General features: G+C 71.7%; 53 protein-coding genes (2 of these 53 cut by a window edge). 37 read left to right on the top strand and 16 right to left on the bottom strand.

Translation table 11 applies throughout. From position 1 onward, the window contains the following. Positions 1-229, top strand: the final stretch of a protein-coding gene (rplQ, locus tag ACZ4VW_RS03820) for a 50S ribosomal protein L17 (protein ID WP_467958039.1). Its footprint begins 266 nt before the window's first position; 229 of the gene's 495 nt are visible here — the last part of the coding sequence; its start codon lies beyond the left edge, outside the window; its stop codon occupies positions 227-229. 90 nt (positions 230-319) lie between these two features. Then, on the top strand, positions 320-1,177 hold the full coding sequence (gene truA / locus ACZ4VW_RS03815; RefSeq protein WP_467958037.1) for a tRNA pseudouridine(38-40) synthase TruA: 858 nt from the start codon (positions 320-322) through the stop codon (positions 1,175-1,177). Here the strand turns inward: truA and ACZ4VW_RS03810 are convergent. After that, complete coding sequence (locus tag ACZ4VW_RS03810) at positions 1,148-2,047, bottom strand: hypothetical protein (RefSeq protein WP_467958033.1); 900 nt, start codon at positions 2,045-2,047, stop codon at positions 1,148-1,150. The genes truA and ACZ4VW_RS03810 overlap by 30 nt on opposite strands. A gap of 56 nt (positions 2,048-2,103) precedes the next feature. Here ACZ4VW_RS03810 and ACZ4VW_RS03805 point away from each other — a divergent pair, with 56 nt between their 5' ends. The 4 genes from ACZ4VW_RS03805 (at position 2,104) to glmM (ending at position 6,473) form a co-directional block, all read left to right on the top strand. Then, entirely contained in the window at positions 2,104-3,726 is a 1,623-nt protein-coding gene (locus tag ACZ4VW_RS03805; protein ID WP_467958031.1) for an ABC-F family ATP-binding cassette domain-containing protein, read from the top strand. A gap of 220 nt (positions 3,727-3,946) precedes the next feature. Further along, positions 3,947-4,390: a 50S ribosomal protein L13 gene (gene rplM / locus ACZ4VW_RS03800; RefSeq protein WP_030214060.1), complete on the top strand. Its 444-nt coding sequence runs from the start codon at positions 3,947-3,949 to the stop codon at positions 4,388-4,390. 43 nt (positions 4,391-4,433) lie between these two features. Further along, entirely contained in the window at positions 4,434-4,952 is a 519-nt protein-coding gene (gene rpsI / locus ACZ4VW_RS03795) for a 30S ribosomal protein S9 (protein ID WP_315891611.1), read from the top strand. A gap of 162 nt (positions 4,953-5,114) precedes the next feature. Next, the gene (gene glmM / locus ACZ4VW_RS03790) at positions 5,115-6,473 is read left to right on the top strand and encodes a phosphoglucosamine mutase (protein ID WP_467958028.1); all 1,359 of its coding nucleotides are present in this window, start codon (positions 5,115-5,117) and stop codon (positions 6,471-6,473) included. A gap of 97 nt (positions 6,474-6,570) precedes the next feature. On the opposite strand, the gene ACZ4VW_RS03785 is transcribed toward glmM, so the two are convergent. Together ACZ4VW_RS03785 and coaA are read right to left on the bottom strand one after the other, a co-directional pair. Continuing rightward, positions 6,571-7,518: a DUF389 domain-containing protein gene (locus ACZ4VW_RS03785; RefSeq protein ID WP_467958026.1), complete on the bottom strand. Its 948-nt coding sequence runs from the start codon at positions 7,516-7,518 to the stop codon at positions 6,571-6,573. Between the two features lie 121 nt (positions 7,519-7,639). Continuing rightward, on the bottom strand, positions 7,640-8,644 hold the full coding sequence (gene coaA / locus ACZ4VW_RS03780; RefSeq protein WP_467958024.1) for a type I pantothenate kinase: 1,005 nt from the start codon (positions 8,642-8,644) through the stop codon (positions 7,640-7,642). Between the two features lie 173 nt (positions 8,645-8,817). Between coaA and ACZ4VW_RS03775 the strand changes: the two genes are divergently transcribed. From ACZ4VW_RS03775 to ACZ4VW_RS03735, 9 genes are all read left to right on the top strand, one after another. Continuing rightward, positions 8,818-9,576 (top strand): hypothetical protein, encoded by a 759-nt coding sequence (locus ACZ4VW_RS03775; protein WP_467958022.1) that lies wholly within the window; start codon positions 8,818-8,820, stop codon positions 9,574-9,576. Between the two features lie 39 nt (positions 9,577-9,615). After that, positions 9,616-11,463, top strand: coding sequence for a glutamine--fructose-6-phosphate transaminase (isomerizing) (glmS, locus tag ACZ4VW_RS03770; protein WP_467958020.1), 1,848 nt, complete (start codon positions 9,616-9,618; stop codon positions 11,461-11,463). Positions 11,464-11,470: 7 nt separating this feature from the next. Beyond that, complete coding sequence (locus tag ACZ4VW_RS03765) at positions 11,471-11,839, top strand: holo-ACP synthase (protein WP_467958018.1); 369 nt, start codon at positions 11,471-11,473, stop codon at positions 11,837-11,839. Between the two features lie 95 nt (positions 11,840-11,934). Then, a complete protein-coding gene (locus ACZ4VW_RS03760) occupies positions 11,935-13,362 on the top strand; it encodes an NAD(P)H-hydrate dehydratase (protein ID WP_467958016.1) in 1,428 nt (475 codons plus the stop codon). 239 nt (positions 13,363-13,601) lie between these two features. Further along, positions 13,602-14,465 (top strand): L,D-transpeptidase family protein, encoded by an 864-nt coding sequence (locus ACZ4VW_RS03755; RefSeq protein ID WP_467958175.1) that lies wholly within the window; start codon positions 13,602-13,604, stop codon positions 14,463-14,465. A gap of 20 nt (positions 14,466-14,485) precedes the next feature. Beyond that, positions 14,486-15,634 (top strand): alanine racemase, encoded by a 1,149-nt coding sequence (gene alr, locus ACZ4VW_RS03750; RefSeq protein ID WP_467958014.1) that lies wholly within the window; start codon positions 14,486-14,488, stop codon positions 15,632-15,634. 23 nt (positions 15,635-15,657) lie between these two features. Continuing rightward, positions 15,658-16,830 (top strand): alpha/beta fold hydrolase, encoded by a 1,173-nt coding sequence (locus tag ACZ4VW_RS03745; RefSeq protein ID WP_467958012.1) that lies wholly within the window; start codon positions 15,658-15,660, stop codon positions 16,828-16,830. 10 nt (positions 16,831-16,840) lie between these two features. Continuing rightward, entirely contained in the window at positions 16,841-17,332 is a 492-nt protein-coding gene (gene tsaE / locus ACZ4VW_RS03740) for a tRNA (adenosine(37)-N6)-threonylcarbamoyltransferase complex ATPase subunit type 1 TsaE (RefSeq protein ID WP_467958010.1), read from the top strand. A 110-nt stretch (positions 17,333-17,442) separates the two neighbouring features. Next, positions 17,443-17,652, top strand: a complete 210-nt coding sequence (locus tag ACZ4VW_RS03735; protein ID WP_467958008.1) for a hypothetical protein — start codon at positions 17,443-17,445, stop codon at positions 17,650-17,652. Between the two features lie 113 nt (positions 17,653-17,765). Here ACZ4VW_RS03735 and ACZ4VW_RS03730 read toward each other — a convergent pair whose 3' ends face one another. Continuing rightward, positions 17,766-18,329: a hypothetical protein gene (locus ACZ4VW_RS03730; protein WP_467958006.1), complete on the bottom strand. Its 564-nt coding sequence runs from the start codon at positions 18,327-18,329 to the stop codon at positions 17,766-17,768. 103 nt (positions 18,330-18,432) lie between these two features. On the opposite strand from ACZ4VW_RS03730, the gene tsaB reads away from it, so the two are divergent. The 8 genes from tsaB to ACZ4VW_RS03690 all read left to right on the top strand — a co-directional run bounded on the left by tsaB (position 18,433) and on the right by ACZ4VW_RS03690 (position 24,418). Then, complete coding sequence (gene tsaB, locus ACZ4VW_RS03725) at positions 18,433-19,086, top strand: tRNA (adenosine(37)-N6)-threonylcarbamoyltransferase complex dimerization subunit type 1 TsaB (RefSeq protein WP_467958004.1); 654 nt, start codon at positions 18,433-18,435, stop codon at positions 19,084-19,086. Positions 19,087-19,106: 20 nt separating this feature from the next. Further along, positions 19,107-19,574 (top strand): ribosomal protein S18-alanine N-acetyltransferase, encoded by a 468-nt coding sequence (gene rimI / locus ACZ4VW_RS03720; RefSeq protein WP_467958173.1) that lies wholly within the window; start codon positions 19,107-19,109, stop codon positions 19,572-19,574. Beyond that, positions 19,564-20,667 (top strand): tRNA (adenosine(37)-N6)-threonylcarbamoyltransferase complex transferase subunit TsaD, encoded by a 1,104-nt coding sequence (gene tsaD, locus ACZ4VW_RS03715; protein WP_467958002.1) that lies wholly within the window; start codon positions 19,564-19,566, stop codon positions 20,665-20,667. The genes rimI and tsaD overlap by 11 nt, the downstream gene beginning before the upstream one ends. Next, positions 20,664-20,918 (top strand): hypothetical protein, encoded by a 255-nt coding sequence (locus ACZ4VW_RS03710; RefSeq protein WP_467958000.1) that lies wholly within the window; start codon positions 20,664-20,666, stop codon positions 20,916-20,918. The genes tsaD and ACZ4VW_RS03710 overlap by 4 nt, the downstream gene beginning before the upstream one ends. Positions 20,919-20,954: 36 nt before the next feature. Then, the gene (locus ACZ4VW_RS03705) at positions 20,955-21,824 is read left to right on the top strand and encodes a polysaccharide deacetylase family protein (protein WP_467957998.1); all 870 of its coding nucleotides are present in this window, start codon (positions 20,955-20,957) and stop codon (positions 21,822-21,824) included. A gap of 128 nt (positions 21,825-21,952) precedes the next feature. After that, the gene (locus ACZ4VW_RS03700) at positions 21,953-22,309 is read left to right on the top strand and encodes a YciI family protein (RefSeq protein WP_467957996.1); all 357 of its coding nucleotides are present in this window, start codon (positions 21,953-21,955) and stop codon (positions 22,307-22,309) included. A gap of 34 nt (positions 22,310-22,343) precedes the next feature. Next, positions 22,344-23,651, top strand: coding sequence for an RNA polymerase sigma factor (locus tag ACZ4VW_RS03695; protein ID WP_467957994.1), 1,308 nt, complete (start codon positions 22,344-22,346; stop codon positions 23,649-23,651). Positions 23,652-23,671: 20 nt separating this feature from the next. Further along, positions 23,672-24,418 (top strand): hypothetical protein, encoded by a 747-nt coding sequence (locus ACZ4VW_RS03690; RefSeq protein ID WP_467957992.1) that lies wholly within the window; start codon positions 23,672-23,674, stop codon positions 24,416-24,418. Here the strand turns inward: ACZ4VW_RS03690 and ACZ4VW_RS03685 are convergent. Beyond that, positions 24,360-25,547, bottom strand: a complete 1,188-nt coding sequence (locus ACZ4VW_RS03685; protein ID WP_467957990.1) for a THUMP-like domain-containing protein — start codon at positions 25,545-25,547, stop codon at positions 24,360-24,362. The two genes, ACZ4VW_RS03690 and ACZ4VW_RS03685, sit on opposite strands and share 59 nt — an antisense overlap. Before the next feature lie 99 nt (positions 25,548-25,646). Here ACZ4VW_RS03685 and ACZ4VW_RS03680 point away from each other — a divergent pair, with 99 nt between their 5' ends. The 4 genes from ACZ4VW_RS03680 (at position 25,647) to groL (ending at position 29,187) form a co-directional block, all read left to right on the top strand. Beyond that, complete coding sequence (locus ACZ4VW_RS03680) at positions 25,647-26,618, top strand: polysaccharide deacetylase family protein (protein ID WP_467957989.1); 972 nt, start codon at positions 25,647-25,649, stop codon at positions 26,616-26,618. Beyond that, entirely contained in the window at positions 26,615-26,965 is a 351-nt protein-coding gene (locus ACZ4VW_RS03675) for a hypothetical protein (RefSeq protein ID WP_467957987.1), read from the top strand. The genes ACZ4VW_RS03680 and ACZ4VW_RS03675 overlap by 4 nt, the downstream gene beginning before the upstream one ends. Before the next feature lie 157 nt (positions 26,966-27,122). Then, positions 27,123-27,431: a co-chaperone GroES gene (gene groES, locus ACZ4VW_RS03670; RefSeq protein ID WP_005313390.1), complete on the top strand. Its 309-nt coding sequence runs from the start codon at positions 27,123-27,125 to the stop codon at positions 27,429-27,431. Positions 27,432-27,558: 127 nt separating this feature from the next. Further along, complete coding sequence (gene groL / locus ACZ4VW_RS03665) at positions 27,559-29,187, top strand: chaperonin GroEL (RefSeq protein ID WP_467957984.1); 1,629 nt, start codon at positions 27,559-27,561, stop codon at positions 29,185-29,187. A gap of 125 nt (positions 29,188-29,312) precedes the next feature. On the opposite strand, the gene ACZ4VW_RS03660 is transcribed toward groL, so the two are convergent. From ACZ4VW_RS03660 to ACZ4VW_RS03635, 6 genes are all read right to left on the bottom strand, one after another. Further along, complete coding sequence (locus ACZ4VW_RS03660; protein WP_467957982.1) at positions 29,313-30,011, bottom strand: ester cyclase; 699 nt, start codon at positions 30,009-30,011, stop codon at positions 29,313-29,315. A 148-nt stretch (positions 30,012-30,159) separates the two neighbouring features. Then, on the bottom strand, positions 30,160-31,188 hold the full coding sequence (locus ACZ4VW_RS03655; protein ID WP_467957981.1) for a hydroxyacid dehydrogenase: 1,029 nt from the start codon (positions 31,186-31,188) through the stop codon (positions 30,160-30,162). Between the two features lie 17 nt (positions 31,189-31,205). After that, on the bottom strand, positions 31,206-32,057 hold the full coding sequence (locus ACZ4VW_RS03650; protein WP_467957980.1) for a carbohydrate ABC transporter permease: 852 nt from the start codon (positions 32,055-32,057) through the stop codon (positions 31,206-31,208). Continuing rightward, the gene (locus tag ACZ4VW_RS03645; RefSeq protein ID WP_467957978.1) at positions 32,054-32,944 is read right to left on the bottom strand and encodes a carbohydrate ABC transporter permease; all 891 of its coding nucleotides are present in this window, start codon (positions 32,942-32,944) and stop codon (positions 32,054-32,056) included. The genes ACZ4VW_RS03650 and ACZ4VW_RS03645 overlap by 4 nt, the downstream gene beginning before the upstream one ends. 4 nt (positions 32,945-32,948) lie before the next feature. Then, positions 32,949-34,277: an ABC transporter substrate-binding protein gene (locus ACZ4VW_RS03640; protein ID WP_467957976.1), complete on the bottom strand. Its 1,329-nt coding sequence runs from the start codon at positions 34,275-34,277 to the stop codon at positions 32,949-32,951. A gap of 142 nt (positions 34,278-34,419) precedes the next feature. Next, entirely contained in the window at positions 34,420-35,565 is a 1,146-nt protein-coding gene (locus ACZ4VW_RS03635; RefSeq protein ID WP_467957974.1) for a substrate-binding domain-containing protein, read from the bottom strand. A 176-nt stretch (positions 35,566-35,741) separates the two neighbouring features. Between ACZ4VW_RS03635 and ACZ4VW_RS03630 the strand changes: the two genes are divergently transcribed. Next, complete coding sequence (locus tag ACZ4VW_RS03630) at positions 35,742-37,568, top strand: DUF2264 domain-containing protein (protein WP_467957972.1); 1,827 nt, start codon at positions 35,742-35,744, stop codon at positions 37,566-37,568. A 60-nt stretch (positions 37,569-37,628) separates the two neighbouring features. Here the strand turns inward: ACZ4VW_RS03630 and ACZ4VW_RS03625 are convergent, their stop codons facing one another. Together ACZ4VW_RS03625 and ACZ4VW_RS03620 are read right to left on the bottom strand one after the other, a co-directional pair. Then, positions 37,629-38,402 (bottom strand): SDR family NAD(P)-dependent oxidoreductase, encoded by a 774-nt coding sequence (locus ACZ4VW_RS03625; protein WP_467957970.1) that lies wholly within the window; start codon positions 38,400-38,402, stop codon positions 37,629-37,631. A gap of 424 nt (positions 38,403-38,826) precedes the next feature. After that, positions 38,827-39,519, bottom strand: coding sequence for an MOSC domain-containing protein (locus tag ACZ4VW_RS03620; protein ID WP_467957967.1), 693 nt, complete (start codon positions 39,517-39,519; stop codon positions 38,827-38,829). An 80-nt stretch (positions 39,520-39,599) separates the two neighbouring features. Between ACZ4VW_RS03620 and ACZ4VW_RS03615 the strand changes: the two genes are divergently transcribed. After that, positions 39,600-40,493 carry a LysR family transcriptional regulator gene (locus ACZ4VW_RS03615; RefSeq protein ID WP_467957965.1) on the top strand — a complete coding sequence of 298 codons (894 nt, stop codon included), beginning with the start codon at positions 39,600-39,602 and terminating at the stop codon, positions 40,491-40,493. A gap of 166 nt (positions 40,494-40,659) precedes the next feature. Here ACZ4VW_RS03615 and ACZ4VW_RS03610 read toward each other — a convergent pair whose 3' ends face one another. Then, positions 40,660-40,995 (bottom strand): WhiB family transcriptional regulator, encoded by a 336-nt coding sequence (locus ACZ4VW_RS03610; protein WP_137993885.1) that lies wholly within the window; start codon positions 40,993-40,995, stop codon positions 40,660-40,662. Positions 40,996-41,456: 461 nt separating this feature from the next. On the opposite strand from ACZ4VW_RS03610, the gene ACZ4VW_RS03605 reads away from it, so the two are divergent. The 4 genes from ACZ4VW_RS03605 to ACZ4VW_RS03590 all read left to right on the top strand — a co-directional run bounded on the left by ACZ4VW_RS03605 (position 41,457) and on the right by ACZ4VW_RS03590 (position 45,789). Further along, positions 41,457-42,068 carry a response regulator transcription factor gene (locus ACZ4VW_RS03605; RefSeq protein ID WP_003948568.1) on the top strand — a complete coding sequence of 204 codons (612 nt, stop codon included), beginning with the start codon at positions 41,457-41,459 and terminating at the stop codon, positions 42,066-42,068. Positions 42,069-42,339: 271 nt separating this feature from the next. After that, positions 42,340-42,915 (top strand): sigma-70 family RNA polymerase sigma factor, encoded by a 576-nt coding sequence (locus ACZ4VW_RS03600; RefSeq protein ID WP_467957963.1) that lies wholly within the window; start codon positions 42,340-42,342, stop codon positions 42,913-42,915. Between the two features lie 140 nt (positions 42,916-43,055). Continuing rightward, positions 43,056-44,558, top strand: coding sequence for an IMP dehydrogenase (gene guaB / locus ACZ4VW_RS03595; protein ID WP_467957961.1), 1,503 nt, complete (start codon positions 43,056-43,058; stop codon positions 44,556-44,558). A 106-nt stretch (positions 44,559-44,664) separates the two neighbouring features. Then, the gene (locus ACZ4VW_RS03590) at positions 44,665-45,789 is read left to right on the top strand and encodes a GuaB3 family IMP dehydrogenase-related protein (RefSeq protein WP_355105231.1); all 1,125 of its coding nucleotides are present in this window, start codon (positions 44,665-44,667) and stop codon (positions 45,787-45,789) included. Positions 45,790-45,879: 90 nt separating this feature from the next. Here the strand turns inward: ACZ4VW_RS03590 and ACZ4VW_RS03585 are convergent, their stop codons facing one another. Then, positions 45,880-46,371 carry a hypothetical protein gene (locus tag ACZ4VW_RS03585; RefSeq protein ID WP_467957958.1) on the bottom strand — a complete coding sequence of 164 codons (492 nt, stop codon included), beginning with the start codon at positions 46,369-46,371 and terminating at the stop codon, positions 45,880-45,882. A gap of 92 nt (positions 46,372-46,463) precedes the next feature. After that, positions 46,464-47,705, bottom strand: coding sequence for a nucleotide sugar dehydrogenase (locus ACZ4VW_RS03580; protein ID WP_467957956.1), 1,242 nt, complete (start codon positions 47,703-47,705; stop codon positions 46,464-46,466). A 224-nt stretch (positions 47,706-47,929) separates the two neighbouring features. On the opposite strand from ACZ4VW_RS03580, the gene ACZ4VW_RS03575 reads away from it, so the two are divergent. The 4 genes from ACZ4VW_RS03575 to ACZ4VW_RS03560 all read left to right on the top strand — a co-directional run. Next, entirely contained in the window at positions 47,930-49,636 is a 1,707-nt protein-coding gene (locus tag ACZ4VW_RS03575; RefSeq protein ID WP_467957954.1) for a glycerol-3-phosphate dehydrogenase/oxidase, read from the top strand. A gap of 387 nt (positions 49,637-50,023) precedes the next feature. After that, positions 50,024-52,354 (top strand): serine/threonine-protein kinase, encoded by a 2,331-nt coding sequence (locus ACZ4VW_RS03570; RefSeq protein ID WP_467957952.1) that lies wholly within the window; start codon positions 50,024-50,026, stop codon positions 52,352-52,354. Between the two features lie 155 nt (positions 52,355-52,509). Continuing rightward, positions 52,510-55,521, top strand: a complete 3,012-nt coding sequence (locus tag ACZ4VW_RS03565) for a protein kinase (protein WP_467957951.1) — start codon at positions 52,510-52,512, stop codon at positions 55,519-55,521. 168 nt (positions 55,522-55,689) lie between these two features. Continuing rightward, on the top strand, positions 55,690-56,790 hold the 5' portion of the coding sequence (locus ACZ4VW_RS03560; RefSeq protein WP_467957949.1) for a serine/threonine-protein kinase. 645 nt of this gene lie beyond the right edge of the window; 1,101 of the gene's 1,746 nt are visible here — the first part of the coding sequence; it begins with the start codon at positions 55,690-55,692; its stop codon lies off the right edge, out of view.

The following is a 56,790-nucleotide window of genomic DNA, read 5'->3' as shown; positions in this document are numbered from 1 at the left end:
GCGCCCGGGTGGCTACACCCGTATCACCAAGATCGGCAACCGTCGTGGCGACAACGCCCCGATGGCCGTGATCGAGCTGGTCGAGGGCGAGATCGCCAAGAAGGCGACCGTCGCCGAGGCCGAGGCCGCCACCAAGCGTGCGGTCAAGGAGGCTGACGAGGCCAAGGTCGAGGAGACCAAGGCCGAGGACGCCGCCGAGGCTCCGGCCGAGGAGGCGAAGGACGCGTAAGCGTTCTTCCGTTTTTCTCGTGGGCGGGCCCGCACCCCTTGGGGTGCGGGCCCGTCTCCGTACGCAGAGGGTTTTGAGAGGAAGCAGCGCGTGAGCGACGACGTGCAGGCCGGGTTCGTACGCATCCGGCTCGACCTGTCCTACGACGGCAAGGACTTCTCCGGCTGGGCCAAGCAGGCTCGCGGGCAGCGGACCGTCCAGGGCGACATCGAGGACGCCCTGAAGACGGTGACCCGGTCCAAGGAGACGTACGAGCTGACCGTCGCCGGGCGCACCGACGCCGGTGTGCACGCCCGCGGGCAGGTCGCCCACGTCGACCTCCCCGTCGAGCTGTGGGCCGAGCACCAGGACAAGCTGCTCCGGCGGCTCGCCGGACGCCTCTCCCACGACGTACGGGTGTGGAGGCTCACCGAGGCCCCCAGCGGCTTCAACGCCCGTTTCTCCGCCGTCTGGCGCCGCTACGCCTACCGCGTCACCGACAACCCCGGCGGCGTCGACCCGCTGCTGCGCGGCCACGTCCTCTGGCACGACTGGCCCCTCGACATGGACGCCATGAACGCCGCCGCCGAGCGCCTCGTCGGCGAGCACGACTTCGCCGCGTACTGCAAGAAGCGCGAGGGCGCCACCACCATCCGTACGCTCCAGGAACTGCGCTGGGAGCGGCGGCCGGGCGGCATCCTCGAAGCGACCGTGAAGGCCGACGCCTTCTGCCACAACATGGTCCGCTCGCTGGTCGGCGCGCTGCTGTTCGTGGGCGACGGACACCGGCCGGTCGAGTGGCCGGGAAAGGTCCTCGCGGCGGGCGTGCGGGACTCGGCCGTCCACGTCGTACGCCCGCACGGGCTCACCCTCGAAGAGGTCGGCTACCCGGCCGACGAGCTCCTGGCCGCCCGGAACCGGGAGGCCAGGAACAAGCGGTCACTCCCCGGGAGCGCCGGCTGCTGCTGACGCCTGGGCGCGGCCGCGGGCGTAGATCTGGTTGAAGGAGAACGTGCCCAGGTCGTCGCTGGCCTGGAAGACGGCCTTGTCGGCCGTGGTGACCTTCTTGCCGTTGGTGAAGCCGGCCTGGGTGAAGTACGCGTACCGGCCGATCGAATTGGCGCGGCGCAGGCAGACCGTCGCGCGGCAGAACTCGTTCACGCCGGAGCCGGCCAGCGGGGCGATACCGCCACTGGCCTGGTTCTTCGCCTTCAGCGCCTCCGCCTCGGTGGAGAACACGGCCACGCCGACGGTGATCGCGACCCCGTCGCTCACATAGGTGGCGCGGATCACGCGGTCGCAGCCGTTCTTCTTCAGGACCGAGCCCAGGGCGCCCTGCGCGACGCTCGCGCAGTCGGTCGTCGACGAGGTCGCGCCCTTGGTGTAGGGGCGGCCGTCCATGGTGAGCTTCTTGCCCGGGAAGAGGCCCTCGGCGCTGAGCGGCGCCTTGTCCTTCTTCTCGTCGGAGATGAAGTCCTTGGGGTTGGGCGGGGGTGGCGGCGCCACGGAGGAGAACGTCGGCTCGGGGGTGGGGGAGCCGCTGGGCGCGGCGGAACCCGTGGGTGTGACGGTGCCGTTCTTGCCCGTGGTGGTGGTGTCGCCGCTGTTCACCACCGCGGTGGCGACGATCGCGCCGACCACGAGGGTGGCGAGCGCGCCGCCGCCGATCAGCATCCTGCGCTTACGCCGCCGGTCGGCCGCTGACTGGTCGGCGAGGGCCCCCCAGTCCGGTGCCTGGGCGGCCTGCGCCCCCGGGAACGGGTTGGGCTGGTGTCCGTACGGCTGCTGCTGACCGTGCTGCTGCGGCTCCTGCGGCCACTGCGGTCCCCCAAAGCTCATGCCGCGCATCCTAAACCGGTTGGGGGACAGGGACGGCGGCGGCGACAATGCACCTCATGGGACATGTCGAAGCCGCGCATCTGGAGTACTACCTGCCCGACGGGAGGGTCCTGCTCGCGGACGCCTCCTTCCGGGTGGGGGAGGGCGCGGTGGTGGCCCTGGTGGGCGCCAACGGCGCCGGGAAGACCACGCTTCTCCGGATGATCTCCGGGGAGCTCCAGCCGCACGGCGGCGCGGTGACGGTGAGCGGCGGCCTCGGGGTGATGCCGCAGTTCGTGGGGTCGGTGCGCGACGAGCGCACGGTCCGTGACCTGCTGGTCTCGGTCGCCCAGCCCCGGATCCGCGAGGCCGCGAAGGCGGTCGACGCGGCCGAGCACCTGATCATGACGGTCGACGACGAGGCCGCGCAGATGGCGTACGCGCAGGCGCTGAGCGACTGGGCCGAGGTGCAGGGGTACGAGGCGGAGACCGTCTGGGACATGTGCACGATGGCGGCGCTGGGCGTGCCGTACGAGAAGGCGCAGTTCCGGGAGGTGCGCACGCTCAGCGGCGGCGAGCAGAAGCGGCTGGTGCTGGAGTCCCTGCTGCGGGGCACCGACGAGGTGCTGCTGCTCGACGAGCCGGACAACTATCTCGACGTCCCCGGCAAGCGCTGGCTGGAGGAGCGGCTGCGGGAGACCCGTAAGACCGTGCTCTTCATCTCCCACGACCGGGAGCTGCTCGCCCGGGCCGCCCAGAAGATCATCGCGGTCGAACCGGGGCCCGCCGGCTCGGACGTCTGGGTGCACGGCGGTGGCTTCGAGACCTTCCACGAGGCGCGGCGGGAGCGGTTCGCCCGCTTCGAGGAGCTGAAGCGGCGCTGGGAGGAGAAGCACGCCCAGCTGAAGAAGCTGGTCCTCACCCTGCGGCAGGCGGCGTCGGTCAGCCACGACATGGCCTCGCGGTACGCGGCGGCGCAGACCCGGCTGAGGAAGTTCGAGGAGGCCGGCCCGCCGCCGGAGCCGCCGCGGGAGCAGGACATCCGGATGCGGCTGCGCGGCGGCCGGACCGGTGTCCGGGCGGTGACCTGCGAGAACCTCGAGCTGACCGGCCTGATGAAGCCGTTCTCGCTGGAGATCTTCTACGGGGAGCGGGTCGCCGTCCTCGGCTCGAACGGGTCGGGCAAGTCGCACTTCCTGCGGCTGCTCGCCGGGGACCCGTCGGTGGCGCACACGGGGGAGTGGAAGCTGGGCGCGCGGGTGGTCCCGGGCCACTTCGCCCAGACCCACGCCCATCCGGAGCTGCTGGGGCGCACTCTGGTGGACATCCTCTGGTCGGAGCACGCCAAGGACCGGGGCGGGGCGATGTCGGTCCTGCGGCGGTACGAGCTGGAGGGGCAGGGTGACCAGCCCTTCGAGAAGCTCTCCGGCGGCCAGCAGGCCCGGTTCCAGATCCTGCTCCTGGAGCTGTCCGGCACCACGGCGCTGCTTCTCGACGAGCCGACGGACAACCTGGACCTGGAGTCGGCGGAGGCCCTGCAGGACGGCCTGGAGTCGTACGAGGGGACGGTGCTGGCCGTCACGCACGACCGGTGGTTCGCGAAGACCTTCGACCGGTACCTGGTCTTCGGCTCGGACGGCGTCGTGCGGGAGACGAGCGAGCCGGTGTGGGACGAGCGGCGGGTGGACCGGGCGCGGTAGGGGCGGCGCGTTTTGACCCGTCCGGGGTGGCGCGGGTACTGTTGCGGTTTGTTATGCGTAGTGGCTTCGTCGTTCTCACGCGAAGGGCCCTTACGCAGGTTCCCTGGAGCAGTTACCAGTGGCTCGCATACGGGCGGTGATCCCGGCAGTGCAGGCCCCAGCTGCATGATCGCTTCAGGTGTGTCTGGACTCCATCCACTGAAGAAGCGAAGGCTACGAAGTGCGTACGTACAGCCCCAAGCCCGGCGATGTAACTCGCCAGTGGCACATCATCGACGCGCAGGACATCGTCCTGGGCCGTCTGGCGACCACGGCTGCGAACCTCCTGCGAGGCAAGCACAAGCCGGTCTACGCCCCCCACATGGACATGGGCGACTTCGTCATCATCATCAACGCTGACAAGGTCCACCTGTCCGGCAACAAGAAGACCCAGAAGCTGGCGTACCGCCACTCCGGCTTCCCGGGTGGTCTGCGCTCCGTCCGTTACGACGAGCTGCTGGAGAAGAACCCCGAGAAGGCCGTCGAGAAGGCCATCAAGGGCATGATCCCCAAGAACACCCTGGGCCGTCAGATGCTCTCGAAGCTGAAGGTCTACGCGGGCGAGAACCACCCGCACGCTGCCCAGCAGCCGGTCCCGTTCGAGATCACCCAGGTCGCGCAGTAGTTCCGGCCACACCCCTAAGAACGAAAGAAATCTGAGGAGCATCGTGGCCGAGACCACTGTTGAGAACCCCATCGAGGGCGAGGAGACCTACGCCGAGGTCACCACCTTCGAGTCCGAGGTCCCCGTCGAGGGTGAGTACACCTCGGAGTCCCTGGCGTCCCGCTTCGGTGACCCGCAGCCGGCCGCCGGCCTGGGTCGTCGCAAGAACGCCATCGCCCGCGTCCGGATCGTCCCGGGCACCGGCAAGTGGAAGATCAACGGGCGCACGCTCGAGGACTACTTCCCGAACAAGGTGCACCAGCAGGAAGTCAACGAGCCCTTCAAGGTGCTCGAGCTGGACAACCGCTACGACGTCATCGCCCGCATCGCGGGTGGCGGCGTCTCGGGTCAGGCTGGCGCCCTGCGCCTCGGTGTGGCCCGTGCGCTGAACGAGGCGGACGTCGAGAACAACCGCCCGGCGCTGAAGAAGGCCGGCTTCCTCTCCCGCGACGACCGTGCGGTCGAGCGCAAGAAGGCCGGTCTCAAGAAGGCCCGTAAGGCCCCGCAGTACAGCAAGCGTTAATCGCCTGCTCGGTCTGTTTTGCACGTACGCCCCGGCGGCACTGCCCGTGCTGCCGGGGCGTACGTCTTTTCCCCACCCTGGGCCTTTCTGGGCAGCTCTGACGTCACAACGGGCATCGGCGCTCAGGGGTTCGCATTTTCGGAGCAGTTTCGGAGGACAGCTGTGGGACGACTCTTCGGCACGGACGGTGTTCGCGGTGTGGCCAACGCGGATCTGACGGCGGAGCTGGCGCTCGGCCTGTCGGTCGCGGCGGCGCACGTGCTCGCCGAGGCGGGGACCTTCGAGGGCCATCGGCCGACCGCGGTGGTCGGACGTGACCCGCGTGCGTCGGGAGAGTTCCTGGAGGCCGCCGTCGTGGCGGGCCTCGCGAGCGCCGGCGTGGACGTCCTGCGGGTCGGCGTGCTGCCCACCCCGGCCGTGGCGTACCTCACCGGAGCGCTCGGCGCCGACCTCGGTGTGATGCTCTCCGCGAGCCACAACGCGATGCCCGACAACGGCATCAAGTTCTTCGCCCGCGGCGGCCACAAGCTCGCCGACGAGCTGGAGGACCGGATCGAGTCCGTCTACGAGGAGCACCGTACCGGCGCCCCGTGGGAGCGGCCGACCGGCGCCGGCGTCGGCCGGGTCCGTGACTACGACGAGGGCTTCGACAAGTACGTCGCCCACCTCATCGCCGTCCTCCCGAACCGGCTCGACGGGCTGAAGGTCGTCCTCGACGAGGCGCACGGCGCCGCCTCGCGCGTGTCGCCCGAGGCGTTCTCGCGGGCCGGTGCCGAGGTCGTCACGATCGGTGCGGACCCGGACGGCCTCAACATCAACGACGGGTGCGGCTCCACCCACCTCGAGCTGCTCAAGGCCGCCGTCGTCGAGCACGGCGCGGACCTCGGCATCGCCCACGACGGGGACGCGGACCGCTGCCTCGCCGTCGACGCCGCCGGCAACGAGATCGACGGCGACCAGATCCTCGCCGTGCTCGCCCTCGCCATGCGTGAGGCCGGGACGCTGCGCGGCGACACCGTTGTCGCGACCGTGATGTCCAACCTCGGCTTCAAGATCGCCATGGAGCGCGAGGGGCTCCAGCTGGTGCAGACGGCGGTCGGCGACCGGTACGTCCTGGAGTCGATGAAGGAGCACGGCTTCGCCCTCGGCGGCGAGCAGTCCGGGCACGTGATCGTGCTCGACCACGCCACCACCGGCGACGGCACGCTGACCGGCCTGATGCTGGCGGCGCGGGTCGCGGCGACCGGCAGGTCCATCGCGGACCTCGCCTCCGTGATGGAGCGGCTGCCGCAGGTGCTCGTCAACGTGCGGGACGTCGACAAGACCCGCGTGGCCACCTCGGGAGAGCTGGCCACCGCGGTCACCGAGGCCGAGCGCGAGCTGGGCACCACCGGACGCGTGCTGCTGCGCTCCTCGGGGACGGAGCCGCTGGTACGCGTGATGGTGGAGGCCGCCGACATCGAGCAGGCGCGGGCGGTGGCGGGCCGGCTGGCCGACGTGGTGAAGTCGGCGCTGGGCTAGCCTCACCGGGCTGATCATGAGGAGGCCCCGCCACCCGGGAGACCGGGGGGCGGGGCCTTCGTGCTGCTGAACCTCTTCGTCTGTGCTTGCCGGTGCGTCAGCGCTTACCGGGCCGGGTCCAGCGGTCGCGCTGGGTCCGCCACAGCCACTTCTGCGCGTACAGCGTCAGTACACCCGCCAGCATGATGCCGAAGAGGTTCAGCAGCAGCTGCTCCGCCGACCCCCACATCTGGCCGAACTCCCCGTAGCTGAGGGCCACGGCGGCGTTCGCGGCGGCCGGGACCGTGGTGACGGAGATCGCGACGCCGACCAGGGCCCCGGACTTCGACGAGGTCAGCGAGAGCGTCCCGGCCGCGCCCGCGAGCAGGGCGACGACGAAGGAGAACGGGTCCGGCTGCCAGATGAAGCTCGTGTTGGGCCGGGGGTTGTCGAGCTGATCCGCGCTGAACAGGCCCAGCGCGTCCATCCCCAGGCTGAAGAGGGTCGTCGCCGCGATCGCCGCCGCGAAGCCGGCCAGCAGCGCGATCAGTGAGCGCGCGGCCAGCCGTGGAGCGCGTCGCACCACCCCCGTACAGACGCCGGCGAGCGGGCCGAACTCGGGGCCGACCGCCATCGCGCCCACGATCAGGACCGCGTTGTCCAGCACGACACCGCAGGCCGCGATCATCGTCGCCAGGACCATGAAGGCGCAGTAGGTGACCGAGAGGGTCGACTCCTCGTGGGTCGCCTCGGTCAGCTGCTCCCAGAGCACCGCGTCGGCGGCCTCTCCCGGAGCCTCCTCCTCGGCCTGGTCCGCGCGCTTCGAGAGCGAGAGGGCGATGTCCTCGACCGCGATCGAGCCGTCCTGATCGATGTTCAGGTCGCAGAGCGCACTCAGTAGTTCGTCCCCGGCCTCGCGAGCCACGTCACAGAGCACGAGGTCGCCGGAGGGGTCGCGGGCGGCACCCGGCAGGACGACCAGATGGGTGGTGCCGACGGTCTTCTCGATGAGCTGGACCGCCGCCTCCGTGCGCTCGGGAGGGACGATCATCCGCAGATGCAGCATCCCCAGAGCTTACGGAGGCTCGGAGCGCACAGGCACTCGGAGTTCACGCAGGCTCAGAGCTCACGGGGACTCAGAGCTCACGGGGACTCAGAGCTCACGGAGGCTCAGCCCTCACGGAGGCTCAGAGCTTACGGAGACTCAGGCGCTGCACCTTGTGGTCCGGCCCCTTGCGGACGACGAGGGTCGCCCGGCCACGCGTGGGGGCCACGTTCTCCAGCAGGTTCACCTTGTTGATCGTCCGCCACATCGTGCGGGCGTAGTCCAGTGCCTCCTCCTCGGAGACCTGGGTGTAGCGCTGGAAGTACGAGAACGGGTTCTGGAACGCCGTCTCGCGCAGCTTGCGGAAGCGGTTGAGGTACCAGCGCTCGATGTCCTCGGGCCGCGCGTCCACGTACACGGAGAAGTCGAAGTAGTCGGCGAGCCCGACGCGGGTCCGGCCGTCCTTGCCGGGCAGGGCCGGCTGGAGGACGTTGAGCCCCTCGACGATCAGGATGTCGGGACGGCGCACGACGAGCCGCTCGCCGGGGACGATGTCGTAGATCAGGTGGGAGTAGACCGGAGCGGTGACCTCCTCCTTGCCCGCCTTGATGTCGGCGACGAACCGGGTCAGGGCCCGGCGGTCGTACGACTCGGGGAAGCCCTTGCGGGACAGCAGCCCGCGCGCCTTCAGCTCCTCCATCGGGTAGAGGAAGCCGTCGGTGGTCACCAGCTCCACGCGCGGGTGCTCGGGCCAGCGGGCGAGGAGCGCCTGGAGGAGACGGGCGACGGTGGACTTGCCGACGGCGACGGAACCGGCGACCCCTATGACGAAGGGCGTACCGCGCTGCTCGCCGCGCTCGCCGAGGAAGGTGTTCAGCGCCCCGCGCAGGCCGCTGGTGGCCTGGACGTACAGGTTGAGCAGGCGGGACAGCGGCAGATAGATGTCCCGCACCTCGTCGAGGTCGATGACGTCCCCGAGGCCCCGCAGCCGCTCCACCTCGTCGGCGGAGAGGGGCAGCGGCGTCTTGTCCCGCAGAGCGCTCCACTCGGCGCGGGTGAGGTCGACATACGGCGTGGCGTCGGGGCCCCGTCGGGGCGTGGCGCCGTTGCCGTTGCCGTTGGCGCTTCGTGGCGGCGAAGTGATCACCCCGCCATTGTCGTGGGTCGGGGGCGGTTGTGGGTGGTGGGCTCGGTCACGCGGAAAACCCGTTGTCGGACCTCTCGTCTACCGTGATCATGCAGGTTGGCCGCGTGGGCTGTGGTTTTCACGCGGGGGGACGCCGCCCCGGGCGGCACAAAGGGACAGAAGGTCACATCCGTATGCGTACGTCCGTCAGAACCATCGCCGCCGCTGCCACCGCCGCCTCGCTCGGCCTGCTGCTCACCGCCTGTGGCGGGGACGGGAAGAGCGAGGACAAGGGGAAGGACGCGCCCAAGGCGTCCGCCACCGCCTCCGCCGCGCCGGACGCCAAGGCGCTGTCCGTCGCCGAGCTGGAGAAGCTGATCGTCGAGCAGGCCGATCTCACGGGCTACCAGGTGCAGAAGGCCAAGCCCTCCGACGTCGTGAAGTCCAGCGACATCACCACCGACAAGCCCGGCTGCAAGCCGCTCGCCGACGCCATGTCGTTCCTCGCGACCGGCGACCCTGCCGCCAGTGTGCAGCGCAAGACCATCGAGGTGCCGAAGACGAGCGGAGCGACCGCCTCGCCCGAGGAGGCCCTGGGCGCGCTCGCAGCCCCGGTGACGGCCGTCACCCTCGGCTCGTACGACGGGAGCGGCGCGCAGGACGCGATCGCCTCGCTGAAGAAGGCCGGTACGGAGTGCGCGGGCGGCTTCACGACCGTCGGCGGCGGCGAGAAGTCGACGGTCCACAAGGTCACTCCGGAGACCGTCAGCGCCGGTGAGGAGGCGGTGGCCTTCACCGTCACGACGGACATGGACGGTAAGCCGTTCATCACCAACGTGGTGGCCTTCCGCAAGGGCAACACGCTGGCCTCCTTCTCCACCCTGAGCCTCAGCGGCAAGGTCAAGGAGCTGCCGAAGACCGTGATCGACGCGCAGGCGGCGAAGCTCGCCTGAGTCCGGGCCCTCGGGCGCCTTCGGTCGTAGGCTGCCGCCATGTGCGGAATCGTGGGTTACGTCGGCGGGCAGTCGGCGCTTGATGTGGTGATCGCGGGCCTGAAGCGGCTCGAGTACCGGGGCTACGACTCGGCCGGTGTCGCGGTGCTCTCCGACGGGGGACTGGCCGCGGCGAAGAAGGCGGGCAAGCTCGTCAATCTGGAGAAGGAGCTGGTGGACCGGCCGCTGTCGAGCGGGTCCACCGGCATCGGGCACACCCGCTGGGCCACTCACGGCGGCCCGACCGACACCAACGCGCACCCGCATCTCGACAACGCGGGGCGCGTGGCCGTCGTCCACAACGGGATCATCGAGAACTTCGCCGTCCTGCGCGCCGAGCTGGAGGAACGGGGGCACGATCTCGCGTCCGAGACGGACACCGAGGTCGTGGCCCATCTCCTCGCCGAGGAGTTCTCCTCCTGCGGCGACCTGGCCGAGGCGATGCGGCTGGTCTGCCGGCGGCTCGACGGCGCGTTCACGCTCGTCGCCGTCCACGCGGACGAGCCGGACGTCGTGGTCGGCGCCCGGCGGAACTCCCCCCTCGTGGTCGGCGTCGGCGAGGGGGAGAACTTTCTCGCCTCCGACGTGTCCGCGTTCATCGCGCACACGCGGTCCGCGATCGAACTCGGACAGGACCAGGTCGTGAAGCTCTCCCGGGAGGGCGTCGACGTCACCGACTTCGCCGGCGCGCCCGCCGACGTGCGGGCCTACCACGTCGACTGGGACGCCTCGGCCGCCGAGAAGGGCGGCTACGACTACTTCATGCTCAAGGAGATCGCCGAGCAGCCCAAGGCCGTCGCCGACACCCTCCTCGGCCGGATCGACGCGGGCGGGCGCCTCCGGCTCGACGAGGTGCGCATCCCGGACGCGGTGCTCAGGGAGGCCGACAAGGTCGTCATCATCGCCTGCGGCACGGCCTTCCACGCCGGAATGATCGCGAAGTACGCCATCGAGCACTGGACGAGAATCCCCTGCGAGGTCGAGCTCGCCAGCGAGTTCCGCTACCGCGACCCGATCCTCGGCCAGCGCACGCTCGTCATCGCGATCTCCCAGTCCGGCGAGACGATGGACACCCTCATGGCGCTGCGGCACGCGCGCGAGCAGGGCGCGAAGGTCCTCGCCGTGTGCAACACGAACGGCTCGACGATCCCGAGGGAGTCCGACGCCGTGCTCTACACGCACGCCGGTCCGGAAGTCGCCGTCGCGTCCACGAAGGCGTTCCTGACGCAGCTGGTGGCCTGCTACCTGCTGGCGCTGTACCTGGGGCAGGTCCGCGGGACGAAGTGGGGCGACGAGATCCACGCCGTCGTGCGCGAGCTCTCCCGGATCGCCGACGAGGTCGAGCGCGTCCTGGAGACGATGGAGCCGGTACGAGCCCTCGCCCGCTCCCTCGCCGACAAGGACACCGTCCTCTTCCTCGGCCGCCACGTCGGCTACCCCGTGGCCCTGGAGGGCGCGCTGAAGCTGAAGGAACTGGCGTACATGCACGCCGAGGGCTTCGCGGCCGGCGAGCTGAAGCACGGGCCGATCGCCCTCATCGAGAAGGACCTGCCGGTGGTGGTCGTCGTGCCCTCGCCGCGCGGGCGGTCCGTCCTGCACGACAAGATCGTGTCGAACATCCAGGAGATCCGGGCCCGCGGAGCGCGGACGATCGTGATCGCGGAGGAGGGCGACGAGGCGGTCGTCCCGTACGCCGACCACCTCATCCGTATCCCCGCAACGCCTACGCTGCTCCAGCCGCTGGTCTCCACCGTGCCGCTCCAGGTCTTCGCCTGCGAACTGGCGACGGCGCGCGGCAACGAGGTGGACCAGCCGCGCAACCTGGCGAAATCTGTGACCGTGGAGTGATGAGCGAATGATCATCGGGGTGGGGATCGACGTGGCGGAGATCGACCGCTTCGCCGCGTCGATCGAACGGACGCCGGGGCTGTTGCAACGCCTCTTCGTCGAGCGGGAGCTGCTGCTCCCGAGCGGCGAGCGGCGCGGCACCGCCTCCCTCGCGGTGCGGTTCGCCGCGAAGGAGGCGGTGGCCAAGGCGCTCGGCGCGCCGGGCGGACTGCACTGGACGGACGCCGAGGTGTACGTCGAGGACAGCGGCCAGCCGCGGCTGCGGGTGCGGGGCACGGTGGCGGCCCGGGCGGCGGAGCTGGGCGTGCGGCACTGGCACGTGTCCCTGAGCCATGACGCGGGGGTGGCGTCGGCGATGGTGATCGCCGAGGGGTGACACCTCGGCGGGGCGGGGGATCGGGGGGGCAGGCCCCGGGCGCGTCAACCGGCGCGACCGGGCGGCGGCTTGGGGCGTGCGGCAGACTGCGGGACATGCGTACCGCTTACCGCGTGGAGACCGTACGGGCCGCCGAGGCCGAGATGATGGCGACGCTTCCCCAGGACGCGCTCATGCGGCGGGCGGCCGCGGGGCTCGCCGCCGCCTGCCTGTCGCTCCTCGGGCGTGGCCATGTGTACGGGGCGAGGGTCGTGCTCCTCGTCGGCAGCGGGGACAACGGCGGCGACGCCCTCTACGCCGGGGCGCGGCTCGCCCGGCGCGGGGCGGGCGTGACGGCCGTCCTGCTCGGCTCGCGGGCCCACGAGCGCGGGCTCGCGGCGCTCCGGGCGGCCGGCGGGCGGGTGGCGGAGGACCCGTTCGAGCCGCTCGCCGCGGCCGATCTCGTCCTGGACGGGATCACCGGCATCGGCGGGCGCGGTGGACTGCGCCCGGAGGCCGTCCCGGTCGCCCGGGCCGCCCGCGGCTCGGACGCGGTCGTGGTCGCCGTCGACCTGCCGAGCGGTGTGGACGCGGACTCGGGGGAGGTCACGGGGGAGGCGCTGCGGGCCGACGCGACGGTGACGTTCGGGACCTACAAGCCGGGCCTGCTGATCGACCCCGCGCGGGAGTACGCCGGGGCGGTGCGGCTCGTGGACATCGGCCTCGGGGACCACCTGCCGTCCGTGCCGGAGCTCCAGGCGCTCCAACACGAGGACGTGGCGCGGCTGTTGCCCGTACCAGGCGTGGAGAGCGACAAGTACCGGCGGGGTGTGGTGGGCGTGGTGGCCGGTTCGGCACGCTATCCCGGCGCGGCGGTGCTCGCGGTGGCGGGCGCGCTGCGGGGCGGGGCGGGAGCGGTGCGGTACGTCGGTCCGGCGGGCGAGGCGGTGATCGCGCGCCACCCCGAGACGCTGGTGCACGCGGGGCCGCCGTCGAAGGCGGGACGGGTGCAGGCATGGGTGGTGGGACCCGGGCTCGGTGACGGGCCGGGCGTCGCGGACGCCCTGGCCTCGGACGTACCGGTCCTGGTGGACGCGGACGGCCTGCGGGACCTGTCGGCGTCGGTGGTCCGGGCGCGCAGCGCCCCGACGCTGCTCACCCCCCACGCGGGCGAGGCGGCGGCGCTGCTGGGCGTCTCGCGGGAGGCGGTGGAGACCGGGCGGCTGGAGGCCGTACGGGAGCTGGCGGCGGGGTACGGGGCGACGGTGCTGCTCAAGGGGTCGACGACGCTCGTCGCGTCGGGCGCGGAGCCGATACGGGTGAACCCGACCGGCACGTCATGGCTGGCCACGGCGGGCAGCGGGGACGTCCTCTCGGGCCTGGCCGGTTCCCTGCTGGCGGCGGGCCTGAGCGCGCTGGACGCCGGGTCGGTCGCCGCGTACCTCCACGGACTGGCGGCGCGCCGTGTGTCGGGAGGCGCGCCGATCGCGGCGAGCGATGTGGCGGCCGCTCTGCCGGAGGCGTGGCGCGACGTGCTGGCCTGAGGTGGGGCGCGACGCGCTGTCGTGCAGTGTCGTGCCGTGCCGTCGTGACGCGTGCCGTGCCGTCGTGACGCGTGCCGTGCCGTCGTGGGACGGGTCCGATCCCCCACTCCCCGTCGGGTCCCCCACCCCCGGTTGGGCGAACCCGTTGGACCAGGCGTGGGGTTGGGCGGGCGCGGTGGGCGGAGGGCGGGTTGGCTGGGCGGGTGATCAGATGGAACTCGCCCTCTCGCGCCGTGACGCTGCTGCTCGTGGCCGCAGCCGCCCTTCCGCTGACCCCCGGGCCCGCGCTCGCCGAGCCCGCGCCGCCCGCACCGGCACCAGCGCCCGCCTCCCAGGCCCCCGCCGCCGACGAACTCGTCCCCGGGCTGCCCGGCGCCGGGCAGCCCGAATACCCCATGGACACCCCCGACCAGGTGCTACCGCCCCTCCAGCAGAACGGCCCGGGCGTCCCCGTGCCCGAGCCCCAGGCGCCCGTCGACGAGCTGGTCGAGTACCTGCCGCGCAACGCCGGCGCCGCGGCCTGCACCACGCTCACCGGGCCCCACCAGCGCCGGGTCGAGCAGTTGCTCGGGCTCAAGGCCGACGGCAGGCAGTCCGCCGCCGACTGCAAGGCCATCCGCGCGTTCCAGGTGAGGGAGAAGATCAAGCCCGCCCAGGGCTACGCCGGCCCCGTCACCTGGGCCCGCGCCGAGCTTCTCGCCGCCCGCAAGAACCCCAACGCCGCCGGGAAGTGCCCGGTGACGACGTACACCGTCGCCTGCGTCGACCTGAACCGCGAGCTGATGTGGGTGCAGAAGGGGAAAAAGGTGACGTTCGCCGTGGTGAACATCCGCAGCGGGCGGCCCGGCTACCGCACCCGTACCGGCTGGAAGAAGATCTACTGGCGCAACAAGGACCACTGGTCGACCATCTACAACACGCCCATGCCGTACGCCCAGTTCTTCGACGGGGGCCAGGCATTCCACGCCGTCTACGGCCAGCTCGCCACGCCCACCGGCAGCCGCGGCTGCGTGAATCTCAGTCACGCCCACGCCAAGAAACTCTGGGACACGCTGCGCAAGGGTGACCGGGTCTACATCTGGGGAAAGCGGCCCGGGAGCTGACACCTGAGACACTGGGCGCGATGACTGAGACACCGCCGCCCCGCAGAGCCCGCGCCGAGATCGACCTCGGTGCGCTGCGTGCGAACGTCCGCACGCTGCGCGCCCGCGTCGCGCCCCACGCCCAGGTGATGGCCGTGGTCAAGGCGGACGCGTACGGACACGGCGCGATCCGCTGCGCCCGCGCCGCCCTCGACGCGGGCGCCGGATGGCTCGGTACGGCGACCCCGCACGAGGCGCTCGCCCTGCGCGCCGCCGGGATCACCGACGCACGGATCCTGTGCTGGCTCTGGACCCCCGGCGACCCCTGGGCCGAGGGCATCGAGGCCGGCCTCGACATGACCGTCAGCGGCATGTGGGCCCTGACCGAGGTCGTCGAGGCGGCGCGCGGGACGGGCAAGCGGGCCCGTATCCAGCTCAAGGGCGACACCGGCCTCGGCCGCAACGGCTGCCAGCCCGCCGACTGGCCCGAACTCGTCGGCGAGGCCCTCAAGGCGGAGAAGGACGGGCTGGTGACGATCACCGGCCTCTGGTCGCACTTCGCCTGCGCCGACGAGCCCGGCCACCCCTCCATCGCCTCCCAGCTCGACGTCTTCCGCACGATGCTCGACTACGCCGAGAAGGCAGGCGTCGAACCCGAGGTCCGGCACATCGCCAACTCGCCGGCCACCCTCACCCTCCCCGAGGCGCACTTCGACCTCGTCCGGCCCGGCATCGCGATGTACGGCGTCTCGCCCAGCCCAGAGCTCGGCACCTCCGCCGACTTCGGCCTGCGCCCGGTCATGTCCCTGAAGGCGAGCGTCGCCCTGGTCAAGCAGGTCCCGGGCGGGCACGGCGTCAGTTACGGACACCACTACGTCACCGAGGGCGAGACCCATCTCGGCCTCGTCCCGGTCGGATACGCCGACGGCGTCCCGCGCCACGCCTCCGGCCGCGGTCCCGTCCTGGTCGGCGACAAGATCCGTACCGTCGCCGGCCGGGTCGCCATGGACCAGTTCGTCGTCGACCTCGGCCAGGACACCGTCGAGCCGGGCGCCGAGGCGCTGCTCTTCGGCCCCGGCGACCGCGGCGAGCCCACCGCCCAGGACTGGGCCGAGGCCGCCGACACCATCGCGTACGAGATCGTCACCCGCATCGGGGCACGCGTCCCGCGCGTCTACGTGAACGGATAAGCACCGACCGAAGGGGAGCGGCAGTGAGCGAGTCCAGCACCGACAGCTGGCGGCGCGCCGGGTTCGCCGGCGCCGCGATAGGCGTGCTCGCCGCCGGCGCGGCGGCGGGCGTCGCCCTCGAGCGGCTCACCGTCGGGCGCGGCATGCGCCAGAAGGCCCGGCTCGCCCTCGACGCCTCCGGCCCCTACGGCGCCCTGCGCGGCACCCCCGGCAAGGCGCTCGCCGACGACGGCACCGCGCTGTACTACGAGGTCGACGAGGTCGAGCCGGATCCGCCGGCCCCCCGTCGCCGGCGGCTCTTCGGCCGCAGACCGCCCGCTCCCGTCACCGTCGTCTTCAGCCACGGCTACTGCCTCTCCCAGGACGCCTGGCACTTCCAGCGGGCGGCGCTGCGCGGCCTGGTGCGTACCGTCCACTGGGACCAGCGCAGTCACGGCCGCTCGGCCCGCGGGGTCGCCCAGTCCGGACCGGACGGCCTCCCCGTCTCCATCGACCAGCTCGGCCGCGACCTGAAGGCCGTCATCGACGCGGCCGCGCCCGAGGGGCCGCTGGTCCTCGTCGGGCACTCGATGGGCGGCATGACGATCATGGCGCTCGCCGACGCGTACCCCGAACTGATCCGGGAGCGGGTCGTCGGAACGGCCTTCGTCGGCACCTCGGCGGGCAGGCTCGGCGAGGTCAACTACGGGCTGCCCACGGCCGGGGTCAACGCGGTGCGGCGGGTCCTGCCCGGCGTCCTGAAGGCGCTGGGCGCGCAGGCCGAACTCGTCGAGCGGGGCCGCCGGGCGACGGCCGACCTGTTCGCCGGTCTGATCAAGAAGTACTCCTTCTCCTCCCGCGACGTGGACCCGGCGGTCGCCCGGTTCGCGGAGCGGATGATCGAGTCGACGCCGATCGACGTGGTCGCGGAGTTCTACCCGGCCTTCTCCGAGCACGACAAGGCGGCGGCGCTCCAGGTCTTCGCCGAGATCCCGGTGCTCGCCCTCGCCGGCGACCGCGATCTGGTCACTCCCAGCGCCCACACCGAGGCCATCGCCGACCTGCTGCCGGACGCGGAGCTGGTCATCGTGGACGACGGTGGTCATCTGGTGATGCTGGAGCATCCCGAGGTGGTGACGGACCGGCTGGCCGACCTGCTGGCGAAGGTCGGAGCGGTGCCCGCCACGGCGACGAAGGCCGGTTCCCGCAGCAGTTAAGTTGGCTCGTATGGAACAACCGCACTCCACCGCCACCCTCGACATCGACTCCCCGGAGGAGATGCAGGAGATCGGCCGCCGCCTGGCCAAGCTGCTCCGCCCCGGCGACCTCGTGATGCTCACCGGTGAACTCGGCGCCGGGAAGACCACGCTGACCCGCGGCCTCGGAGAGGGCCTCGGCGTGCGCGGCGCCGTCACCTCCCCGACCTTCGTCATCGCCCGCGTCCACCCGTCGCTGGTCGGCGGCCCGGCGCTGGTCCACGTCGACGCGTACCGCCTCGGTGGCGGTCTCGACGAGATGGAGGACCTGGACCTGGACGTCTCGCTGCCCGATTCGGTGGTCGTCGTGGAGTGGGGCGACGGCAAGGTCGAGGACCTGACGGACGACCGGCTGCACGTACTGATCCACCGGGTGGTCGGCGACACGGACGACGACCGGCGCACCGTCGTACTGCGTGGGATCGGCGCGCGGTGGGCCGACGAGAACCTCGTGCTGAGCTGAACGTACGTAGGTTCCGACAAGGTGTCGGGAAGATGTTGCGTCGGCCGTACGAGCCGTGGTGACATGGATGCACGAGCTGGTTAGGTGAACCTAACCTACGGGAGGCATGCATGGCGGCGCCAGAGCGCGAGCGCGCGGAACAGCGCATCTCCATGAGTGAGCTGCTGGCATCCTGCGCGGCGGCCGACGCGGTGTCGACACCCCCGCGCACACCGGACCCGGAAGCCCTCCGGCACGGCGCCGACGAGGACGCCGAGCGGCAGAGCGCCGACCGCCGGGCCGCCGAGCGACGGGGAGCCCACCGCCGCGAGGCGGCGTAGGCGCGTCAGAGGCCACGACCCGCCCGGGGCGGGTCGTGGCACAGGCGCGTCAGGGCACAGGCACGTCACGGCATCGCCCGTACGAAGGAAGCGCGCACCCCGGTCGGTGGGCGTCAGGAGACGACGACGACCTTCGCGCCGATCGACGCGAACGTCCACATCGCGTTGCCGTCGGCCCGCTTCATCCGGATGCCGCCCGTCTTCCGCTCCGGGTCCGGCGTCGGCAGCGTGCCGTCGACCGCCGCGCTGAAGCCGATCGCCACGTCCTCCACGGTCGTGAACCGCACCACGTGCTCGATCCGCACGCCGTCCGAGCCGCGGACCGTGCCCGAGCGCGAGGTCACGGTGTACGACCCCGGCACCGGGTGGACCGTGCTCGGCATCACCGAGAAGGTGTGCGTGGCCTGGCCCTTCTCGTCCACCAGCCACACCCGGCGCTCGCCCAGCGCGTACACCACGCGCGCACCGGTGCCCGAGTTCGCCGGGACGGCGAGGGGATCCCTGGGGGGCGCCTGCGGGCCGCCGGTGATGGTGGCCGCCGGGGCCGACGTCGTGGCCCTCGGCTCGGCCGAGACATCGGCGGGGGCGTTCGCCGACGCCTGGTAGGCGAGGAAGGCGACCGCGGCGATCGCCGCCGCGGTGAGCCCGGCCACGAATCCCGAGCTGCTCCGTGCCACCGTGCCGACCTCCTGTACGTATGTATCGGTGGTGACGGTAGCAGCCGTACCCCCTGGGGGACGGGGCGCCGTGCCTGCCGGCCGGGAGCCGTAGGCTGTTTGCGTGCTCTTGCTCGCCATGGATACCGCCACGCCCGCCGTCACCGTCGCCCTCCACGACGGCGAGTCCGTCGTCGCCGAGTCGCGGCAGGTCGACGCCCGCCGCCACGGGGAGCTGCTGCTGCCCGCCGTCGACCGGGTTCTCAAGGAGGCCGGGACGACCCTCGACGCGGTCACCGGCGTCGTGGTCGGCGTCGGACCGGGGCCGTACACCGGACTGCGCGTGGGTCTGGTCACCGCAGCGACCTTCTCCTCCGCGCTCGGCGTGCCCGTGCACGGCCTGTGCACGCTGGACGGACTCGCGTACGCCTCCGGGATCGAGGGGCCGTTCGTCGTCGCGACGGACGCGCGCCGCAAGGAGGTCTACTGGGCCCGGTACGCCGACTCCCGTACGCGCGTGACCGACGCGGCCGTCGACCGGCCGGCCGAGATCGCCGAACAGGTCGCCGGACTTCCGGTCGTCGGCGCCGGCGCGCGCCTCTACCCCGAGGTCTTCCCCGACGCCCGTGACCCCGAGCACCAGTCGGCGGGCGCGCTGGCCGCCCTGGCGGCCGAACGCCTCGCGGCGGGCGCCGACTTCCTCGACCCGCTGCCGATGTACCTGCGCCGGCCCGACGCCCAGGTGCCGAAGAACTACAAGGTGGTCACGCCCAAGTGAGCGGGGTGACCCTGCGCGAGATGCGCTGGTGGGACATCGAGCCCGTGCTCGTCCTCGAGCACGACCTGTTTCCCGAGGACGCCTGGTCCGAGGGGATGTTCTGGTCCGAGCTGGCGCATGCCCGAGGGCCGCGGGCCACCCGCCGGTACATCGTCGCGGAGGCCGGCGGGAAGCTCGTCGGCTACGCCGGACTCGCCGCCGCCGGCGGCCTCGGCGACGTCCAGACCATCGCCGTCGCCCGTGACCAGTGGGGGACCGGGCTCGGCGCCCGGCTGCTCGCCGATCTGCTCCAGCACGCCACCGCCTTCGAGTGCGACGAGGTGCTGCTGGAGGTGCGGGTGGACAACACCCGGGCCCAGAAGCTGTACGAGCGCTTCGGCTTCGAGCCCATCGGTTTCCGGCGCGGTTACTACCAGCCGGGCAACGTCGACGCGCTCGTGATGCGACTGACCGTTCAAGGAACAGAGACTGATTCTGATGGCTGCTGACGAACCGCTCGTACTCGGTATCGAGACCTCCTGCGACGAGACCGGGGTCGGCATCGTCCGCGGCACGACCCTGCTCGCGGACGCGATCGCCTCCAGCGTGGACACCCACGCCCGCTTCGGCGGAGTCGTGCCCGAGATCGCCTCCCGCGCCCATCTGGAGGCGATGGTCCCCACCATCGAGCGTGCCCTGAAGACGGCCGGAGTCTCCGCCCGCGACCTCGACGGCATCGCCGTGACGGCCGGACCCGGCCTCGCGGGCGCCCTGCTCGTCGGCGTCTCGGCGGCGAAGGCGTACGCGTACGCGCTCGGCAAGCCGCTGTACGGCGTGAACCACCTCGCCTCGCACATCTGCGTCGACCAGCTGGAGCACGGACCGCTGCCCGAGCCGACGATGGCGCTGCTCGTCTCCGGCGGTCACTCCTCGCTGCTGCTCGCCCCCGACATCACCGCCGACGTCCGGCCGATGGGCGCCACCATCGACGACGCGGCCGGCGAGGCCTTCGACAAGATCGCCCGTGTCCTCGACCTCGGCTTCCCCGGCGGCCCGGTCATCGACCGGCTCGCCAAGGAGGGCGACCCGAACGCGATCGCCTTCCCGCGCGGCCTGACCGGATCCAAGGACCCCGCGTACGACTTCTCCTTCTCCGGCCTCAAGACCGCCGTGGCCCGCTGGATCGAGGCCAAGCGGGCGGCCGGCGAGGAGGTGCCGGTACGGGACGTGGCGGCCTCCTTCCAGGAGGCGGTCGTCGACGTGCTGACCCGCAAGGCCGTCCGGGCCTGCAAGGACGAGGGCGTCGACCACCTGATGATCGGCGGCGGCGTCGCGGCCAACTCGCGGCTGCGGGCCCTGGCCGAGGAGCGGTGCGAGCGCGCCGGGATCCGGCTGCGGGTGCCGCGGCCGGGGCTGTGCACGGACAACGGCGCGATGGTCGCGGCGCTCGGCGCCGAGATGGTCGCCCGCAACCGGCCGGCCTCCGACCTGGAGCTGTCGGCGGACTCCTCCCTGCCGGTCACCGACCCGCACGTGCCGGGCAACCACGGCCACGACCACGACCACGTCCACGAGGTCAGCAAGGACAACCTGTACTCATGAGGGTCACCCTGATGTGGGAGGCGCGGGCGGTGCAGGGCCGCGGCGCCGAACTCCTGGAGTGGGCGCGGGCACAGGAGCTGGCGTACGAGCCGCTGCGCCGCGAGACCTTCCGCGCCACCCAGGACCGGGTGCTCGTGCTGACCTGGTGGGAGGCGCCCGCGCTGGACGCCGAACTGCCCGAACTGCCCGAGCCGGCGGCGGACCTGCTCACCCGTCCGGTGCATCGCTGGCGTTTCGAGGCCGTGGACTGAGGCAACCCGCGGGCCTTTTATCGCATCATTCACGGCGTGACTCACGGCGTGGACAAGAAGATCGTGGCCTGGGCGGCGCTGACCGTCGCCGCCCTGCTCATGACGGGGTGCAGCGGTTCGGCGGGTGCGGAGCCGGAGACGGCGCCGCCTCCGGCGAAGCCGTCGGCGACGCGGTCGGAAGGCCCCCAGGCCCGCGGCAACGCCCCCGACCGGGCGGCCGGGGCCCTGGCCGCGTACCGGAAGTGGGGCCTCAAGCCCCTCGCCGCCCCGCCCGCCCCTCCGACGACCAAGCCGGTGCGGCGGCCGCCCGGCGGGCCCGTCCCCGTCATCAGCGACATCCCGACGAAGGACAAGGTCGTCTTCATCACGATCGACGACGGCGCCGAGAAGGACCCGGAGTTCGTCGCGATGATGAAGGACCTCAAGGTCCCGGTGACGATGTTCCTCACCGACTCCGCCATCCGCACCGACTACGGCTACTTCCAGCCGCTCGCCGACCTCGGCCACGGCGTCGCCAACCACACCCTCACCCACCCGAACCTGCGCACCCTCGGCCCGGCCGCCCAGCGCCGGGAGATCTGCGGCCAGCAGACGAGACTGGCGGAGCGGTACGGAACGGCCCCGCGGCTCTTCCGCCCGCCGTACGGCAACTGGAACGAGGACACCCGCGCCGCCGCCGGGGAGTGCGGGGTGGACGCGATCGTGCTGTGGCGCGAGTCGATGCAGATCAAGAACATGCAGTACCAGCGCGGCGACAGGAAGCTGCACCCGGGCGACATCATCCTGGCGCACTTCCGCGGTCCGTCCGAGCTCAAGGGCACGACGATGACCGAGATGACGGCCAACCTGCTGCGCCACATCCAGGACCAGGGCTTCACGGTGGCCCGCCTGGAGGACTACGTGTGACGGAGCGGCCCCTCCCGTAAAAGATCTTGAAAAGAATCTCCGCGTGGTGTCGATGCGGGCCGAGCCCGATCGACGTAGGAGTGAGAGGCGGGGAACGGCCCCGCCACCGCACCGCCGAGGAGAACACGATGCCCCGCTACCTGACGCTGGTCCGCATCGAAGAGGGCGCCTTCCAGATGGAGGAGGCCGACGCCGGCTTCGAGGAGCGCATGGGCGCGCTGTTCGAGGAGATCACGAAGGCCGGCGTGATGCTGGAGACGGCCGGCCTCAAGCCGACCTCCGAGTCCACCCGGGTCGTCTGGGAGGACGGGAAGATCAGTTACACCGACGGCCCGTTCACCGAGACCAAGGAGGTCGTCGGCGGCTACTCGATGTCCCAGTGCCGGGACATGGCGGAGGCCGTCGAGTGGTCGAAGCGCTTCCTGGAGATTCACCCGCCGCAGTGGAAGGTGACCTGCGAGGTCCGCGAGATCGAAGAGATGTAGGCACCGCCGGGGCGGGTGCTGTCATGGTGGATCCATGACCGCACCCGCCCCTGCCGCCGTCGAGACGGTCTTCCGGATGGAGTCGGCGCGGATCATCGCCGCCGTGGCGAGGATCGTGCGCGATGTCGGCATCGCCGAGGAGATCGCCCAGGACGCGCTCGTCGCCGCCCTGGAGCAGTGGCCGCGGACGGGGGTGCCGGACCGGCCCGGCGCCTGGCTGACGGCCGCCGCCAAGAACCGCGCCGTCGATCTCGTACGGCGCCGTGAGACGTACGCGCGCAAGCTCGCCGAGGTGGGACGCGAGCTGACCGAGGAGACGTACGACCCGGAGCCGGCCGGGCCCGGCGACATCGACGACGACCTGCTGCGGCTGATCTTCACCGCCTGCCACCCCGTGCTCTCCGCCCAGGCCCGGACCGCGCTGACCCTGCGACTGGTCGGCGGGCTGCGGACGGACGAGATCGCCCGCGCCTTCCTCGTACCGGAACCGACCGTCGCCCAGCGGATCGTGCGGGCCAAGCGCACCCTGGCGAAGGCCGGGGTGGAGTTCGAGGTGCCGTACGGGGAGGAGCGGGCGGACCGGCTCGGATCCGTCCTGGAGGTCATCTACCTGATCTTCAACGAGGGGTACTCGGCCACGGCGGGCGACGACCTGCTGCGGCCGGCGCTGTGCGAGGACGCGCTGCGGCTGTCCAGAGTGCTCGCCGGGCTCATGCCCGAGGAGAGCGAGGTCCACGGTCTTGCCGCCCTGCTGGAGATCCAGGCTTCGCGGACGGCGGCCCGGACCGGCCCGGACGGGCGGCCGGTGCTGCTCGCCGACCAGAACCGGAGCCGCTGGAACCGGTCGCTGATCCGGCGGGGCTTCGCGGCCCTCGAACGGGCGGCCGACGGCGGCGTCCACGGGCCGTACGCCCTCCAGGCCGCCATCGCCGCCTGTCACGCGAAGGCGCTGACGTACGAGGAGACCGACTGGCGGACCATCGCGGCGCTGTACGGCCGGCTGGCGGCCGTCGCGCCGTCGCCCGTGGTCGAGTTGAACCGCGCGGTCGCCGTGTCGAGGGCGCAGGGCCCGGAGGCGGGGCTCGCGCTCGTCGACGCCCTGGCCGGCGAACCCGCCCTGGCGGAGTACCACTTGCTGCCGAGCGTACGGGGCGACCTGCTGGAGCGGCTGGGGCGCACCGCGGAGGCGCGGGCGGAGTTCGAGCGGGCGGCCTCGCTGACCCGGAACGCACGCGAGCGGGAGCTGATGCGCCAACGGGCAAGGCAGGCGGGCGGGGTGGCGGCCGGGGCCGCCGGGGGCGGGGGCGGGGACGCGGACGAGGCCGGCGCGGCGGGGGAGTGATCGCTCGGTAGTCTCGGGGCATGTCACGCCGTACCCCGCTTCCCCCTCCCCCTCCGCCCGCCGAGATACAGAGCTGGCCCGGCCGGGAGGCCCGGCTCGCGGACCGCGCGCGGGCGATGGGCGAGCTCACCCGCCGTCTGCTGGGCGGCGGGCGGCTCGCGGTGTTCCTGGTGTGGATCGCGACCCTGCAGCTGGGCTGGGGGCTCGCCGGGGGCGGGCTCGTCGCCATGGAGGACGTCATCGACCCGATCTCGATGATGCTCGTGCTCGTCCTCGTGGCGATCGGGCTGGGCGTGCTGGTCCCGGCCGTCTTCTTCCTGGCCCGCGGTGTGTGGCGCGACCGTGAGGCGTACGACCGACTGCTGCGGTGGGCCGCCCTGGACCACGACCCCGTCGGCGACGCCCGCCTGCGGGAACCCGTCCTCAGCGCCGCCTGGCTGGTGCTCTCCTTCGTGCTCTGCGCGGTGGGGCTGTGGGTCTCTCTGGCGGCGCCCGCCGAGCTCGTCGGGCCGGGACTCGGCGGGTACGGAACGGTCGCCTACCTCATGGGCGCCGCCCTCGGACTGTGGATCCCCGGTCTGGCCGGGCTGGTGAAGGCGATCCGCCATTACCGCTTCGCGGTCCGGATCGTCACCCCGCCGGAGGGCTCGCGGGGTCACTCGTCGGACGAGGCGCGGGGTGATGTTCCGGACGAGGCGCCGGGTGATGCTACGGACGAGGCGCCGGACGGCCGATCAGCATCGTCGGGGCGCCCGCGACCCGAGTGAGGAAGACCGTGGCGGAGTTCTTGCCCTTCGGCTTGATCCTGCGGCGGAGCTCCTCCGGTTCGACCGCCGAGCCGCGCTTCTTCACCGTCAGCGTGCCGACCTCCCGCTCGCGCAGCAGGGCCTTCAGCCTCTTCAGGTTGAAGGGGATCTCGTCGGTGATCTCGTAGGCGGTGGCGTAGGGGGTCGGCGTGAGCTCGTCCGCCGTGACGTACGCGATCGTCTCGTCGATCAGGCCGCCGTCCAGCTCCTGGGCGACCTCGGCGACCAAGTGGGCGCGGATGACGGCGCCGTCCGGTTCGTAGAGGTAGCGGCCGAGCGGGCGGGGCGCCGGGTCGGGCAGGCCACGGCCGGTCAGGCTCGTGCCGGCGGGCAGGAGCGTCGCGCGCCGGGCGCCGGGCTCGGTGCCGAACCACAGCACGGCCTCCTTGACGTCTCCGCCGTCCGAGATCCACTCGGCCTCGGCGTCCTCCGGGACCGCCTCGTGCGGGACGCCGGGGGCGATCTTGAGGGCCGCGTGCGGGGCCTTGCGGGCGGCCTCGACCGCCCAGGAGAGCGGCGGGGAGTACGCCTCGGGGTCGAAGATCCGCCCGCGCCCTCCGCGTCGCGCGGGGTCGACGAAGACCGCGTCGTACGGGGAGGTGTCGATCTCGGTCACGTCCGCGCGGCGGACCTCGATCAGGTCGGCGAGGCCCAGCGCCTCGGCGTTCGCGCGGGCGGCCTCGACCGTCGCCGGGTCGCGGTCGACGGCCAGGACGGAGATCCCGGCACGGGCGAACGCGATCGCGTCCCCGCCGATCCCACCGCACAGGTCGGCGACGCTCCGCACCCCGAGGTCCCTCATCCGTTCGGCCCGGTAGGCGCCGACCGAGGCCCGGGTCGACTGCTCGACGCCGTTCGGCGTGAAGTACATCCGGTACGCGTCCTCGGCGCCGAACTTGGCGACCGCGCGCTGCCGCAGCCGGGCCTGGCCGAGGGCCGCTGTGACCAGTTCGGCGGGGTGCTCGCGGCGCAGCCGGGAGGCGACGGCCAGTTCCTGGGCGGGGTCGTAGTCGCGCAGGGCGGCGAGGAGCGTCTGGCCCTCGGGGGTGAGCAGGGCGGAGAAGGCGGCGAGGTCGGTCACCCGTCCCATTGTGGGCCCTGGTTCCGTGTGGGCCGGCCGGGGGACGTGGTGCGCGGCGCGGCGGTGTCGGGGCGGCGGGAGGCGGTGCCGCTGACAGGATGCGACGCCATGCAGCTAGTACGACAAAAAGAAGAAAAGCGCTCCATTCGGGCTCTCCGCGTCCTTCCGCTGCGCCGGTCGGTCGGTGCGGTGCTGCTCGTCGCCGCCCTCGCGACCGCCTGTGCGGAACCGCCCGGCGACCCGGGGCCCGTCGGGGCCGAGGGCGGTGCCGGCTCGCAGGTGAAGCCCGCTCCCGGGCAGCCCCGGGAGCAGGCACAAGAGGCGTCCGGCGCCCTCAAGGCGTACGTGGAGAAGGTCCGCGAGCAACGTGCCGCCCGCGCGCTCGCCGCCAAGAAGTGGGGCCTGGACCGGCCGCCGCTGGAGGCCCCGGCCCCGCCGGCCGTGAAGCCGGAGATCACCACCCGGAAGGGGTTCGAGACCGATGGCGAGGGCCTGCCGCCGGTCTTCACCACCGTGCCGACCAAGGAGAAGGTCGTCTTCCTCACGATCGACGACGGCGCGGAGAAGGACCCCGAGCTGCTGCGGATGATGAGCGAGCTGCGCATCCCGTACAGCGCCTTCCTCAGCGACTACCTCGTCAAGGAGGACTACGGCTACTTCCGGAAGATGCAGGACGCGGGCGTCTCCCTGCACAACCACACCCTCAACCACCGCTACATGCCGGGGCTCTCGTACGCCGCGCAGAAGCGGGAGATCTGCGGGATGCAGGACGTCATCCAGAAGCGGTACGGGAAGCGGCCGCCGCTCTTCCGCCCGCCCTACGGCAACTACAACGAGGACACGCTGCGCGCGGCCAAGGCGTGCGGGGTCAAGGCGGTGCCGCTCTGGGCCTCCGAGGCGTTCCCCGACCGGATGGAGTGGCGCGAGTGGGACCGGGACCTGCACCCCGGTGACATCGTGCTCACGCACTTCCGGGGCAAGGGCGACTGGAAGGGCTCCATGGCGGACATGGTCCGGCGGGTGATGAAGACGATCACGGCCAAGGGGTACGCGGTCGCGAAGCTCGAGGACTACGTGTGATCCGGGCGCGCCGGCTGGTGTCCGGCCTCGCGCTCGCCGGCGCGCTCCTGGGGGCGACGGGTTGCGCGTCGTCGGTGGATCCGATCGAACGGCTGGGGCGAAAGGCGGCGGGAGGGCTGCGGGACCTGGGGGACCCGCGCGAGGCGCGGGAGGCGCGCGAGGCGCGGGAGGCGCGGGAGGTGCGGGAACGACGGGACCCGCGCGAGGCGCGGGAACGACGGGAGGTCCGGGAGGCGCGGGAGGCGCGCGATCGGGAGCTCGAACCCGTCCGGAACGAACCGGTCCGCGCCGCCGTTCTCGTACCGGCGGCGTGGCGCCACATCGCACTGAATTGGCACTCCGCTTGACCGAGTGCTAATCGCGGTCATAGTCTCAGGTCTGGCACTCCCCACTGGAGAGTGCCAACACAGCGACGGGCAGGTCCGGCACCCGCGACGACGGATCCACCTGGTCGCCACCTCAGACAGTTAACCCCGTGAGATCTCCGAAGGGGGAGGTCGGATCGTGACGACCGCCAGCTCCAAGGTTGCCATCAAGCCGCTCGAGGACCGCATTGTGGTCCAGCCGCTCGACGCCGAGCAGACCACGGCCTCTGGCCTGGTCATCCCGGACACTGCGAAGGAGAAGCCCCAGGAGGGCGTCGTCCTCGCGGTGGGCCCGGGTCGCTTCGAGAACGGCGAGCGCCTGCCGCTCGACGTGAAGACCGGCGACATCGTGCTCTACAGCAAGTACGGCGGCACCGAGGTGAAGTACAGCGGCGAGGAGTACCTCGTCCTCTCGGCTCGCGACGTGCTCGCGATCGTCGAGAAGTAATTCACCGAAGTACTGAGAAGTACTGAAGCGATGCTTTGAGCTGCGCCCCTGACCCCGCACCGGGCGTCCGGGGCGCAGTTCGTTTCACCAGTTTCACCACGAAATCCGAGAGGGCTGAATCGCTCCCATGGCGAAGATCCTGAAGTTCGACGAGGACGCCCGTCGCGCCCTTGAGCGCGGCGTCAACAAGCTTGCCGACACGGTCAAGGTGACGATCGGCCCCAAGGGCCGCAACGTCGTCATCGACAAGAAGTTCGGCGCCCCCACCATCACCAACGACGGTGTCACGATCGCCCGCGAGGTCGAGATCGACGACCCGTACGAGAACCTCGGCGCCCAGCTCGTGAAGGAGGTGGCGACCAAGACCAACGACATCGCGGGTGACGGCACCACCACCGCCACCGTGCTCGCCCAGGCGCTCGTCCGCGAGGGTCTGCGCAACGTCGCCGCCGGCGCCTCCCCGGCCGCCCTGAAGAAGGGCATCGACGCCGCGGTCAAGGCCGTGTCCGAGGAGCTCCTCGCGACCGCCCGTCCGATCGACGACAAGTCCGACATCGCCGCCGTGGCCGCGCTCTCCGCGCAGGACCAGCAGGTCGGCGAGCTCATCGCCGAGGCGATGGACAAGGTCGGCAAGGACGGTGTCATCACCGTCGAGGAGTCCAACACCTTCGGCCTGGAGCTCGACTTCACCGAGGGCATGGCCTTCGACAAGGGCTACCTGTCCCCGTACATGGTCACCGACCAGGAGCGTATGGAGGCCGTCCTCGACGACCCGTACATCCTGATCCACCAGGGCAAGATCTCCTCGATCCAGGACATGCTGCCGCTGCTGGAGAAGGTCATCCAGGCCGGCTCCTCCAAGCCGCTCCTGATCATCGCCGAGGACGTCGAGGGCGAGGCCCTGTCGACCCTGGTCGTGAACAAGATCCGCGGCACGTTCAACGCCGTGGCCGTCAAGGCCCCCGGCTTCGGCGACCGCCGCAAGGCGATGCTCGGCGACATGGCCACCCTCACCGGTGCCACCGTCATCGCCGAGGAGGTCGGCCTCAAGCTCGACCAGGCCGGTCTGGACGTGCTGGGCAGCGCCCGCCGCGTGACCGTCACCAAGGACGACACCACCATCGTCGACGGTGGCGGCAACTCCGAGGACGTGCAGGGCCGCGTCAACCAGATCAAGGCCGAGATCGAGTCCACCGACTCCGACTGGGACCGCGAGAAGCTCCAGGAGCGCCTCGCGAAGCTGGCCGGCGGCGTGTGCGTGATCAAGGTCGGCGCCGCCACCGAGGTGGAGCTGAAGGAGAAGAAGCACCGTCTGGAGGACGCCATCTCCGCGACCCGCGCCGCGGTCGAGGAGGGCATCGTCTCCGGTGGTGGCTCCGCTCTGGTCCACGCCGTCAAGGTCCTCGAGGGCAACCTCGGCAAGACCGGCGACGAGGCCACGGGTGTCGCCGTCGTCCGCCGCGCCGCCGTCGAGCCGCTGCGCTGGATCGCCGAGAACGCCGGCCTCGAGGGCTACGTCATCACCTCCAAGGTGGCGGAGCTCGAGAAGGGCCAGGGCTTCAACGCCGCGACCGGCGAGTACGGCGACCTGGTCAAGGCCGGCGTCATCGACCCGGTGAAGGTGACGCGCTCCGCGCTGGAGAACGCCGCCTCGATCGCCTCCCTCCTCCTCACCACCGAGACCCTCGTGGTGGAGAAGAAGGAAGAGGAGCCGGCGGACGCGGGCCACGGCCACGGTCACGGCCACTCCCACTGAGGCACCTCTGATCGATCACCGAGGCCCGGTGTCCCCGTCGCGGGGACACCGGGCCTCGGTGTCGTTCGTACCGGATCCCTCGGATCTCTCTCCGGGCGTTCTCCCGGGTGCTCGCTCCGGAAGTCCTACACCTCCACGGCGCCGAGCTGCCCCATGAGCCCGAGCAGGTCGTACTGCCACCACCCCTCGGCGATCTTGCCGTCCTGGCGGAACTGGTGGATGGTCGTGCCGGTCATGGAGACCCTCATACCGGTGGGCTGGAGCCCCATGAAATCGCCGGTGTGCGTGCCCACCCAGGTCCAGCGGGTGCACACGCGGTCGCCCTCGGCGATCTGGTCGTTGACGGTGAAGTCGAAGTCGAAACCACCCCGCCACATCTCCATCTGGCGGCGGACCGCGTCCATGCCGATCGGGTCCTGCTCATTGGTCGGATCGTGGTCGTGATAGCCCTCCACGAGGACCTCGTCGAGCGGCGGGAGCTCGCCCTCGGAGGCGAGCAGCTCGAAGAACCGGCGGGAGGTGCTCTTGTAGAGCTGCATGTCCCGGACGATGTCCAGGTCGGTGAAGGTCGGCATCTCGTCACACAGCGCGACCATCTCGCGGAAGATGCGGTCCGTCTCGGGAAGCTGCGAGTTCGTCATCGCCACCTCGTACGACGGGAACTCGACGATCTCCACGAGATGGTCCGAGTCGGAGCGATCCTTGCCGATGACGCTGTGGGTGGCCGTCCGCTTGCCCTGGGTCTGCTCGACCCACTTGTCCATGAGCCGGTTCAGATCGTCGAACCGACTGGTCTTGCAATCGATTATCTGTACGAATGTCATGGCGCCTCCCGGACCGGGTGGGACCCTTCCAGTTTAGAACCAGGGCCTGCGGGCGCCCTGGCGGCATGAGGGGCACGCAGCAGGCGCGGGGGACGCGGCCGGTGGCGGTCGGCGGAGACGCGGGGGCGTCGTGACCGGCGACCACGCCCTACGCCGACCGCGTCAGATCCGACGGCCGTACCGGGTCGGCGAACGGCTCCCCCCGCCCGTACCGCGCCACCTCCTCCAGCGCGTGGTCCGCCATGCGGTGGAGTTCGTTGCCCAGGGAGCCCGCCACGTGCGGGGTGAGAAGGACGTTGGACAGGGTCCACAGCGGTGAGTCCGGGGGCGGGAGCTCCGGGTCCGTGACGTCCAGGACCGCGTGGAGGCGGCCCGATGTGAGGTGGGGGAGGAGCGCGGTCTCGTCGATCAGGGAGCCGCGCGCCGTGTTGACCAGCGTGGCGCCGTCAGGCATCAGGGCCAGCTGGCGCTCGCCGATCATCCGGTGCGTGGAGGGCAGTTGAGGGGCGTGCACCGAGACGATCGTGCTCCGGGCGCACAACTCGTCGAGGCCCACCGGCTCCACCCCGAGGGCGCGGGCCTCGGGGACCGTCACGTACGGGTCGTAGAGCAGCACCTCGAAGTCGAAGGGCCGGAGCAGCTCGATGACCCGGCGGCCGATCCGGGAGGCGCCGATCAGGCCCACCGTCCGCCGGTAGTTGCCCCAGGCCGCCGACTCGGCCGTCCACGTGCCGTCGGCGCGGGTCTCCCCGTACCGCAGGGCCGCGTGCAGCACCTGCTTCCCCGCGAAGAGGATCGCGGCGAGGGTGTACTCGGCGACGGGCAGCGCGTTGGCCGCCGCGGCCGAGGTGACGGTGAGGCCCCGGTCCCAGCAGGCTTCCGTCACATGGTGCTTGACCGAGCCGGCCGCGTGGACGACGGCCCGCAGGCGCGGGGCGCGGTCCAGGACGTCGGCGGTCAGGGGCGGCGCGCCCCAGCAGGTGAGCAGGATCTCCGCCTCGGCGAGAGCGGCGGCGACCTCTGGCGTGGGTGTCGTCAGGTCGTGGGCGACGAGGGCCGGGTCGGTACGGGTGAGGGCGGCGAGGCGGGCGCGGTGGGCGTCCGTCAGAAGCCGCTCGGCGATGCCGCGGCCCATGGAGAGCAGGAGCGCGGGGCGATGGTCGGTGGCGGGGTGCATCGTGGGACCCGGGCTCCTCACTTGACGCTGCCGGCGGTCAGACCGGCCTTCCAGTGGCGCTGCAGGGAGACGAAGGCGACGACGAGGGGGACGACGGCCAGCAGGGACCCGGTGACGACGAGGGGGTAGTAGTCGGGTTCCGCGTGGGCGTTGCTGTTCCATGCGTACAGCCCGAGGCTCAGCGGGAAGAGCTTCTGGTCCGAGAGCATCACCAGGGGGAGGAAGAAGTTGTTCCAGATGGCGGTGAACTGGAAGAGGAAGACGGTCACGAAGCCCGGCATGATCATGCGCAGACCGATCGACCAGAAGGTGCGGAGCTCGCCCGCGCCGTCGATACGCGCGGCCTCCAGGGCCTCGTCGGGGATGTAGCCGGAGCTGAAGACCCGCGAGAGGTAGACCCCGAAGGGGTTGACCAGCACGGGGATCAGCACGGCCCAGTAGGTGTTGACGATGCCCACCTCGCTGGCGAGGAGGTACATGGGCAGGGCGAGCGCCGTGGTGGGTACGAGCACGCCCAGGAGCACGAGGCCGAAGAGCTTCTCCTTGCCGCGGAACTGGTACTTGTCGAAGGCGTAGCCCGCCGCGACGCTGATCAGCGAGCAGGCGAGGGCGCCCACTCCCGCGTACAGCAGGCTGTTGACGTACCAGTGGACGTAGATGCCGTCGTTGTACTCGGCGAGGCGGCTCAGGTTGCCGCCGAGGTCGAAGCCCTCGAAGGAGAAGGCGTTGCCGGCGAGCAGCCCGCCCGCGTCCTTGGTGGCCGCGGTCACCAGCCAGACGAGCGGGAAGAGCATGTAGACGACGGCGAGGACGAGCGCTCCGTTCACGGCGGACTTGGAGAGCCAGGCGCTCTGGGGCCGGTGGGTCATGCTGTCTTTCCCTTCCGACGGCCGGTCAGGCGGGTCACGCCGAAGGACAGCAACGCGGCGGTCAGGGCGAGGAGGACGGAGGCCGCGGCCGCGAGCCCGTAGTCGTTGCGGTCGAAGGCCGCGGTGTACGCGTACATGTTCGGCGTCCAGGTCGAGGTGACGGCGGAGCCCGTTCCCTTGTTGAGGATCAGCGGCTCTGTGAACAGCTGCAGCGAGCCGATGACGGTGAAGAGCCCGACCATCACGAGCGAGGCGCGGATCAGCGGGATCTTGATGCTGAAGGCGATTCGCCAGGAGCCGGCGCCGTCGACGGTGGCCGCCTCCAGGACGGAGCGGTCGATCGCCTGCAGCGCGGCGTAGAAGATCACCATGTTGTAGCCGAGCCACTCCCACAGCGCGATGTTGACCACGGAGGGCAGGGCGCCCTCGGGTGAGAAGAAGTCGAAGCCGATGCCGCCGGCCTCCATGGCCTCGACGACCGGGCTGAGCTGGGGTGTGTAGAGGTAGACCCAGATCAGCGCGGCGATGATGCCGGGGACGGCGTGCGGGAGGAAGAGCGCGAGCTGGAAGAAGCGGCGGGCGCGGGCGAGCGCCGAGTCGAGCAGCAGGGCGAGGCCGAGGGCCCCGGCGAGCAGCAGCGGAATGTAGAACAGGCAGTATCCGAGCAGTACGCCGAAGCCCTCGCGGAAGGCCCGGTCACCCAGCGCCGCGGTGTAGTTGTCGAGTCCGGTGAAGACGGTCTCGGTGCCTCCGAAGCCCAGCCCGGACTGCTTCTCGGTGAACAGGCTGAGCCAGACCGCGTATCCGATCGGCACGACCATCACCGCGAGGAACAGGGCGAAGAACGGGGTCAGCAGGAACGCTGCGGCACGGGTGCGGGCGTTCATTCGGTCAGCCCTCGACCTTCAGACCGCGCTTGGACAGCTCGGTGACGGTGGCCTGGTGACCGGTCCTGATCGCGTCGGCGATCGTCGGGCCGCCCTGGGAGATCTTGCCGAACTGGTCCTTGATGGTCGTGTTGGTGGTGCCGGTGGTCGGTCCCCAGGCCCAGTTCTCGTTGATGGAGGAACCGGCCTGCTCGAAGAGGGCGTAGATGTCCTGGCCGCCGTAGAAGCTCGCGTCGAACGCCGCCTTGGCGACGGGGCGCAGTGCGCTCGCGGCGGGGAAGGCGCTGGAGGTGCCGGAGGCGATACGGGCCTTGACGCCGGCCTCGGTGGTGGCCATCCATTCGGCGAACTCGACGGCCGCCGCCTTCTTCTCGCTGTCCTTCGTCACGGCGAAGGAGGTTCCGCCGAGCATGCCGCTCGCGGGCTTTCCGTCCCAGGTCGGGATGGGCGCCACGGCCCACTTGCCGCTCTGTTCGGGCAGGGTGCCCTTGAGGACGCCGGCGCCCCAGGACGCGCCGAGGTAGCCGATGGTCGTGCCGTTCTTGAGCGAGCCGGTCCACTCGGGGCTGAACGAGGCGTTCTTGTGGACGAGGCCGGCGTCGAGAAGACCCTGCCAGTAGGCGGCGACCTTGGTGGTGGCCGCGTCCGTGGTGTTGATCTTCCAGGTGTCGTTCTCCGCCTTGAACCACTGGGCGCCGGCCTGCCAGGCCATCGCCTCGAAGGTGGTCGGGTCGTCGGGGAAGAACGTGCCGATCCGGACCTTGGCGTCGGCCTTCTTCACCTTCTCCGCCGCGGTCTTGAAGGCGTCCCAGGTCCGGGGGACCTCGATGTTGTGCTTCTCGAACAGGTCCTTGCGGTAGTAGAAGACCTGCGGCGCGGCGTCGAAGGGGACGGCCCAGGTCTTGCCGCCGAGGGTGGTCAGACCGACGGACTGCGGCAGCAGCTTGCCCCGGTCCGCCTCGGTGAACTCGTCACCGATGTCCTGCAGGGCGCCGGAGCTGACGAACTCGGGGAGGGAGGGGTACTCGATGGACACGAGGTCCGGGGCGTTCCCCGCCTTCACGGCGTTGGAGATCTTGGCGTAGCCGCCGGCGGTGCCGGAGGGGATCTCCTCGAACTTCACCTGGATGTTCGAGTGGGAGGCGTTGAACGCGTCCACCACGTCCTTGGAGCCCTTGGCCCAGCCCCAGAAGGTGATGGTCACGGGCTTGCCGTCGGTCCCCTTCGAACCGGCGGACGTGTCGTCACCGCCGCCGCCACAGGCCGTGAGGACGGCGAGGGCGGTGGCGGTGCCGGCTATGACACGGGATGCTCTGCTCCAACTGCGGGTCACGGCACAACTCCTGAGGACGGCGGCAAGGGGTGATGGGCCGTGATCCTGTGACCGTTCATGACCGAAGTCAAGAGCGAAAGATTGATTGATCGAAAAAAGATCGGATCGATCAGGAGGTGCGAGCCCCTTGGCGGGTGAGCCCTCAGGCCGAGCGAGGTCCCAGGGGAGCCCCGCAGGAGGACCGCACCCGCAACCGAGGCAACAGGCTCAGATGGCGCCGCGACGCCTCCTCGTCCGGGGCCTCCGTCAGCCGCTCGATCAGCAACTCCGTGGCGTGGCGCCCCACCTGGCGCTTGGGCGGGGCGACCGCCGTGAGGGGGGTGTCGGCGAGCGCGGCGACCTCGTCGTCGTACGCGATCAGGGCCAGGTCCTCCGGCACCTTCGCGCCCAGGTCCGCCAGGCGCTGGACGATCTCGATCGCGTCCACGTCGTTGTGGACCAGGGCCGCGCTCACCCGGCCGGAGGTCACCGCCTCGTGCAGAGCCCGTACCGCCCGCTCGAAACCCTCCGGATCCTGGTCGGCCGGTACGGATTCGATCACCGGGCCGGGCGCCTCCAAGCCCAGGGTGTTCAGCGCCTCGGCGTACCCGGCGCGCACCGCGAGAGCCGTCGGGCTGTCGCCGCGGGCCACGAGCAGCGGGGTGCCGTGTCCCAGCTCCAGCAGATGGCGCAGGGCGAGCAGGACGCCGTGGCCGTGGTCGGACACCACCCGGTCCAGAGCGTCGAGGGGCGTACCGGGGTCGGCCCGGCGCTCCAGGAGAACCGCGGGCACGGACAGCTCGGCCAGCCAGTCCCCGTACCCGAGCCGGTCCTCCGGGCCTCGCCAGCCGGGGGCGACGAGCACGCCCTCGGCGCCCGCCGCGAGCAGGCCCTCGGTGCGCGCGCGGTCCTCCTCCGGGCGGTAGTCCGAGATCCGCAGCACGAGCCGGGCCCCCGCACGTGCCGCGGCCTCGTGCGCGCCCCGGATGACCTCGGCGAAGTAGTACGTGGCGGAGGGCGCGAGCAGTCCGAGCACGAGCCCCTCGCCGGAGCGCCGGGCGCCCGGGTCGCCCCGGCGCTCCGGCCGGTCCGTCCGATCGGTCCCGTCGGAGCTCTCGGACCGCGCCGGCCAGGAGACCTGGCCGTGCACGCGGTCGAGCAGACCCCTGGCCGCCAGCGCCTCGACGTCGCGGCGGGCGGTGACGGGGGAGACCCCCAGCAGCGTGGCCAGGTCGGCGACGCGCGCCGTACCGCGCTCGCGCACCAGGGCCAGCAGTCGGTCGTGTCGTTCGGCGGCACTCTCGCGCACGGCGTGTCTCCCCCTTGCGGTTGGTGGTCCGGCGGGCCGCCGGCCTTGTGGTCCGACCTTCTCATGCAGAATGATCGAATCGAAGAGTGTTTCGATCATTCGGTCCAGATCCATTGACGTTCGATCGAGGCGCGTCCATGATTCCGGCGACGCAGACGTCCGCCGCAGGGAGCATCATGCCCACGCCGTCCGAGAACCGTGAGCTCAGCCCGTTCACCGGCTGGACCCGCGCCCACTGGGAGGACACCGCCGACCGACTTCTCCTCGCCGTAAGGCCGTACGCCTCGCCCCGCCACGGCCTCTTCGACCTGCCCGGGCCCCGCCCCAGCTGGTCCGGCACCCGCTCCGACGGCCTCGAAGGCCACGCCCGCACGTTCCTCCTCGCCGCCCTCCGGGTGGCGGGCGCCCGAGGGGCGGATCCGTACGGCCACCTGCCCCGCTACGCCGAGGGGCTCGCCGCCGGCACCGAGGAGCCCGGCTCGACCGGTCCCGACTCCTGGCCGCCCCTCACCGACGTACGCCAGGCCGTCGTCGAATCCGCCTCCGTCGCCGTCGGTCTGCGCCTGACCCGCCCCTGGCTCTGGGACACCCTCGACGACCGCACCCGGCAGCGCGCCGTCGACTGGCTGCTCCCCGCGCTCGAGCCCTCCCCGGTCGACAACAACTGGTGGCTCTTCGGCCTCACCGTCGCCGGCTTCCTCCAGGACGCCGGCATCGAGACCGACCGCGCCGCCGCCACCATCGACCGCTCCCTCGGCCGCATCGAGAACTGGTACCTCGGCGACGGCTGGTACAGCGACGGCGACAACCGCGCCTTCGACCACTACAACGCCTGGGCCCTGCACCTCTACCCCGTCCTCCACGCCCACCTCTCCGGCGACCAGGACCTCCTCGACCGCTACGGCCCCCGCCTGCGTCGCCACCTCGACGACCACCTCCACCTCTTCGACGCCAAGGGCGCCCCCCTCCCGTACGGCCGTTCCCTCACCTACCGCTTCGCCGCGGCAGCCGCCCCCTGGCTCGGAGCGCTCACCGGACACACCCCGCTCACCCCCGGCGCCACCCGCCGCCTCGCCTCCGGCGCGCTCCGGTACTTCCTGGACCGGGGCGCCACCGACGAACGCGGCCTGCTCACCCTCGGCTGGCACGGCCCGTACGCCCCGGCCGTGCAGAGCTACTCCGGACCCGCCTCCCCGTACTGGGCCTCCAAGGGCTTCCTCGGCCTCCTCCTCCCCGCCGACCACCCGGCCTGGACCGACCGGGAAGAACCCCTCCCCGCCGAGCGCGCCGACACCGTGCGCACCGCCGCCCCGGCCGGCCTGCTCATCCAGTCCACCGCCGCCGACGGACTCGTCCGCCTCCACAATCACGGCAGCAACCATGTGAGCAGCGACCCGTCCGGCGACGACGACTCCGGCTACGCCCGCTACGCCTACTCGACCCGCACCGGCCCCACCACCCCGCCCGACCAGCCCGACAACCACTTCGCCCTGGTCCTCGACGGCAGGGTCACCCGCCGCGGCCCCGCGACCCCCCTGGGTGCCGGCCCCGGCTGGGCCGCCTCCCTGCACACCCCGCTCCCCGGTACCCGGGTCCTCTCCGCGACCCTCGTCCACGGCCGCGCCGAGGTCCGCGCCCACCTCGTCATCGGAGCCCCCGACGGGACTCCCGTACGCCAGACCGGCTGGGCCGTCACCCCCGACGGCCCCACCGCCCAGCTCCATCCGGTCCACGGCTATCCGCCGGCCACCGCCCCCACCGAGAACACGGCACTCGCCACCGGCGCCACCCTGCAGGGCGGCCCGCACACCCGCACCGCCGCCCTGTACGGCGCAACCCGGGGCCCCGAAACCCTCTTCGTGGCCCTCGCCTCACTCACCGCCGAGCCGAGCCCCGCCCCCGTCACCACCCTCGCGACCGTCCAGGTCTCCGGCCGCACGATCCAGGTGACCTGGCAGGACGGCACCACGGCCGAACTCGCCCTCGATCCGCAGGATCTGTGAGAAGCCGCCGTACTCCCTCCCGCCGTACTCCCTCCCGCCGTACCCCCTCCTGCCGTCCCCCTACTTCGGTCCGTACGCGCGGCCGGCCTTGGAGGACAAGCCGCCGAGCAGGCCGCGGGGCGCCAGCTTCACCACGCCCATCAGCGCCTTGTAACGGGGGTCCGGGATGGACAGCGTCTTCCCCCTCGCCAGGTCGCCCAGCGCCGTCGCGACCAGCTTGTCCGCGTCGAGCCACATCCAGCCCGGGATGTTGTCCGTCCCCATCCCGGCCCGCTCGTGGAACTCCGTCCGGACGAACCCCGGGCAGAGCGCCATCAGCCGCACGCCCGAGCCCGCGAGATCGCGCGCCGCGCCCTGGGTGAACTGCACGACCCACGCCTTCGACGCCCCGTACGTGCCACGGGGAACGAACGCCGCCACCGAGGCCACGTTCACCACCCCACCCCTGCCGCGCGTACGCATGGACCCCGCCGCCGCGGACGTCAGCCGCAGCACCGCCTCGCAGTGCACCGTGAGCATCTTCAACTCGTCGGCCATGGACACTTCGAGAAACCGGCCCTTGTTGCCGAAACCGGCGTTGTTCACCAGCAGATCCACCGGCTGTCTCGCATCGGACAGCCGGGCCTCCACGGCCGCGATCCCCTTCTCCTCGGACAGATCCGCCGCCAGGACCTCGGCCTCGATGCCGTGTTGGTCGTGCAGCTCGGTCGCCTGCTCCCGCAGTCTCTTCACATCGCGGGCCACGAGCACCACGTCGTGACCGTCCGCCGCCAGCTTCCGCGCGAAGGCGGCCCCGATCCCCGCGGTGGCGCCCGTAATCAGTGCAGTCGTCATACGCGGCACGTTAGTGCCCCGCGTGCGGGTGTGGCGTACGGGCCTTCTCTGCCCGCCGCCCCTTCCCCACGAGGCTTCCCGGGCCGGAACTCCTTCCGCCCCGCCCGCGTCGTCAGGTCGAAGACCCGCGTGGCGTCCGAGCGCCCGGTCGAGGGGGCGAGCGGCGGTATCCCCAGTTCGCGCGGGAACTCCGCCGAGCCCACCGTGGACGCCTTCGCGCCCGAGCGGAGCCACAGGAAACCACTGCCGATCGCCGAGATCAGCACCGCGGCGATCGACCCGAGAACGATGAGAACGCGCTTGAGACGAGACATGCGAACAGCCTCCCGTTCCGCCCCCGGCGCACACATCGGGGACGGCCCCTGGACCGCCCCGAAACGCCCCTGATCCCTCCTCGGGGGCATCCCCGAGGCCCAGCCGCCGGTTACGCGACGGTTCCGTACTTCTCCGCGTACGTACGAGCGAGTTCGAGCAGGCCCGACTCCATCCACTCGGCCGCGGCGAGCGTGCTCGGCAACAGCGCGCGCTCGGTGGTCGCGGCCCGGTGCAGCAGCGCGACCGTGACCTCGTGCGCCGGCCGGTGCACGACCGACATCGCGTCGCCGGCCCGCACCTCGCCCGGCTCGATCACACGCAGCAGCGCGCCCGGGCCGGCGGTCGACTGGGTGAAGCGGCGGACCCAGCCCTGCACCTCGCCGCCCTGCTCCTGGAGGAACCCGGCGAACGTACGACAGGGAATGCGACCACCCGTCACTTCGAGGACCAGGTCAGGGCCGACCCGCCAACGCTCGCCGATCAGAGCCCCGTTGACGTCGAGCCCCAGCGTGGTCAGGTTCTCGCCGAAGGAACCGTTGGCCAGAGACCGGCCCAGCTCCCGCTCCCAGAGGTCGATGTCCTCCCGCGCGAAGGCGTAGACGGCTCGATCCTCACCGCCGTGGAACCGCAGGTCGCACACCACGTCCCCGGCGACCCCGCTCGCCCCGGCGCCGCGCTCGCCGGGAGACTCCACCCGCACCGGCCCCTCGACCGGTCGCTTGTCGATCCCCGTCATCCCCGACGCGGCGTCGGTGTAGTCCACGGCCCTGGCCCGTCCGGCGTTCACGCTCAGCAGCTTCATGAGGGGCACCCTAAGCGACCACACTCAAAGGAAGGAATGGATATTCGCCGCCAATCCCAAGCATCGCTTATGCTCGACCTATGATCGAGGCCCGCCATCTCCGCGTCCTGCGCGCCGTCGCCGCGACCGGCTCCTTCTCCGCGGCCGCGCGCGAACTCGGCTGCACCCAGCCCGCGGTGAGCCAGCAGATGAAGGCGCTGGAATCCTCGGCGGGAACGCCCCTGCTGATCCGGACCGGCCGCGAGATGAGGCTCACCCAGGCGGGCGAGGCCCTGGTCCGGCACGCCTCCGGCATCCTCGCGGGCCTCACGGCGGCGGAGGAGGAGGTGGCCGCCATCGCGGGTCTGCGCGCCGGCCGGGTCCGCCTCGTGTCCTTCCCCAGTGGCAGCTCCACCCTGGTCCCCACGGCCCTCGCCGCCCTGCGCGCGGCGCACCCGGGCACCCGCGTCTCGCTGGTGGAGGCGGAGCCGCCGCGCTCGGTCGAGATGCTCCGCGAGGGTGACTGCGACGTGGCCCTCGCCTTCCGCTACGGGGCGGGCCCGGACGAGTGGAACGACCTCGTCGTCCGCCCTCTGCTCGCCGACCGTCTGGTCGGCCTGGTCCCCGACGGGCACCGGCTGGCCGACGCCGAATCGGTGGGCATCGCCGAACTCGCCGACGAGCCCTGGATCGCGGGCTGCCCGCGCTGCCGCCGTCAACTCGTGGACGTCTGCGAGGAGGCGGGGTTCACCCCGCGCATCGACTTCGCGACCGACGACTACCCGGCCGTGGTCGGGCTCGTCGGTGCCGGCCTGGGCGTGGCCGTCCTCCCGGCGCTCGCCATCGAGTCCGTACGCCCCAAGGGGGCGCGCACCGTGACGGTGGAGCCGGCTGTCGAGCGCGAGATCGTCGCCCTCACACTCCCGGACCTGGCGCAGGTCCCGGCCGTCGCGGCCACTCTGGACGAACTGACCCGCGCGGCCACGCGCGCGTAGTGACCACACCGGCGTGACGCACCCGCGTACCGCCGGCCGTCCGTGGACGTACGGCCGTCATCCGTGCCGCACGTCCCGGATCGCGCGTGGCGCGGCTCCGTCGGCGCCGGGTGGGAGGCGGTCCCGGCTCCGTTCCCCTGACGTGCAGAAACGTTCCTTCAGGTCTTCAGGCGCGCCCCACGCCTGCCGAACTCGATGCCGTGGCCGATGCCGTGATCAGGCGGTTGCGGGCTCGTCCCATGAGTTCTTCGCGTTCGTCCTCGGTGAGGCCGCCCCAGACGCCGTAGGGCTCCCGCACGGCGAGTGCGTGTGCCGCGCACTCCGCGCGTACAGGGCACCGCATGCAGACCTCTTTCGCCGAGTTCTCACGCGCACTCCGTGCCGCGCCGCGTTCTCCCTCGGGGTGGAAGAACAGGGAGCTGTCGACTCCGCGGCAGGCCGCGAGGAGTTGCCAGTCCCAAAGATCGGCGTTGGGTCCGGGAAGGCGGGAGAAATCTGCCATTGCGCTTGTCCCCTTGTAACCGTGTCAACCGTGTCGAACGGATAGGTGGGCGGGTGGATGGCTGATGAACCGGGGGCCCTTCACCCCCCGCGGGGTCTCGCGTACCCGCTTTCGCGGGTTCGATCCGACCGTACAACTACTGTCTTAGTAGATGTAAATATGACTCATTGCGAATCTAGCCACAGACACCGCAAAAAGGGAAGAAATCCCGCTAAATGGGGCATAGCTTCCGATGATGGATGGATCGCCCGCGTCGCTCTCCTCCGCGTACGGCCCCTCACGTAGAGTGCCGAAGGCGGCCGTCCGACCCGTAACTCTTTCGAGTGACCGTCGTTGAGAGTGCGGAGGCGGTTGAAGGAACAAGCGCTCGGGCAGGTGTCCGAGGGTGTCAACCGCACAGGTGACGATACGTACCAGCCCTGGAGGCTCAAGGTGACGCGCATCAGCTGCGGAGGGCGGCCATGACATCCGTCCTCGTCTGCGACGACTCCCCGCTTGCCCGAGAGGCGCTTCGCCGCGCGGTCGCGACCGTGCCCGGCGTGGAGCGCGTGACCACCGCGGCCAACGGCGAGGAAGTCCTCCGCCGCTGGGGCGCGGACCGCTCGGACCTGATTCTGATGGACGTACGCATGCCCGGTCTGGGCGGCGTGGAGACCGTCCGCCGGCTGCTGTCCGCGGACCCCGGCGCCCGCATCATCATGCTCACCGTCGCCGAGGACCTGGACGGTGTCGCGCTCGCGGTCGCCGCGGGCGCCCGTGGCTACCTGCACAAGGACGCCTCGCGCGCCGAGCTGCGGGCCACGGTCACCCAGGCGCTCGCCGACCCGACCTGGCGGCTCGCCCCGCGCCGGCTGCGGTCGGCCGAGATGGGTGCGGCGCCGACGCTCACCGCCCGCGAGATCCAGGTGCTCGAGGGCATGAGCCACGGCCGGTCGAACGCGGAGATCGGGCGCGAGCTCTTCCTCTCCGAGGACACCGTCAAGACCCACGCCCGTCGTCTGTTCAAGAAGCTGGGTGCGTCGGACCGGGCGCACGCTGTCGCTCTCGGTTTCCGCTGGGGCCTGGTCCGCTAGTCGAAGCCCTGCCGCGGCGGCCCTCGTGTCCCGCTGCGGCAGCAGCGTGTGGCCCCGTGGCGGGAGCGGCTTGAGCCCCGCTGCGGAGCAGCTTGTGTCACTTCCGCGCGGGATGCCGCATCCTTGAGGTGTGGAGTTCCTCGGGGACGAGTCGATCGAGCGGGAGGGGAGGGCGCAGGAGATGAGTTCCGGCGCACCTGCTCATAACGCTTCGGTGCACAACTACGGACGCGGTGCCGCGAATCCTCAGGCGTCAAGGCACCATGGAGCGATGCGCGACGACGAGACCACGGTGATCGGTGCACTCGTTCACCGTGCCGTCGAGGGCGACGAGCAGGCGACGCACGACCTTCTGGCGCGCGTCCACCCCCTTGCCCTGCGCTATTGCCGTACGCGGCTGAGCCGGTTGCCCGGTGATGCTCGCCACTTCGTCGAAGACCTCGCACAAGAGGTCTGCGTCGCCGTCCTGATGGCGCTGCCGCGCTACAAGGACACCGGAAGACCGTTCGAGGCCTTCGTCTTCGCCATCGCCGGACACAAGGTCGCCGATCTGCAGCGGGCCGCGATGCGGCACCCGGGGTCGACGGCCGTTCCCTCCGACGAGATGCCGGAGCGGCCCGACGACTCCCTGGGCCCGGAGGAACGTGCGCTGCTCAGCGACGACGCCGAGTGGGCCAAGAGGCTCCTCGCCAATCTGCCGGAGAACCAGCGGGAGCTGCTGGTGCTGCGGGTGGCGGTCGGCCTGACCGCCGAGGAGACCGGGCAGATGCTCGGCATGTCGCCGGGGGCCGTGCGGGTGGCGCAGCACCGCGCGCTGAGCCGCCTGCGCGCACTGGCCGAGCAGTAAGGGTCGGAGAGGGCCGATGGCCCTCACGTACACGTACGAACGTCCAAAGCTGCTCTCTGATCTTGATCGTGGAATGAGACACCGTCGAGGCCCGTTAGCATGGACATCCGCACCGATCAAGGCCATTTGGGGAAGGTGTCATGACTGTCTACGTCGACGGAGTGCCCGAGAAATTCGCGACACTCGGGCTGACCTACGACGACGTGCTGCTGCTGCCTGGCGCGTCCGACATGGCGCCCGACCAGATCGACACCTCCTCGTACATCTCCAAGAACGTGCGGGTGAACATCCCGCTGCTCTCCGCGGCGATGGACAAGGTCACCGAGTCCCGCATGGCGATCGCCATGGCGCGTCAGGGCGGCGTGGGTGTCCTCCACCGCAACCTCTCGATCGCCGACCAGGCCAACCAGGTCGACCTGGTGAAGCGCTCCGAGTCCGGGATGGTCACCGACCCGATCACGGTGCACCCCGACGCGACGCTCGGTGAGGCCGACGCGATCTGCGCCAAGTTCCGCATCAGCGGTGTCCCGGTGACCGACGCGGCGGGCAAGCTGCTCGGCATCGTCACCAACCGCGACATGGCCTTCGAGACGGACCGCAGCCGCCAGGTGCGCGAGGTCATGACCCCGATGCCGCTGGTCACGGGCAAGGTCGGCATCTCCGGCGTGGACGCCATGGAGCTGCTGCGCCGCCACAAGATCGAGAAGCTGCCGCTGGTCGACGACTCGGGCATCCTCAAGGGCCTGATCACGGTCAAGGACTTCGTCAAGGCGGAGAAGTACCCGAACGCCGCCAAGGACAAGGAAGGCCGCCTGCTCGTCGGCGCGGCCGTCGGTGTCGCCGGCGACGCCTTCGAGCGCGCCCAGGCGCTGATCGAGGCGGGCGTCGACTTCATCGTCGTCGACACCGCGCACGGCCACTCCCGCCTGGTCGGCGAGATGGTCGCCAAGATCAAGTCGAACGCCTCCGTCGATGTCATCGGCGGCAACGTCGCCACCCGTGACGGCGCCCAGGCGCTGATCGACGCCGGTGTGGACGGCATCAAGGTCGGTGTCGGCCCGGGCTCCATCTGCACCACCCGCGTGGTGGCCGGCATCGGCGTCCCGCAGGTCACCGCGATCTACGAGGCATCCCTCGCCGCCAAGGCGGCGGGCGTCCCGGTCATCGGCGACGGTGGCCTGCAGTACTCCGGAGACATCGCCAAGGCGCTGGTCGCCGGCGCCGACACGGTGATGCTCGGCTCGCTGCTCGCCGGCTGCGAGGAGTCTCCGGGCGAGCTGCTCTTCATCAACGGCAAGCAGTTCAAGTCGTACCGCGGCATGGGTTCGCTCGGCGCCATGCAGTCCCGCGGTGAGCAGCGCTCCTTCTCCAAGGACCGCTACTTCCAGGAGGGTGTCGCCTCCGACGAGAAGCTCGTGCCCGAGGGCATCGAGGGTCAGGTGCCCTACCGCGGCCCGCTCTCCGCGGTCGTGCACCAGCTGGTCGGCGGACTGCGCCAGTCGATGTTCTACGTCGGCGGCCGCACCGTTCCGGAGCTCCAGGAGAACGGCCGGTTCGTCCGGATCACGTCGGCGGGCCTCAAGGAGAGCCACCCGCATGACATCCAGATGACCGTCGAGGCGCCGAACTACAGCAGGAAGTAACAGAGCGCGACGCGTGGGGGCGGTTCCGGCATGTGGCCGGAACCGCCCCTCACGCTTGTGTCGGGGATACTGGTAGGCGCAGACGTAGAGGGAAAGGCCACACATCGTGACTGAGATCGAGATCGGGCGCGGCAAGCGCGGCCGCAGGGCGTACGCGTTCGACGACATCGCCGTCGTACCGAGCCGGCGCACCCGGGACCCGAAGGAGGTCTCGATCGCCTGGCAGATCGACGCCTACCGCTTCGAGCTTCCCTTCCTGGCCGCTCCCATGGACTCGGTCGTATCGCCGCAGACCGCGATCCGCATCGGCGAGCTGGGCGGTCTCGGCGTCCTCAACCTCGAGGGCCTGTGGACCCGGTACGAGGACCCGCAGCCGCTGCTCGACGAGATCGCGGAGATGGACGAGGCGACCGCGACGCGCCGTCTGCAGGAGATCTACGCCGCCCCGATCAAGGAAGAGCTGATCGGGCAGCGCATCAAGGAGGTGCGCGACTCGGGCGTGGTCACCGCCGCAGCACTCTCCCCGCAGCGGACCGCGCAGTTCTCCAAGGCCGTGGTCGACGCAGGCGTGGACATCTTCGTCATCCGCGGCACGACGGTCTCCGCCGAGCACGTCTCGGGCGCGGCCGAGCCGCTGAACCTCAAGCAGTTCATCTACGAGCTCGACGTCCCGGTCATCGTCGGCGGCTGCGCCACGTACACCGCGGCGCTGCACCTGATGCGCACCGGCGCCGCGGGTGTCCTCGTCGGCTTCGGCGGCGGCGCGGCGCACACCACGCGCAACGTGCTGGGCATCCAGGTTCCGATGGCGACCGCGGTCGCCGACGTGGCCGCGGCCCGCCGGGACTACATGGACGAGTCCGGCGGCCGGTACGTGCACGTCATCGCCGACGGCGGCGTGGGCTGGTCCGGCGACCTGCCGAAGGCGATCGCGTGCGGCGCGGACTCGGTCATGATCGGCTCCCCGCTGGCCCGCGCCACGGACGCGCCGGGCAAGGGTCACCACTGGGGCATGGAGGCCGTCCACGAGGACGTGCCGCGCGGCAAGCTCGTGGACCTCGGCATCGTCGGCACCACCGAGGAGATCCTGGCGGGCCCGTCGCACACCCCGGACGGCTCGATGAACTTCTTCGGCGCCCTGCGCCGGGCGATGGCGACGACGGGCTACAGCGAGCTCAAGGAGTTCCAGCGCGTCGAGGTCACGGTCGCGGACGCCGAGCACAAGCGCTGACGTTCCGCCGGTCCGTACGCAGAGGGGCCCCGCACCGGATGGTGCGGGGCCCCTTCGCATGTGGCGGGTCCGACGGCGTGCGACGGCCTCCTACTGGGCGGCCTTCTTGGAGCCGGAGAACGCGGCGAACGCGGCGATCGCGAAGAACACGAACGTCATGAAGTCCTTGCCCTCGCTCCATGCCTGCGTCAGCAGGTCGAAGTGCTCGAAGAACATCTCCGTGGCGGGGACGTCCAGTTCCTTGCCACCGATGATGGCGATGGCGACGAGCTGGCCGCCGTACACGGCGCCGAGGGAGAGCACGGCGCTCACGACCGGCAGGACCGGGTGGCCGCCGCCGACCTTGCCGGCGGCGAAGCCGACGAGGAAGCCGACGCCGATCGCGGCCCAGCCGATCTCGCGCTCGACGGCTCCGGCGATGGCCCCGTAGACGCCCCCGGCGACGAGGGCGGCCACCAGGGCGGCGACGAGACCCAGCCCCACGTTGTTGCGGGACGGCGGGGGCGTCGGGGCCGCCGGGTACGGGGTGGTCGCCGCGCCGTCGGCGAAGGGGTTGCCGGGCGGCGGAACGGACTGAGACATGGTGCTGATCCCCCCAGGGACGCGTACGCACGGGTGTGCGATCGAAGAGCCCGGAGACTAGCAGTCCGCTCCGACACCCGGCCCGCCATATTTCAGAGGCGATGGGCCGCGCCCGCGGGGGTCGCGCCGCGGGTGTCCAGGAGGAGTTGCGCCTTCACCGCCAGGCCCTGCAGGTCGTAGGTGCGGTGGTGCTGCAGAAGCACCGTCAGATCGGCGTGCGCGGCAGCTTCGTAGAGGGAGTCCGCGCGGGGGACCGGGAGATCGCGGACGCGCCAGTCCGGTACGTAGGGGTCGTGGTAACTGATCACCGCGCCCAGGTCCATCAGGCGGCGGGCGATCTCGTCGGCCGGTGAGCTCTCGCGGTCGGCGAGATCGGGTTTGTACGTGATGCCGAGCAGAAGGACGCGGGCGCCTCGGGCGGACTTGCCGTGCTCGTTGAGAAGGGTCGCGCAGCGCTGGATGACGTACTGGGGCATCCGTTCGTTGACCTGGCCGGCCAGCTCGACAAGGCGGAGCGGCCGGTGGGGGCCGATGGTGTCGACGGGGACGCCGTGGCCACCCACTCCCGGGCCGGGGCGGAATGCCTGGAAGCCGAAGGGCTTGGTCTCCGCGCAGCGGATGACGTCCCAGAGGTCGACGCCGAGTTCGTGGCACAGCACCGCCATCTCGTTCACGAGCGCGATGTTGACGTGCCGGAAGTTCGTCTCCAGAAGCTTGACGGTCTCGGCTTCGCGCGGGCCACGCGCGCGTACCACCTTGTCGGTGAGCCGGCCGTAGAAGGCGGCGGCGGACTCGGTGCAGGCGGGAGTGAGGCCACCGATGACCTTGGGGGTGCCGGCGAAACCGTGCGCGCGGTTCCCGGGGTCGAGGCGGCCGGGGGAGTAGGCGAGGTGGAAGTCGCGCCCCGCGCGGAGCCCCGACCCCTCCTCCAGGACGTCGCGGAGCACCCCTTCGGTGGTGCCGGGGTGGGCGGGCGACTCCAGCAGGACCGTCGTGTGCGGGCGCAGCTTGGCCGCCAGGGCGCGCGCGGCGTCGGTGACGGCGGTCAGGTCGAGCGTGCGGTCGGGGCCGAGCGGCGTCGGCGCGCAGATGACGGCCGTACGGACCCGACCGAGTTCCGCCGGGTTGGTGGTGGGCCGGAAGCCCCCCGAGAGCATCCGGCGGATCTCCGACGCGGTGAGCGAGCCGTCGACGGGCGGGCGGCCGGCGGCGAGTTCGGCGACGGGGCGTGGATCGGTGTCGTAGCCGATGGTGTCGATGCCGGCGGCGATGGCGGCCTGGGCGAGGGGGAGTCCGATGTGGCCGAGGCCGATGACGGCGAGATCAGCGGGCATGGAGGTGGGCCGTCCTTCCCAGTAGCCGGAGGGGACGAGACGCGCAAGCCCGGTGGACAGAACGGGTCGAGCGCAATGTCAGACTAGGCGTAAATATGACCGATATGCCGCATTGGGTGGTCAAAGGTCGCCGAGTGTTATCCACAGGCGGTGGCTGAAGTCGGAGGGGCGGGACAGAATCGAGTCTGTGAGCCCGACCACGCGGGGGACGACGGGAGGCAGCGGTGAGGACAGCGACACTGGGACCCGCGGAGCGCGCCGAAGCGCTCGCGGCGATGGCCGAGCACGAACTGGACGTACTGGTCGTGGGCGCCGGAGTGGTCGGCGCCGGGACCGCCCTCGACGCGGCCACGCGAGGCCTGTCCACCGGCCTCGTGGAGGCGCGGGACTGGGCGTCCGGCACGTCCAGCCGGTCGAGCAAGCTCATCCACGGCGGCCTGCGGTATCTCGAGATGCTGGACTTCGCGCTGGTACGGGAGGCGCTGAAGGAGCGCGGACTGCTCCTGGGGCGGCTCGCCCCCCACCTCGTGAAGCCGGTGCCCTTCCTCTATCCGCTGCAGCACAAGGGCTGGGAGCGTCTCTACGCGGGCTCGGGCGTCGCGCTGTACGACGCGATGTCGGTGTCGTCGGGCCACGGCCGGGGTCTGCCGGTCCACCGGCACCTCTCGCGGCGCAACGCCCTGCGGGTGGCACCCTGCCTGAAGAAGGACGCCCTGGTCGGGGCGCTGCAGTACTACGACGCCCAGATGGACGACGCCCGCTTCGTCGCCACACTGGTGCGGACCGCGGCGAGCTACGGCGCGCAGGTCGCCAACCGCGCACGGGTGATCGGCTTCCTCCGCGAGGGCGAGCGGGTCGTCGGCGCGCGCGTACAGGACGTGGAAGGCGGCGGGGAGTACGAGATCCGGGCCAAGCAGATCGTGAACGCGACCGGGGTGTGGACGGACGACACCCAGGCGCTCATCGGGGAGCGGGGGCAGTTCCATGTACGGGCGTCGAAGGGCATCCATCTGGTGGTGCCCAAGGACCGGATTCACTCGAACACCGGGCTGATCCTGCGGACCGAGAAGTCCGTGCTGTTCGTGATCCCGTGGGGGCGGCACTGGATCGTGGGCACGACGGACACCGACTGGGACCTGGACAAGGCCCACCCGGCCGCGTCCAGCGCCGACATCGACTATCTCCTCGAGCATGTGAACAGCGTTCTGGCGGTGCCGCTCACGAGGGACGACGTCGAGGGGGTGTACGCCGGGCTGCGTCCGCTCCTGGCGGGCGAGTCGGACGCGACGAGCAAGCTCTCGCGCGAGCACACCGTCGCCCACCCGGTCCCCGGTCTCGTCGTCGTCGCCGGCGGCAAGTACACCACCTACCGCGTGATGGCCAAGGACGCCGTGGACGCGGCCGTGCACGCGCTCGACCAGCGGGTCGCGGCGTGCGTCACCGAGGACGTCCCGCTCATGGGCGCCGAGGGGTACAGGGCGTTGTGGAACGCGCGGGCCAGGATCGCCGCGCGGACCGGCCTCCATGTCGTGCGCGTCGAGCATCTGCTCAACCGGTACGGGGCGATGGCGGAGGAGATCCTGGAGCTGATCGCCGCCGACCCAGGTCTCGCGGAACCGCTGACGGGGGCGGAGGACTACCTGCGCGCCGAGATCGTCTACGCGGCCTCGCACGAGGGAGCCCGGCATCTGGACGACGTACTGACCCGGCGTACGCGGATCTCGATCGAGACGTTCGACCGGGGGACGCGCAGCGCCCGGGAGTGCGCGGAGCTGATGGCGCCCGTGCTGGGCTGGGACGAGAACCAGATCGAGAAGGAGGTGGAGCACTACGAGAAGCGGGTGGAGGCGGAGCGCGAGTCCCAGCGGCAGCCGGACGACCTGACGGCGGACGCGGCCCGGCTCGGGGCGCCGGACATCGTTCCGATCTGACGCGCCGACAGAAGTGCTTCGCGGGCAGGGCCCGGCAAGGGAGGGTTACGGCATCCTGGCCGTACGGACGGGGAACCCGAGAGGGGTGCCTCGGCGTCGGGTGCCATGGTGGGAGCGCTTTCCTCCGAGGCCGTCCTCTCGGAGTGCGGACCCGGGATCGGCATCGGTCCCCGGGTGAGAGACAATGAGCTCTCTTCCAGGGCGGGTTACCGCATCGCGCGGGAAGCGGCGGACGCGGGCGGAGATCAGGGATCGCAGAGGGGACGCATGTCGGAGGCGGAGCAGTCGCGGGACACGGCGCGGGACCCTCGGCGGAACGCCGCAGCGGGTGCCGGAACCGACGGCGACCGAGGTGTGGTTCCAGCGGCTCGTGAGGCGGAGTCGGACGTGTCGTCCGGTGAGGGATCGGCCACGGCGGCCGATGCCACCGGAGCCAAGGGCACGGCGGGGGGAGCTGAGGCTGCCCCGCAGCGCGAGCCCGCGCCCGGGGTCGAGGCAGAGGCGCCCGGGGACGCGGCGTCCAAGGGCATGGCGCCGGAGGCCGAGGCGCCCCGCGACGCGGTGCCCGGAGGTGATGGCCCCAAGGACGCGGCATCCGGAGGCGACGTGCCCAAGGACGCGGCGCCCCGAGACACCGCGCCCAGGGACGTCGCCCCGAAGGTCGGGATGGCCAAGGACGCGGCATCCGGAGACACCGCGCCCAAGCACGTGGCGCCCGAGGATTCCGCGCCCAGGGACGTGGCGCCGAAGGCAGAGGCGAAGGACGTGGCGGTCAAGGGTGAGGCAGCCAGGGGCGTGGCGCCCCGAGGTGAGAAGCCGTCAGGGGTGAAGCCTTCCGTGGGTGCGGCGGTGACGGCCGAGGGGCGGTTGCTCGCCGGCCGGTACCGGCTCGGCGGGGTGCTCGGGCGTGGCGGCATGGGCACGGTGTGGCGGGCGGTCGACGAGACCCTCGGCCGGACCGTCGCCGTCAAGGAGCTGCGCTTCCCCAACAGCATCGACGAGGACGAGAAGCGACGCCTCATCACCCGGACCCTGCGTGAGGCGAAGGCCATCGCCCGCATCCGCAACAACGGCGCCGTGACCGTCTACGACGTCGTCGACGAGGACGACCGCCCGTGGATCGTCATGGAGCTCGTCGAGGGGAAGTCCCTCGCCGACGCCGTGCGCGAGGACGGCACGCTCACGCCGCACCGTGCCGCCGAGGTCGGCCTCGCGATCCTCGACGTGCTGCGCTCCGCGCACCGCGAGGGAATCCTGCACCGCGACGTGAAGCCGTCCAACGTGCTGATCGCCGAGGACGGCCGGGTCGTCCTCACCGACTTCGGCATCGCCCAGGTGGAGGGCGACCCCTCGATCACCTCCACCGGCATGCTCGTCGGCGCACCTTCGTACATCTCCCCCGAGCGTGCCCGTGGCCACAAGCCCGGCCCCGCCGCCGACATGTGGTCGCTGGGCGGACTGCTCTACGCGAGCGTCGAGGGCAGCCCGCCGTACGACAAGGGTTCCGCGATCGCGACGCTCACCGCCGTGATGACCGAGCCCGTCGACCCGCCGAAGAACGCGGGGCCCCTTCTGGAGAAGGTCATCTACGGCCTGCTCGCCAAGGACCCCGCTCAGCGGCTCGACGACGCGGGCGCGCGGGCGCTCCTCCGGGCGGTGCTCGACGCACCCGCCCCGGTGTTCGAGCCCGAGCCGTCGCCGGAGGCCACCCGGGTGGTGCCGCTGCCGCCGGTTCCGCCCACGCCGCCGTTCGCCCCCTCTCCCTCCTCTCCGAAGGAGAGGGCGACCGACGTGGCCGCCGAGCGCGTGCGCGGGGCGCTGAAGTCCGTACGGAACGCGGCCGCCGCGGCCAAGCCCGAGCAGAAGCCGAAGCCGGATCCGCTGCTGGGCGGGAACCGGCCGGCGCAGCCGCGGGCGTCGCTCACCGACGTCGTGCCGCGCCGGACCCTGGTGATCATCGCCGCGGTCGTCGTCGTGGCCCTCCTCGGCACGATCCTGGCTGTCGCGCTGAGCGGCGGCGGGGACGGCACGAACGCCAAGGGCGGCAACAAGGGCGGCGGGGACACGGTGACGTCGGCCGGTGCCACGGCCGGCGACAGCGGCGGCCAGGACCAGGGCACGTCGCCGAGCAACCCCGGCCAGCAGGGCAGTGAGCAGCCCGGCGGTTCCGGTTCCGGTTCGGGGTCGGGTTCCGGAGAGCAGAGTGGTACGCCCTCCGGGAAGCCGGGCACCGACGGGCCCGGGGCGGGCGGCACGCAACTGCCGGCCGGCTACGCGATGGTGACCAACGACCGGTTCCACTTCACCATGGCGATGCCGGCCTCCTTCCGGCTCAACGGCATCGCCGGCCGGAACTCGGGCGGGATATTCAACGCCGACGGCGGCTACCCGCGCGTCCAGGTCGACTTCAACAGCAGCCCCAAGGACGACGCCGCCAGTGCGTGGGCCGCGGCCGTGGCCGGCGTCTCCGCCACCAGCAACGGCTACCGGCACATCGCCATCAAGCCCGTCTCGTACAAGGGATATCCGACCGTCGCGGACTGGGAGTTCGAGCGGACCGAGAAGGGCATGCGGATCCGGATACTGAACCGGGGCTTCAAGGTGGACGCCAAGCACGGCTATTCGATCATGATCAGCTGCAAGGCGGACGAGTGGGACGCTCCCGCGTGCAAGACGCTGCGCGAGACGGCGTTCGCCACGTTCAGCCCCAAGGACTGACCCGCGCCACGTATCGTGAGACGTCGCGGACCGTACGCGGCCGAAACGGCCGTTAAGTGGACAGGTCCGGAGCGGAATTGACGGTTTCGCGCGATCCATGAGATCGGTGGGACCGGGTAGGACTCGGGGGACAGCGCGCTCGGTGGGGAGGCGTCGTGGACGATTACGCGGGAAGGGTGCTCGCCGACCGCTATCGCCTGCCCCTGCCTCCCTCGGACGACGTGCACGAACTCGTGGAGACGCGAGCCTTCGACACGTACAGCGGTCAGGAAGTACGCGTACGCCAAGTGCCGTTGCCCGAGGTGGTCGAGGCCGAGTTCGTCGACGCCGACGGATCCGGTTACCGGCCGGACCACGGCCGGGGCGGTGCGATGCGCAGGCCGGCCGACCCCGCCGTGCGGCGTGCCGTCGAGGCGGCGCAGGCCGCCGCGCAGATCCCGGACCACCCACGCCTCGACCAGGTCTTCGACGTGTTCGCGGAGGCCGGTTCGCTGTGGATAGTGAGTGAACTGGTCGAGGCGAGGCCGCTGTCCGCCCTCCTCGCCGAGCGTCCGCTCAGCCCGTACCGCGCGGCCGAGATCGGCTCCGACGTCCTGACCGCCCTGCGCGCCCTGCACGCGCACGGCTGGACCCACCGGAACATCACGCCCCGGACCGTACTCGTCTGCGACGACGGTCGCGTGCTGTTGACCGGCCTCGCGGCGGGCGCGGCGGAGGAGGCCCTGTGCGGGTACGCCCCGGTGCCGTTCGCCGAGGATGAGCCCGGACCTGAGCCCGGACCTGAGCCCGGACCTGAGCCCGGGTCGGAGGCCGGGGACCGGCTCGAGCAGGGCCCGGACGTGCCGGGGCCCAGTGTGCCCGGAGCGCGCGGGCGTACGGAGATCGAGGCGGCCGCCCGACCCGAACTGCCGGGGGAGGCCGATGACCTGGGTACCCCAGGCGCGCGGGCCGCGTTCGAGCGGTCGGCGGGAGGTCCGGCGGCGGACGCACGAGCCGCCCGTGCGGGCGCCATCGCCGCCTACCGGGCGGGCGCGCGCGCCGCGGCACGGGTCGGTGACCCCGGGGCCGTACCGGTGCAGCGCCCAACCTCCGAGACCGGCCCCGAGACCGACCCAGAAGCCGCATCCGGCCCGCACTTCGACCCGCATTTCGGCCTGTACTCCGACCCGAACTCCACACCGGGCTCCGCTGCCGACCCCGACTTCGACGTCGACCCCGACTTCGACGCCGATCCCGACGCCGACCCCGACGCCGACCCCGACTCCGCACCGGACCCCTCGCCCGACTCCTCACCCGAGTTCGCGCCGGGCCGCTCCCTCCCGCGCCCCCCGCTGCCCACGCCCGCGCAGGGTCTCGGGCCGGAGCCGCAGTGGTGGTCGCAGGCGGCCGACGACGAGGACGAGGACGACGTCGACGACGAGTACCCGACCGAGTACCGGAAGGGGCACGGGAGCCAGGACGGCGGGCCGCCCCGTGCGTTGCTCGCCGGAAGCTGGAGCGACGGCCCCCACGCCTCGCGTGACAGCTCCGGCCCCATCCCGGCCGGTGGCGGCTCAGGACACAGCCGGAGCACCGGTCCCGGCCCCGCCCTTCCCGCGCTCCCGGCCGGCTACGCCCCCGCGCCCACCCCGCCGCCCGCCCGCGAGACCGAGCGTGGACGCGCCGCCGGAGGCTGGGACGACGCCACGGAAGGAAGCGTCCCCGCGAACGTCTACCGCGGACCGGCAACCCGCCTCGCGGGCGAGCGGGCCCGCCAGGCGCGGATCGCGGTCGTCGGGGCCGTCACGGAACGCTGGGCACCCGAACAGGCCGGACCGGTCCACGAGAACTGGCGGCTCGCCCCGCCCATCGGCCCCGCCACCGACCTCTGGGCGCTCGGCGCGCTGCTCTACCGCGCCGTCCAGGGCCACGCCCCCTACCCCGAGGACAACGCCGCCGAGCTCGTCCAGCTCGTCTGCGCCGAGCCCCCGGCCTTCGCCGAGGAGTGCGGCCCGCTGCGGCCGGTCGTCGAGTCCCTGCTGCGCCAGGACCCCACCGAACGGCCCGACTTCGAGGAGCTGCGCGGCTGGCTGCGCTCGCTCGTCCGGTCCGCCCCCGAGCCCGAGGCCGGCGTGGGGATCGTCCCGCTGCCCTCCATGGACGCGACCCGGCTGCCCGTCGTACGCCGGCGCGGTGAACTGGTGCGCAGGCGCCGCGGGGGAGCGGCCGGTGGCCGGCATCGCCACAGGAAGGGCAAGGAGCCCCGAGCCCTCCGGCCGGACCGTCGTGACGCACACCGCGACGACCGCGCTGACGCACACCGCGACGACCGCGCTGGCGCGCACCATGACGATCGCCGTGGCGGTCGCCGTGACGCCCGTCAGGAGTACCGACAGGAGTTCCGTCAGGAGCATTTCCACGAGGAGCTTCCCCAGCGCGCCCCGCGTGCGCCCCGTGCCCGCCGCGGGTCGCGCACCACCGGTGGGGCCCGCTCGCCGCGCTCCCTCGGCTGCATGCTTCTGCTCCTGATCCTGTTGCTGCTCGCGGGAGCCGTCGCGTACGCCGCGATGTTCATGCCCAAGGAGGGCGCGGGAGGCGAACAGCCCGCCGGCCGCCCCACCGTGCGCCCCTCGGGGCAGCCCACCGGCACGTCCGCCCCGCCCCCCGCGCCCAGCTCCGAGCCGAGTGCCGCGAAGACGACCCCGCCGGCCGTCGATCCCGGCGCACCCGCCCTGGCCGCCGGGTACACCTTGCGCAAGGACCCGGAGGGCTTCCAGGTCGGAGTCGCCAAGGACTGGCGGCGCAGCCCGATCAACGATGCCGGACAAGTGCGATACACCGGCGGCGACTTCACGCTCATCGTCGTCCCCGGCCGGGACACGGTTCAGGCCAACGGCGGCGATCCGATGGCGTATCAGCGGACCAAGGAGCGCGAGCTCCAGCCGTGGCGGGATTCCTCCTGGTCCAGCGCCTCGGGGCTGCGCCGGATCGATGTGGGGCAGCAGGCCATGGCAGTGGGTCAGTTCACATGGCAGGACACCACCGGTCGTGAGGTCTTCGTACGCAACCTCGCCCTGATCGACGGTGGGCGCTACCACGTGGTGCAGGTCATCGGCCCGGAGAGCGAACGTGACAAGGTGTCGGAGATCTACGACCAGGCCGTGAAGGCGTACCGGGTGACCCGCTGAGGCGGAGCCGGAAGCCGCCGCCCGCGCCCCGGAAGGCCCCCTCGCGCATGGCCGAAAAGCGACGGGTCGGGACGGGCTGGTCACAGTGCTGTTCCTTTGCCCGCCCCGAGGTTCCGTCCCCCGTCTCTCCCTCCGTAACCTGGGCTCAGAAGGAACAGGCGGGGGACAGTGGAACATTCGCAGAGCGCTGACACGGGGGCGGGGCTGCTGCTCGCCGGTCGTTACCGGCTGGCCGAGAGCATCGGCCGCGGCGGCATGGGCAAGGTCTGGCGGGCGCACGACGAGGTGCTGCACCGGGTGGTGGCCGTCAAGGAGTTGACCGCGGGTCGATTCGTGGGTGAGGCCGACCGGCTGGTTCTCCATGCCCGTACACAGAAGGAGGCCCGGGCCGCGGCCCGGATCACGCACCCGGGTGTGGTCACGGTGCACGACGTGCTGGAGCACGACGACCGGCCGTGGATCGTGATGCAGTACGTCGACGGGCCCTCGCTCGCGGACGCCGCGAAGGAGGTGGGCACGATCGAGCCGCGCGAGGCTGCGAGGATCGGTCTGCACGTCCTCGGAGCCCTGCGCGCCGCGCACGCCGCCGGCGTCCTGCACCGGGACGTCAAGCCCGGCAACGTGCTGCTCGCCCGTGACGGGCGGGTCCTCATCACCGACTTCGGGATCGCCGCGATCGAAGGTGACTCGACGATCACCCGGACCGGCGAACTCGTCGGTTCCATCGACTATCTGGCGCCCGAGCGGGTACGGGGCGGGGATCCCGGCCCGGCTTCGGACCTCTGGTCGCTGGGCGCGACGCTGTACACGGCGGTGGAGGGCACCTCACCGTTCCGGCGGACCTCGCCGATCAGCACCATGCAGGCCGTGGTGACCGAGGAGCCCCCGCACCCGGCCAAGGCAGGGCCGCTGGCCCCCGTCATCGTCGCGCTCCTCCGCAAGGAGGCGGCGGACCGGCCGCGCGCGGACGAGGCCGAGCGGATGCTGCTCGATGCCATGGAGGGCCGTACGCCGCGCGCGGCGCAGGCGTACGTACCGACGCGGCGTGTGGGGCAGGAGGAACTGACCTCCGCGACCGCCCGACTGCCCGAGGCCGTGGACCCCAGGACCACGGACGCCAGAACCAGCGGTCCGTCGGCCACCGCCGCCTCGCCCACCACCCCGACGGCCCCCGGCCCCTCGGCCATGCCCGCCTCGCCCTCCGGCCCTCCGTCGGCCGCGCCGCCCTCGCCCACCACCCCGATGCTCGCCGCACCGCTCGAACCGCGC

Source organism: Streptomyces sp. NPDC029139 (assembly GCF_055564335.1).
Note: the sequence above shows the minus strand (reverse complement) of the source record. Positions and strands in the feature narration are given on the sequence as shown.

Coding starts and splice junctions, on each gene's coding strand:
- guaB (WP_467957961.1), top strand. CDS start 43,056: ATGACTGTCTACGTCGACGGAGTGCCCGAGAAATTCGCGACACTCGGG.
- ACZ4VW_RS03610 (WP_137993885.1), bottom strand. CDS start 40,995: ATGGCAGATTTCTCCCGCCTTCCCGGACCCAACGCCGATCTTTGGGAC.
- ACZ4VW_RS03625 (WP_467957970.1), bottom strand. CDS start 38,402: ATGACGACTGCACTGATTACGGGCGCCACCGCGGGGATCGGGGCCGCC.
- ACZ4VW_RS03760 (WP_467958016.1), top strand. CDS start 11,935: ATGCGTACCGCTTACCGCGTGGAGACCGTACGGGCCGCCGAGGCCGAG.
- ACZ4VW_RS03615 (WP_467957965.1), top strand. CDS start 39,600: ATGATCGAGGCCCGCCATCTCCGCGTCCTGCGCGCCGTCGCCGCGACC.
- ACZ4VW_RS03600 (WP_467957963.1), top strand. CDS start 42,340: ATGCGCGACGACGAGACCACGGTGATCGGTGCACTCGTTCACCGTGCC.
- ACZ4VW_RS03810 (WP_467958033.1), bottom strand. CDS start 2,047: ATGAGCTTTGGGGGACCGCAGTGGCCGCAGGAGCCGCAGCAGCACGGT.
- ACZ4VW_RS03690 (WP_467957992.1), top strand. CDS start 23,672: ATGTCACGCCGTACCCCGCTTCCCCCTCCCCCTCCGCCCGCCGAGATA.
- ACZ4VW_RS03735 (WP_467958008.1), top strand. CDS start 17,443: ATGGCGGCGCCAGAGCGCGAGCGCGCGGAACAGCGCATCTCCATGAGT.
- ACZ4VW_RS03580 (WP_467957956.1), bottom strand. CDS start 47,705: ATGCCCGCTGATCTCGCCGTCATCGGCCTCGGCCACATCGGACTCCCC.
- alr (WP_467958014.1), top strand. CDS start 14,486: ATGACTGAGACACCGCCGCCCCGCAGAGCCCGCGCCGAGATCGACCTC.
- ACZ4VW_RS03805 (WP_467958031.1), top strand. CDS start 2,104: ATGGGACATGTCGAAGCCGCGCATCTGGAGTACTACCTGCCCGACGGG.
- groL (WP_467957984.1), top strand. CDS start 27,559: ATGGCGAAGATCCTGAAGTTCGACGAGGACGCCCGTCGCGCCCTTGAG.
- ACZ4VW_RS03660 (WP_467957982.1), bottom strand. CDS start 30,011: ATGACATTCGTACAGATAATCGATTGCAAGACCAGTCGGTTCGACGAT.
- rimI (WP_467958173.1), top strand. CDS start 19,107: ATGCGCTGGTGGGACATCGAGCCCGTGCTCGTCCTCGAGCACGACCTG.
- tsaE (WP_467958010.1), top strand. CDS start 16,841: ATGGAACAACCGCACTCCACCGCCACCCTCGACATCGACTCCCCGGAG.
- ACZ4VW_RS03585 (WP_467957958.1), bottom strand. CDS start 46,371: ATGTCTCAGTCCGTTCCGCCGCCCGGCAACCCCTTCGCCGACGGCGCG.
- ACZ4VW_RS03775 (WP_467958022.1), top strand. CDS start 8,818: ATGCGTACGTCCGTCAGAACCATCGCCGCCGCTGCCACCGCCGCCTCG.
- ACZ4VW_RS03655 (WP_467957981.1), bottom strand. CDS start 31,188: ATGCACCCCGCCACCGACCATCGCCCCGCGCTCCTGCTCTCCATGGGC.
- ACZ4VW_RS03680 (WP_467957989.1), top strand. CDS start 25,647: ATGCAGCTAGTACGACAAAAAGAAGAAAAGCGCTCCATTCGGGCTCTC.
- ACZ4VW_RS03630 (WP_467957972.1), top strand. CDS start 35,742: ATGCCCACGCCGTCCGAGAACCGTGAGCTCAGCCCGTTCACCGGCTGG.
- ACZ4VW_RS03645 (WP_467957978.1), bottom strand. CDS start 32,944: ATGAACGCCCGCACCCGTGCCGCAGCGTTCCTGCTGACCCCGTTCTTC.
- ACZ4VW_RS03785 (WP_467958026.1), bottom strand. CDS start 7,518: ATGCTGCATCTGCGGATGATCGTCCCTCCCGAGCGCACGGAGGCGGCG.
- ACZ4VW_RS03695 (WP_467957994.1), top strand. CDS start 22,344: ATGACCGCACCCGCCCCTGCCGCCGTCGAGACGGTCTTCCGGATGGAG.
- ACZ4VW_RS03765 (WP_467958018.1), top strand. CDS start 11,471: ATGATCATCGGGGTGGGGATCGACGTGGCGGAGATCGACCGCTTCGCC.
- tsaD (WP_467958002.1), top strand. CDS start 19,564: ATGGCTGCTGACGAACCGCTCGTACTCGGTATCGAGACCTCCTGCGAC.
- glmS (WP_467958020.1), top strand. CDS start 9,616: ATGTGCGGAATCGTGGGTTACGTCGGCGGGCAGTCGGCGCTTGATGTG.
- ACZ4VW_RS03620 (WP_467957967.1), bottom strand. CDS start 39,519: ATGAAGCTGCTGAGCGTGAACGCCGGACGGGCCAGGGCCGTGGACTAC.
- ACZ4VW_RS03710 (WP_467958000.1), top strand. CDS start 20,664: ATGAGGGTCACCCTGATGTGGGAGGCGCGGGCGGTGCAGGGCCGCGGC.
- ACZ4VW_RS03700 (WP_467957996.1), top strand. CDS start 21,953: ATGCCCCGCTACCTGACGCTGGTCCGCATCGAAGAGGGCGCCTTCCAG.
- ACZ4VW_RS03650 (WP_467957980.1), bottom strand. CDS start 32,057: ATGACCCACCGGCCCCAGAGCGCCTGGCTCTCCAAGTCCGCCGTGAAC.
- ACZ4VW_RS03605 (WP_003948568.1), top strand. CDS start 41,457: ATGACATCCGTCCTCGTCTGCGACGACTCCCCGCTTGCCCGAGAGGCG.
- ACZ4VW_RS03685 (WP_467957990.1), bottom strand. CDS start 25,547: ATGGGACGGGTGACCGACCTCGCCGCCTTCTCCGCCCTGCTCACCCCC.